At 38.7% G+C, this 57,671-nt stretch carries 56 protein-coding genes and 1 tRNA gene (2 of these 57 cut by a window edge); 31 read left to right on the top strand and 26 right to left on the bottom strand.

What is annotated here, in order from left to right; translation table 11 throughout:
- On the top strand, window positions 1–210 hold the 3' end of the coding sequence (locus DQ356_RS10415) for an NUDIX domain-containing protein (RefSeq protein ID WP_114304432.1). The gene continues 219 nt to the left of window position 1, outside the view; only the last 210 of its 429 coding nucleotides appear in the window; the start codon falls outside the window, past its left edge; it ends in the stop codon at window positions 208–210.
- A 4-nt stretch (window positions 211–214) separates the two neighbouring features.
- Here DQ356_RS10415 and DQ356_RS10410 read toward each other — a convergent pair whose 3' ends face one another.
- Window positions 215–916: a DUF4294 domain-containing protein gene (locus tag DQ356_RS10410; RefSeq protein WP_114304431.1), complete on the bottom strand. Its 702-nt coding sequence runs from the start codon at window positions 914–916 to the stop codon at window positions 215–217.
- Window positions 917–967: 51 nt separating this feature from the next.
- Between DQ356_RS10410 and DQ356_RS10405 the strand changes: the two genes are divergently transcribed.
- The 3 genes from DQ356_RS10405 to DQ356_RS10395 are packed head-to-tail and all read left to right on the top strand — an operon-like array spanning window position 968 to window position 2,986.
- On the top strand, window positions 968–2,044 hold the full coding sequence (locus DQ356_RS10405) for a M28 family peptidase (protein ID WP_114304430.1): 1,077 nt from the start codon (window positions 968–970) through the stop codon (window positions 2,042–2,044).
- A 31-nt stretch (window positions 2,045–2,075) separates the two neighbouring features.
- A complete protein-coding gene (gene rpe / locus DQ356_RS10400) occupies window positions 2,076–2,726 on the top strand; it encodes a ribulose-phosphate 3-epimerase (RefSeq protein WP_114304429.1) in 651 nt (216 codons plus the stop codon).
- A gap of 53 nt (window positions 2,727–2,779) precedes the next feature.
- Window positions 2,780–2,986, top strand: a complete 207-nt coding sequence (locus DQ356_RS10395) for a hypothetical protein (protein WP_114304428.1) — start codon at window positions 2,780–2,782, stop codon at window positions 2,984–2,986.
- A 53-nt stretch (window positions 2,987–3,039) separates the two neighbouring features.
- Here DQ356_RS10395 and DQ356_RS10390 read toward each other — a convergent pair whose 3' ends face one another.
- A complete protein-coding gene (locus tag DQ356_RS10390) occupies window positions 3,040–3,459 on the bottom strand; it encodes a nucleoside-diphosphate kinase (protein WP_114304427.1) in 420 nt (139 codons plus the stop codon).
- A 241-nt stretch (window positions 3,460–3,700) separates the two neighbouring features.
- On the bottom strand, window positions 3,701–5,905 hold the full coding sequence (gene recQ, locus DQ356_RS10385) for a DNA helicase RecQ (protein ID WP_114304426.1): 2,205 nt from the start codon (window positions 5,903–5,905) through the stop codon (window positions 3,701–3,703).
- 107 nt (window positions 5,906–6,012) lie between these two features.
- Between recQ and DQ356_RS10380 the strand changes: the two genes are divergently transcribed.
- The 3 genes from DQ356_RS10380 to tyrS all read left to right on the top strand — a co-directional run bounded on the left by DQ356_RS10380 (window position 6,013) and on the right by tyrS (window position 9,222).
- Complete coding sequence (locus DQ356_RS10380) at window positions 6,013–6,972, top strand: KpsF/GutQ family sugar-phosphate isomerase (protein WP_114304425.1); 960 nt, start codon at window positions 6,013–6,015, stop codon at window positions 6,970–6,972.
- 66 nt (window positions 6,973–7,038) lie between these two features.
- Entirely contained in the window at window positions 7,039–7,857 is an 819-nt protein-coding gene (tatC, locus tag DQ356_RS10375) for a twin-arginine translocase subunit TatC (protein WP_185123783.1), read from the top strand.
- Window positions 7,858–7,926: 69 nt separating this feature from the next.
- Window positions 7,927–9,222, top strand: a complete 1,296-nt coding sequence (tyrS, locus tag DQ356_RS10370; RefSeq protein WP_114304424.1) for a tyrosine--tRNA ligase — start codon at window positions 7,927–7,929, stop codon at window positions 9,220–9,222.
- A gap of 144 nt (window positions 9,223–9,366) precedes the next feature.
- Here the strand turns inward: tyrS and DQ356_RS10365 are convergent, their stop codons facing one another.
- A complete protein-coding gene (locus DQ356_RS10365) occupies window positions 9,367–9,783 on the bottom strand; it encodes a hypothetical protein (protein WP_114304423.1) in 417 nt (138 codons plus the stop codon).
- Window positions 9,784–9,947: 164 nt separating this feature from the next.
- On the opposite strand from DQ356_RS10365, the gene DQ356_RS10360 reads away from it, so the two are divergent.
- Together DQ356_RS10360 and DQ356_RS10355 are read left to right on the top strand one after the other, a co-directional pair.
- Complete coding sequence (locus DQ356_RS10360; protein WP_114304422.1) at window positions 9,948–10,583, top strand: alpha/beta hydrolase; 636 nt, start codon at window positions 9,948–9,950, stop codon at window positions 10,581–10,583.
- Window positions 10,584–10,926: 343 nt separating this feature from the next.
- Window positions 10,927–11,160 carry a hypothetical protein gene (locus DQ356_RS10355; RefSeq protein ID WP_126723281.1) on the top strand — a complete coding sequence of 78 codons (234 nt, stop codon included), beginning with the start codon at window positions 10,927–10,929 and terminating at the stop codon, window positions 11,158–11,160.
- 609 nt (window positions 11,161–11,769) lie between these two features.
- Here DQ356_RS10355 and DQ356_RS10350 read toward each other — a convergent pair.
- Both DQ356_RS10350 and dinB read right to left on the bottom strand, forming a co-directional pair.
- The gene (locus DQ356_RS10350) at window positions 11,770–14,820 is read right to left on the bottom strand and encodes a DNA polymerase III subunit alpha (RefSeq protein ID WP_114304420.1); all 3,051 of its coding nucleotides are present in this window, start codon (window positions 14,818–14,820) and stop codon (window positions 11,770–11,772) included.
- Window positions 14,821–14,901: 81 nt separating this feature from the next.
- Entirely contained in the window at window positions 14,902–16,041 is a 1,140-nt protein-coding gene (gene dinB / locus DQ356_RS10345; protein ID WP_114304419.1) for a DNA polymerase IV, read from the bottom strand.
- Window positions 16,042–16,399: 358 nt separating this feature from the next.
- Between dinB and DQ356_RS10340 the strand changes: the two genes are divergently transcribed.
- Together DQ356_RS10340 and DQ356_RS10335 are read left to right on the top strand one after the other, a co-directional pair.
- Window positions 16,400–17,167, top strand: coding sequence for a LexA family transcriptional regulator (locus tag DQ356_RS10340; RefSeq protein ID WP_114304418.1), 768 nt, complete (start codon window positions 16,400–16,402; stop codon window positions 17,165–17,167).
- A gap of 339 nt (window positions 17,168–17,506) precedes the next feature.
- Window positions 17,507–17,995, top strand: coding sequence for an RHS repeat domain-containing protein (locus DQ356_RS10335; protein WP_147267618.1), 489 nt, complete (start codon window positions 17,507–17,509; stop codon window positions 17,993–17,995).
- A gap of 301 nt (window positions 17,996–18,296) precedes the next feature.
- On the opposite strand, the gene DQ356_RS10330 is transcribed toward DQ356_RS10335, so the two are convergent.
- The 6 genes from DQ356_RS10330 to DQ356_RS10300 form a co-directional block, all read right to left on the bottom strand.
- Window positions 18,297–18,986: a class I SAM-dependent methyltransferase gene (locus tag DQ356_RS10330; RefSeq protein ID WP_114304416.1), complete on the bottom strand. Its 690-nt coding sequence runs from the start codon at window positions 18,984–18,986 to the stop codon at window positions 18,297–18,299.
- Window positions 18,987–19,733: 747 nt separating this feature from the next.
- Complete coding sequence (locus DQ356_RS10320) at window positions 19,734–20,237, bottom strand: hypothetical protein (RefSeq protein WP_114304414.1); 504 nt, start codon at window positions 20,235–20,237, stop codon at window positions 19,734–19,736.
- A gap of 215 nt (window positions 20,238–20,452) precedes the next feature.
- Complete coding sequence (locus tag DQ356_RS10315; protein ID WP_114304413.1) at window positions 20,453–20,650, bottom strand: hypothetical protein; 198 nt, start codon at window positions 20,648–20,650, stop codon at window positions 20,453–20,455.
- 72 nt (window positions 20,651–20,722) lie between these two features.
- Window positions 20,723–21,163, bottom strand: a complete 441-nt coding sequence (locus tag DQ356_RS10310) for a JAB domain-containing protein (RefSeq protein WP_114304412.1) — start codon at window positions 21,161–21,163, stop codon at window positions 20,723–20,725.
- Window positions 21,164–21,271: 108 nt separating this feature from the next.
- On the bottom strand, window positions 21,272–21,646 hold the full coding sequence (locus DQ356_RS10305) for a hypothetical protein (RefSeq protein ID WP_114304411.1): 375 nt from the start codon (window positions 21,644–21,646) through the stop codon (window positions 21,272–21,274).
- A gap of 360 nt (window positions 21,647–22,006) precedes the next feature.
- Window positions 22,007–22,900, bottom strand: a complete 894-nt coding sequence (locus DQ356_RS10300) for a WG repeat-containing protein (RefSeq protein ID WP_166413107.1) — start codon at window positions 22,898–22,900, stop codon at window positions 22,007–22,009.
- Between the two features lie 225 nt (window positions 22,901–23,125).
- Here DQ356_RS10300 and DQ356_RS10295 point away from each other — a divergent pair, with 225 nt between their 5' ends.
- Window positions 23,126–23,749, top strand: a complete 624-nt coding sequence (locus DQ356_RS10295; protein ID WP_166413105.1) for an SOS response-associated peptidase family protein — start codon at window positions 23,126–23,128, stop codon at window positions 23,747–23,749.
- On the top strand, window positions 23,746–24,102 hold the full coding sequence (locus DQ356_RS10290; protein ID WP_114304408.1) for a hypothetical protein: 357 nt from the start codon (window positions 23,746–23,748) through the stop codon (window positions 24,100–24,102). The genes DQ356_RS10295 and DQ356_RS10290 overlap by 4 nt, the downstream gene beginning before the upstream one ends.
- Before the next feature lies 1 nt (window position 24,103).
- On the opposite strand, the gene DQ356_RS10285 is transcribed toward DQ356_RS10290, so the two are convergent.
- From DQ356_RS10285 to DQ356_RS10270, 4 genes are all read right to left on the bottom strand, one after another.
- Entirely contained in the window at window positions 24,104–24,337 is a 234-nt protein-coding gene (locus DQ356_RS10285; RefSeq protein WP_114304407.1) for a hypothetical protein, read from the bottom strand.
- A 136-nt stretch (window positions 24,338–24,473) separates the two neighbouring features.
- Window positions 24,474–24,824, bottom strand: coding sequence for a hypothetical protein (locus DQ356_RS10280; protein ID WP_114304406.1), 351 nt, complete (start codon window positions 24,822–24,824; stop codon window positions 24,474–24,476).
- Window positions 24,825–24,879: 55 nt separating this feature from the next.
- Entirely contained in the window at window positions 24,880–25,257 is a 378-nt protein-coding gene (locus tag DQ356_RS10275) for an HIT family protein (protein ID WP_114304405.1), read from the bottom strand.
- The gene (locus DQ356_RS10270; protein ID WP_114304404.1) at window positions 25,251–26,294 is read right to left on the bottom strand and encodes an HNH endonuclease domain-containing protein; all 1,044 of its coding nucleotides are present in this window, start codon (window positions 26,292–26,294) and stop codon (window positions 25,251–25,253) included. The genes DQ356_RS10275 and DQ356_RS10270 overlap by 7 nt, the downstream gene beginning before the upstream one ends.
- Before the next feature lie 144 nt (window positions 26,295–26,438).
- On the opposite strand from DQ356_RS10270, the gene DQ356_RS10265 reads away from it, so the two are divergent.
- From DQ356_RS10265 to DQ356_RS10235, 7 genes are all read left to right on the top strand, one after another.
- Complete coding sequence (locus tag DQ356_RS10265) at window positions 26,439–26,921, top strand: hypothetical protein (protein WP_114304403.1); 483 nt, start codon at window positions 26,439–26,441, stop codon at window positions 26,919–26,921.
- Between the two features lie 25 nt (window positions 26,922–26,946).
- Window positions 26,947–28,518: a type I restriction-modification system subunit M gene (locus DQ356_RS10260; protein WP_114304402.1), complete on the top strand. Its 1,572-nt coding sequence runs from the start codon at window positions 26,947–26,949 to the stop codon at window positions 28,516–28,518.
- A 1-nt stretch (window position 28,519) separates the two neighbouring features.
- Window positions 28,520–29,731, top strand: a complete 1,212-nt coding sequence (locus DQ356_RS10255) for a restriction endonuclease subunit S (RefSeq protein WP_114304401.1) — start codon at window positions 28,520–28,522, stop codon at window positions 29,729–29,731.
- An 11-nt stretch (window positions 29,732–29,742) separates the two neighbouring features.
- The gene (locus DQ356_RS10250; protein WP_114304400.1) at window positions 29,743–30,861 is read left to right on the top strand and encodes a DUF4268 domain-containing protein; all 1,119 of its coding nucleotides are present in this window, start codon (window positions 29,743–29,745) and stop codon (window positions 30,859–30,861) included.
- Window positions 30,862–30,879: 18 nt separating this feature from the next.
- A complete protein-coding gene (locus tag DQ356_RS10245) occupies window positions 30,880–31,395 on the top strand; it encodes a hypothetical protein (protein ID WP_114304399.1) in 516 nt (171 codons plus the stop codon).
- Window positions 31,396–31,397: 2 nt separating this feature from the next.
- On the top strand, window positions 31,398–34,277 hold the full coding sequence (locus DQ356_RS10240) for a type I restriction endonuclease subunit R (protein WP_114304398.1): 2,880 nt from the start codon (window positions 31,398–31,400) through the stop codon (window positions 34,275–34,277).
- A 78-nt stretch (window positions 34,278–34,355) separates the two neighbouring features.
- Entirely contained in the window at window positions 34,356–36,791 is a 2,436-nt protein-coding gene (locus DQ356_RS10235) for an NACHT domain-containing protein (RefSeq protein ID WP_114304397.1), read from the top strand.
- 30 nt (window positions 36,792–36,821) lie between these two features.
- On the opposite strand, the gene DQ356_RS10230 is transcribed toward DQ356_RS10235, so the two are convergent.
- On the bottom strand, window positions 36,822–37,994 hold the full coding sequence (locus DQ356_RS10230; RefSeq protein ID WP_114304396.1) for a DUF3871 family protein: 1,173 nt from the start codon (window positions 37,992–37,994) through the stop codon (window positions 36,822–36,824).
- Window positions 37,972–38,943, bottom strand: a complete 972-nt coding sequence (locus DQ356_RS10225; RefSeq protein WP_114304395.1) for an ATP-binding protein — start codon at window positions 38,941–38,943, stop codon at window positions 37,972–37,974. The genes DQ356_RS10230 and DQ356_RS10225 overlap by 23 nt, the downstream gene beginning before the upstream one ends.
- Before the next feature lie 122 nt (window positions 38,944–39,065).
- On the opposite strand from DQ356_RS10225, the gene DQ356_RS10220 reads away from it, so the two are divergent.
- Window positions 39,066–40,490, top strand: coding sequence for a hypothetical protein (locus DQ356_RS10220; RefSeq protein ID WP_114304394.1), 1,425 nt, complete (start codon window positions 39,066–39,068; stop codon window positions 40,488–40,490).
- A gap of 27 nt (window positions 40,491–40,517) precedes the next feature.
- On the opposite strand, the gene DQ356_RS10215 is transcribed toward DQ356_RS10220, so the two are convergent.
- Window positions 40,518–41,711, bottom strand: a complete 1,194-nt coding sequence (locus tag DQ356_RS10215; protein WP_185123782.1) for a site-specific integrase — start codon at window positions 41,709–41,711, stop codon at window positions 40,518–40,520.
- 184 nt (window positions 41,712–41,895) lie between these two features.
- Window positions 41,896–41,968 (bottom strand) — tRNA-Met (locus DQ356_RS10210).
- A 90-nt stretch (window positions 41,969–42,058) separates the two neighbouring features.
- Between DQ356_RS10210 and DQ356_RS10205 the strand changes: the two genes are divergently transcribed.
- The 3 genes from DQ356_RS10205 to prmC are packed head-to-tail and all read left to right on the top strand — an operon-like array spanning window position 42,059 to window position 44,288.
- Entirely contained in the window at window positions 42,059–42,670 is a 612-nt protein-coding gene (locus DQ356_RS10205; protein ID WP_114304392.1) for an L-threonylcarbamoyladenylate synthase, read from the top strand.
- Window positions 42,671–42,684: 14 nt separating this feature from the next.
- On the top strand, window positions 42,685–43,443 hold the full coding sequence (gene yaaA, locus DQ356_RS10200; protein ID WP_114304391.1) for a peroxide stress protein YaaA: 759 nt from the start codon (window positions 42,685–42,687) through the stop codon (window positions 43,441–43,443).
- The gene (gene prmC, locus DQ356_RS10195) at window positions 43,440–44,288 is read left to right on the top strand and encodes a peptide chain release factor N(5)-glutamine methyltransferase (protein WP_114304390.1); all 849 of its coding nucleotides are present in this window, start codon (window positions 43,440–43,442) and stop codon (window positions 44,286–44,288) included. Before yaaA ends, prmC begins: the two co-directional genes overlap by 4 nt.
- Before the next feature lie 3 nt (window positions 44,289–44,291).
- On the opposite strand, the gene DQ356_RS10190 is transcribed toward prmC, so the two are convergent.
- The 6 genes from DQ356_RS10190 to DQ356_RS10170 form a co-directional block, all read right to left on the bottom strand.
- Window positions 44,292–44,948 (bottom strand): rhomboid family intramembrane serine protease, encoded by a 657-nt coding sequence (locus tag DQ356_RS10190; protein ID WP_114304389.1) that lies wholly within the window; start codon window positions 44,946–44,948, stop codon window positions 44,292–44,294.
- A 45-nt stretch (window positions 44,949–44,993) separates the two neighbouring features.
- Complete coding sequence (locus tag DQ356_RS10185) at window positions 44,994–47,570, bottom strand: DNA gyrase/topoisomerase IV subunit A (protein ID WP_114304388.1); 2,577 nt, start codon at window positions 47,568–47,570, stop codon at window positions 44,994–44,996.
- A gap of 85 nt (window positions 47,571–47,655) precedes the next feature.
- Entirely contained in the window at window positions 47,656–49,554 is a 1,899-nt protein-coding gene (locus DQ356_RS10180; RefSeq protein ID WP_114304387.1) for a DNA topoisomerase IV subunit B, read from the bottom strand.
- A 143-nt stretch (window positions 49,555–49,697) separates the two neighbouring features.
- The gene (locus tag DQ356_RS11240; RefSeq protein WP_166413103.1) at window positions 49,698–49,862 is read right to left on the bottom strand and encodes a hypothetical protein; all 165 of its coding nucleotides are present in this window, start codon (window positions 49,860–49,862) and stop codon (window positions 49,698–49,700) included.
- Between the two features lie 109 nt (window positions 49,863–49,971).
- On the bottom strand, window positions 49,972–50,748 hold the full coding sequence (locus tag DQ356_RS10175) for a TIGR00266 family protein (protein ID WP_114304386.1): 777 nt from the start codon (window positions 50,746–50,748) through the stop codon (window positions 49,972–49,974).
- Window positions 50,749–50,840: 92 nt separating this feature from the next.
- Complete coding sequence (locus tag DQ356_RS10170) at window positions 50,841–51,704, bottom strand: TraB/GumN family protein (protein WP_114304385.1); 864 nt, start codon at window positions 51,702–51,704, stop codon at window positions 50,841–50,843.
- Between the two features lie 243 nt (window positions 51,705–51,947).
- Between DQ356_RS10170 and DQ356_RS10165 the strand changes: the two genes are divergently transcribed.
- From DQ356_RS10165 to DQ356_RS10135, 7 genes are all read left to right on the top strand, one after another.
- Complete coding sequence (locus DQ356_RS10165; RefSeq protein ID WP_114304384.1) at window positions 51,948–52,277, top strand: PadR family transcriptional regulator; 330 nt, start codon at window positions 51,948–51,950, stop codon at window positions 52,275–52,277.
- Window positions 52,278–52,287: 10 nt separating this feature from the next.
- Window positions 52,288–53,946 carry a PspC domain-containing protein gene (locus DQ356_RS10160; protein ID WP_114304383.1) on the top strand — a complete coding sequence of 553 codons (1,659 nt, stop codon included), beginning with the start codon at window positions 52,288–52,290 and terminating at the stop codon, window positions 53,944–53,946.
- Window positions 53,947–54,212: 266 nt separating this feature from the next.
- On the top strand, window positions 54,213–54,785 hold the full coding sequence (locus DQ356_RS10155) for a 1-acyl-sn-glycerol-3-phosphate acyltransferase (RefSeq protein ID WP_114304382.1): 573 nt from the start codon (window positions 54,213–54,215) through the stop codon (window positions 54,783–54,785).
- A 22-nt stretch (window positions 54,786–54,807) separates the two neighbouring features.
- Window positions 54,808–55,242, top strand: a complete 435-nt coding sequence (locus tag DQ356_RS10150; protein WP_114304473.1) for a PaaI family thioesterase — start codon at window positions 54,808–54,810, stop codon at window positions 55,240–55,242.
- Window positions 55,243–55,615: 373 nt separating this feature from the next.
- Entirely contained in the window at window positions 55,616–56,704 is a 1,089-nt protein-coding gene (locus DQ356_RS10145; RefSeq protein WP_114304381.1) for an RNA polymerase sigma factor, read from the top strand.
- Between the two features lie 6 nt (window positions 56,705–56,710).
- Complete coding sequence (locus DQ356_RS10140; RefSeq protein ID WP_114304380.1) at window positions 56,711–57,511, top strand: hypothetical protein; 801 nt, start codon at window positions 56,711–56,713, stop codon at window positions 57,509–57,511.
- A 42-nt stretch (window positions 57,512–57,553) separates the two neighbouring features.
- On the top strand, window positions 57,554–57,671 hold the beginning of the coding sequence (locus DQ356_RS10135) for a chorismate-binding protein (RefSeq protein ID WP_114304379.1). Its footprint extends 869 nt past the window's final position; the window shows 118 of its 987 coding nt (coding positions 1–118); its start codon is at window positions 57,554–57,556; its stop codon lies beyond the right edge, outside the window.

Genomic DNA, 57,671 nt, shown 5'->3' with positions numbered 1-57,671 from the left:
CAGGAAGAATTTGTGGTTTCCCGATTCAAAGATCATGAGCAACTTCTCACTATTTATTATACCGCTGAATTGCAGGACGAGCACGAATTGCTGATTTTGGATCCCTGCATCGAAAGTATCGAGTGGATTGATTTACAAACCACAGAAAATCCGTTTCCGTTACCGGTGGATCAAATTGCTTTTCAGAAACTGAAGGAAAAGTACCGTTAAAGTATTATTTTTTTATTCTGAAGTTTTCAGCGCCGGGATAAGGCTGAAGGTATCCGAAATTCCAGTTGGTTTGTAATAGAGATTCCACGAAAAGATCGGTTCTGTTTTTATGAGGATCGTAGGGTTCCTTAATATCTACATCGGCGATATTGCCTTTTACATTCCACCAGAATGCACTCCATCCGCCACGAAGTTCTTTAATAATTTCATACACCGTTTTTCCAGTAGCCCGGTTCATCAGTTTTGCAAACACTCTTCCTTCACTGGTGGTAAGATCCCGAAGCTGAGCTTCATACTGTGTTGCCAAATCCTGCTGGCGTTTTTTAATGTATTTCCGCTGGTTGTTTTTATCGAGGTTTTTCAAATCGTTCTGAATATCTGTGTATTGTTCTAAAGCAGTAAGAAATAAAGGATATACCCGGTTCAGTTTTTTATTAAGAAAATAATAATAATTCCGGTCAAGCTGATTGTTGAATCTGGGGTTTTTCATCAAAACCAATTCATCCATCACGACGACAGATTCTCCGTTGATTTCATATATTTTCGCTTTCTGACGTTCATCGTAATAGTATTTCTGTCCAAATTCATCAGTGCGCAAAGATTCATTTGGATACTGACTCAGCGATTTAACCATTACAGAGTCCTGAGCTTTCAGAACGCTGCTCCCCAACAGCAGTACGATAAGTAGTATTTGGTATATTTTCATTATTTTTACCCGTAAATTAAACTCTCATCAACCAAAAAGCATTCCTTTTCAATGAAATTTACCACCAAATCTATAAAGTTTTTAGAAAATTATATAAACACTTCATCACCAACCGGTTATGAACACCGCGGCCAAAAGCTCTGGATGGAATACATTCGTCCTTTTGTAGATACGATTGAGGTGGATCACTACGGAACCTGTTATGGCATCATTAATCCGGAGGCAAAATTTAAAGTAGTTATCGAAGCACACGCCGACGAAATTTCCTGGTATGTGAATTATATTACGGAAGAAGGCATGATTTATGTGATTCGTAACGGCGGTTCAGATCAAATGATTGCGCCTTCCAAAGTAGTTGATATTCATGGTGAAAAAGGAACCATCAAAGGAGTTTTCGGATGGCCAGCTATTCATACAAGAGGATTAAACTCGAAAGAACCGATTCCTAAAATTGAAAATATTTTTATCGATTGCGGAGCTTCCTCTAAAAAAGAAGTAGAAGACCTTGGGATTTATGTAGGTTGCATGATTACGTATCCGGACACTTTTTTTGAACTCAACCAACAGTATTTTGTAGGTCGCGCGTTGGACAACAGAATGGGGGGATTTATGATTGCAGAAGTGGCCAGACTTTTAAAAGAAAACAAAAAGAAACTTCCTTTCGGTCTGTATATTACCAATTCGGTTCAGGAAGAAGTGGGCTTATACGGCGCGACCATGATTGCCGAAACCATCAAACCCAATATTGCGATTGTAACGGATGTAACTCATGATACCACTACGCCGATGATTGAAAAGAAAAAAGAAGGAGAACAACAGTGTGGTAAAGGACCGGTGATTTTCTATGCGCCCAGCGTGCATCACACCATCCGTGAACTTATTGTGGAAACTGCGAGGGCGAAGGAAATTCCTTTTCAGCGGGCTGCAGCCAGCCGAAGTACCGGAACTGATACCGATGCTTTTGCCCATTCCAACGGCGGTGTTCCCAGCGCGCTCATATCGCTGCCGCTTCGGTATATGCACACCACGGTAGAAATGGTTTCCAAAGAAGATGTGGGAAATGTCATTCAGTTAATTTATGAGACCATGCTGAAGATTTCCCCTGAGATGACTTTAAAATATCATTAAAATCTGACTTTGTTATAAAAAATATTTCTTCATGAAAACAAAACTTATCGCACCTTCCCTATTGTCTGCCGATTTTGGCCATCTTTCCCGTGACATTGAAATGATCAACCGAAGCCAGGCCGACTGGTTTCATATTGATGTAATGGACGGAAGGTTCGTTCCCAATATTTCTTTTGGATTTCCGGTGATGAATACCGTGCGGCAACACGCCAAGAAATTTGTGGATGTCCACCTGATGATTGTAGAACCCGAACGTTATGTAGAAGAATTTATCCAACACGGAGCCGATCTTGTTTCGGTGCATTATGAAGCCTGCATTCATTTGCACAGAACCGTCAAATTGATTCAGGAAAAAGGTGCCAAAGCCGGTGTGGTGCTCAATCCTTCCACTCCTGTTCTTCTGCTGGAAGATATTATTTCGGAAATCGATCTCGTATTGTTGATGAGTGTGAATCCCGGATTTGGGGGACAGAAATTTATTGAAAATACCTATCGCAAAATTGCCGAAACCAAAGATTTAATTTTAAGCAATAATGCTACTGCTTTGATAGAAGTGGATGGTGGCGTGAATCTTGAAAATGCTTCTCGGTTATTTGATGCAGGTGCTGATGTTTTGGTAGCAGGAAACGCAGTTTTCAGTAGTGAAGACCCGGAACGTACGATAGAACTATTAAAAATTTAGCACAACTACTTACTCCGCTGAATTTCTTATTTTTAATTCTTTAAATTCCGCTTATGTCTAAAAACGCATTTGAATTTTCTTCTTTTTTCCGGGTGGTGCTGATTCCGCTTGCTGTTGGAGTCATCGCCGGATATGGATTTTACAATTATTTTGAAGGCACTTCCACGGGCAATATCCTGTTTGCAAGTTGTACCATTTTAGGGTTGCTGTTGGGAATTCTCCGGGCTGTGAGGGTTTCGCAAAAGAAAGAAAAAAAATAAACATAAAGAAACCCGAAACATTGTCCGGGTTTTTTTTAGACTGTATACCGAGATTAGAATATTTCTCTTCCTGAGAAATGAAAACGTGCTTCTATTAGGGCATTTTCATCGGAATCTGAACCGTGTACCGCATTTTCGCCTACGCTTCTGGCAAACATTTTTCTGATGGTTCCTTCTTCAGCTTCAGCGGGATTGGTCGCTCCGATCAGGGTTCTGAAATCAGCTACTGCATTTTCTTTTTCCAAAACTGCTGCTACGATAGGCCCGGAACTCATGAACGTCACCAGCTCGCCATAGAAAGGTCTTTCGCTGTGAATTTCGTAGAATTTTTTGGCATCATCAACGGTCAACTGTGTCAATTTCATGGCCGAAATCCTGAATCCTGCTTCAGAAATTTTGTTCAGGATTGCTCCAATATGCCCGTCTGCAACTGCATCTGGCTTAATCATCGTAAAAGTGATATTATTTAACATAAATTATTTTTTTTCGTGTGCGAAAGTACAAAATCTTTCGTACATTTGTACCGAAAATTCTGACAAAGAATGTTAGCGTAATTCTTGGCACAGTATTTGTATCTTTAATTACGATTCTCATGTTTAATTTGAGTTTTCATGGTTATTAGTTTTTACCCAGCTTCGGCTGGGTTTTTTTATTCCTATAAACAAAAAACCACACTTTTTAAAAGTGCGGCAATTATTTTAATTTGATTGAATATCAATTGGCTACATCACTAATGAATTTAATCCGCAGCATGCGCAGTTCTTCATCACTCAGTTCGTCTCCAAATTCGGAAGTCAGTACCTTCATGCTGTCGCTGTCGCTTTCATTCATAAACTCCATGAATTCTTCCACAATATCTTCGTCGAAATATTCCTCTATATAATAGTTGATGTTCAGTTTGGTTCCCTGATACACGATCGCTTCCATTTCCTTCAGCAGTTCGGTCATGGTTAGATTTTTGGCTCTGGCGATATCTTCCAAATCAATTTTTTTATCGGTACTCTGGATGATAAATACTTTGTGTGAAGATTTATTGGCCACCTGCTTCATCACCATATCGCGGGTTCGCTGTATGTCATTTTCAGCGACATATTGTGCGATATATTCAGCAAACTCTTTTCCGAATTTCTTCGCTTTTCCTTCTCCGACACCGTAAATCTTGGCCATTTCCTCAATGGTGGTCGGGTATTGAACGGTCATATCTTCCAAGCTTGGATCCATGAAAACAGCGAAAGAAGGCACCCCGTGCTTTTTTCCCACTTTCTTGGTCAGTTCTTTCAGGTGTTTGAAGAGGGTTTCATCCATTCCGCCGGAACTTTTGGTTTCCGTTTTTTCCAAAAGGGATTTCATAAGTTCCAAATCGTACTCTCGGTCTTCTGCGATGAGGAAGGGTTCATTGTAAATTCCATCCAACAGCAAATGTCCTTTCTCAGAAATCTTCAGAATACCGTAGGTTTCGATATCCTTAGTAAGAAATTCCTGCACGGTAGCCTGGCGTATAATGGATTTCCAGTAATTATCGCTTTTCCCCTTCCCTGTTCCAAAGAATTCGGTAGTTTCCAGTTTATAGGATTTCGTCACAGAGTTTTCTTTTCCTGCCAGCACACTGATGAGATCTTTGGTTCTAAATTTCTCGCCCAGGATTTTCACCATGTTCATTACCATTTTCATGTCTTCTGTAGCATCTATCAATTTGGGCGGATTCAAGGCATTATCATCCATATTGGCCCCGTCTCCATGCACAGGATCGAAAGATTCACCAAAATAATACAGCAGATATTGTCTTCGGCTCATAGAAGTTTCGGCATATCCTACTACTTCATTCAACAGTTGAAGGCCAATTTCCCGCTCCGAAACGGGTTTTTGCGCCAGAAATTTCTCCAGTTTTTCAATATCTCTCGGATCATAAAATGCCAGACAATATCCTTCGCCACCGTCACGCCCGGCACGGCCTGTTTCCTGATAGTAACTTTCCAAAGACTTGGGGAAATCATAGTGGATCACGAAACGCACATCCGGCTTGTCGATCCCCATTCCGAAGGCAATTGTAGCGACGATAATATCACATTCTTCCATCAGAAATTTATCCTGATTGGCGACTCTTGTTTTCTGATCCAATCCAGCATGATACGGAAGGGCATCAATACCGTTCACCTGCAGCAACTGGGAAAACTCTTCCACTTTCCTCCGGCTGAGGCAATAAATAATACCGGATTTCCCTTTTCTTTCATTTATAAAACGAACGATTTCGCGGTCAATATTTATTTTCGGGCGTACTTCGTAGAAGAGGTTCGGCCGGTTGAAACTGGATTTAAACACCTCAGCATTATTCATCCCCAGGGTTTTCTGGATATCATCCTGCACTTTGGGAGTGGCCGTCGCTGTAAGGGCAATTACCGGTACATTGGCAATTTTATCAATAATCAATTTCAGGTTTCGGTATTCCGGGCGGAAATCGTGCCCCCATTCGGATATACAATGCGCCTCATCAATAGCCACGAACGAAATTTTAACGTTCTTAAAAAACTCAAGATATTCTTCTTTAATCAGGGATTCCGGGGCGACATACAGGAGCTTGGTTTTTCCGCTTCTGATATCGGTAAACACCTGATTGGTCTGGGTTTTATTGAGGGAAGAATTCAAGACGTGAGCGACATTGTTCCCTGAGGACAGGTTGTTCACCGCATCTACCTGATTCTTCATCAAAGCAATAAGGGGAGAAACCACAATAGCCGTACCTTCCGAGATCAGCGCCGGAAGCTGATAACATAAAGATTTTCCACCGCCTGTGGGCATCAGGACAAAAACATCGTTCCCGGCAAGCAGGGTTTCAATGATCTCTTTCTGGTGTCCTTTGAAAGTTGTAAAACCGAAATATTTCTTTAATTCCTTCGATAAATCGGTGTTTTGTTTCTTCATTTATAAAATCATCTAATTAAGTTTGCTACATTTGCAGCACATCCAAAAATAACAAATAATTTGTTACCAGTCAATTTAATTCATTTAAATCTTTAAATTCAACCTCATTGGAACAGGCTGCTCTATTACAACTGGCAAAAAGATCTCTGGAAATTGAAATTTCCGAACTGGAACATCTCAAAAACCGACTGGACGGAAGCTTTGTGAAAGCGGTGGACCTTATCAACGCTGCTACGGGTAAACTTATTGTGGTGGGCATCGGTAAATCTGCCCATGTAGGGAATAAGATGGTGGCTACCCTGAATTCTACGGGCACTCCGGCGCAGTTCCTGCATGCTGCCGAAGCGATCCACGGCGATCTGGGCGTTATTCAAAAGCAGGATGTGGTGCTGTGTATTTCCAATTCCGGCAACTCTCCGGAAATCGTCACTCTGGTTCCCTATCTGAAATCCTATGCTTCGGCACTGATCGGGATGACGGGCAACGCGGAAAGCAAGCTGGCGGCCCACTGCGATGTAGTACTGGACACCCATGTACAACAGGAAGCCTGCCCTATTTCGCTGGCTCCTACCAGTTCGACAACGGTACAAATGGCATTGGGCGATGCGTTAGCGGTTTGCCTTATGGAAATCAACAATTTTCGTGACCGTGATTTTGCGCGGTTTCATCCGGGCGGCAGTCTGGGGAAAAACCTTACCGCGCGTGTATCGCAATTTCTCTCTTCCCAGAAACCGGAAGTTTCCGAACAATCATCCGTCAAGGAAGTCATTATTTCGGTGAGCAGCTCCAAGCATGGCGTCACAGTGGTGACCGATCAGGATGAAATCAAAGGAGTGATTACGGATGGTGATATTCGCAGAATGCTGATGGATCATGATGATCTTTCCGGCATCACGGCTGCGGACATTATGAGTAAAAATCCAAAGAGTATTGAACAAGAAGCTTTGGCAAAAGATGCGATGAAGATTCTGAAAGAAAAGAATATCGGGCAGCTCATTGTAACCCATCAAGGCCATTATACCGGAATTATTGACCTTCACCGTCTTTTGGATGAAGGCATCAGCTGATAGGCCATTAGTTTGTCGGCAAAGCCGGATATTTTCTGTAATTTCGCAACTTCAAACTGAATTTTTGTGATCGAAGAAAAAGACATGTCCTTTATGGGGCACATCGGGGAACTGAGAGGGCATCTGATCCGGTGCATTATTGCCATCATCGCATGCGGACTCATTGTAGGATTTAACATCAACTGGATTATCGACCATATTTTCTTCGGGCCGGTACGCAATGATTTCCCTACTTTCAGGGTAGTGAATAGTCTTTCGCGCTACTTCACCGGTGATAATGCTATTGAACTTCCCGATGATTTCCCTGTGCGGGTTCAGAAGCTGTATCAGCAGTTCAATGTCATGATGTCGGTCTCTTTTCTGGGCGGCATGGTGCTGGCGTTTCCTTATATCGTATGGGAATTGTGGCGTTTCGTATCGCCTGCGTTGCATCCGCGGGAGAAGAAAAACTCCATGGTTCTTATCAATTCTGTGTGGATTCTTTTCCTCACCGGAATTATGGTTGGATATTTTCTTATTCTTCCTTTCGCTATCAATTTCGCTGTTCTATTTAAAATATCAGATATTATTCAACCGCTGTACGACCTTTCGGATTATACTGCGCTGTTTTTCCAGATCGTGCTGGGGATGGGTGCTGTATTTCTGTTTCCCGTCATCGTTTATTTCCTGACCACCATCGGAATTCTGACACCCCAGTTTCTAAAAACATACCGCCGCCATGCTATTGTCCTGATTATGGTGATCGCTGCCGTCATTACCCCTGCAGATGTGGTGAGTATGATGATTGCCGCAGTGCCGCTTCTGCTTCTTTTTGAATTCAGCATCGGCCTCAGCCACCGGACTTACCGTCGTCTGGAAAAAGCAAAACTTTCGGATGAAGCGTGATCTTTTCAGCCTCATCAGATTTTTACCAAGGAGAGAGAATGCGTATCTTTGCGCAAAATAAACTCCTGCATGAACCCATTCATCGAAGAATTACAATGGCGCGGCTTGTTTGCCGACATGATGCCCGGTACCGAAGCACAACTGAATAAAGAACTCACCACCGGATATATTGGATTCGATCCTACCGCAGATTCCCTGCATATCGGAAGCCTGATTCAGATAAAAATCCTGGCTCATTTTCAGCAACACGGCCATAAACCTATTGCTTTGGTTGGTGGCGCCACGGGCATGATTGGCGATCCGTCAGGGAAATCTACCGAACGGAATGCCCTGGATGAAGACACGCTGAACCATTATGTGCACTGCATTACGAAGCAGCTCTCCCATTTCCTGAATTTTGACAGCACCGAAGCCAATGGTGCGGAACTGGTGAACAATTACGAATGGATGAAGAAGTTCAGTTTTCTGGATTTCATCAAGGAAATCGGTAAAAACATTACTGTTAATTATATGCTGGCTAAGGAGTCCGTGCGCAAGCGCCTTACGGGTGAAGACGGATATGAAGGCATGAGTTTTACGGAATTCACCTATCAGCTGCTTCAGGGTTATGATTTTCTGCATCTGTACCGCGAGAAAGGTGTAAAACTTCAGATGGGCGGAACTGATCAGTGGGGCAATATCACTACCGGCACCGAACTGATTCGCAGGAAAGTACAGGGTGAAGCTTTTGCACTGACGGTTCCGCTTATTACCAAAGCGGACGGTTCGAAGTTCGGGAAATCAGAAAGCGGAGAGAATTATTGGTTAGATCCCAAAAAAACGTCTCCTTACCGGTTCTACCAGTTCTGGCTGAATGCTACGGATGCCGATGCGAAACGTTTTATTAAATATTACACTTTCTTGGGAAAAGAGGAAATAGAACAGCTGATTGCAGAACACCAAAAGGCACCCCATGAACGGAAACTCCAGAAAAAACTCGCTGAGGAAGTCACGGTATGGGTTCACAACCGGGACGAATATGAGAAAGCACTGAAAGCCTCACAAATTCTGTTCGGGAAAACTACTGCAGAGGATTTGATCCAGTTGGAAGAAGCGCTTTTTCTCGATATTTTCGATGGCGTTCCTCAAAAAGAGATTTCTAGAACAGAAGTTATCGGAAGCCCGATAATTGAACTGCTGAGCGAGAAAAGCGGATTTCTGAAATCTAAAAGTGAAGCCCAGCGTGAACTGAAGGGGAAATCCATTTCCGTAAATAAAGTAAAAGTGGATACAGATTTTACCGCCAGTGAGAACGACCTGATCGACGGAAAATTTCTGCTTCTTCAGAAAGGGAAAAAGAATTATTTCATTATTAAAGCAGTATAGAAGTTCAAAAAGTGACTGACCCGCGAAAGGGGTCGACGCGCTTCGTTCTCTGAAACCTCCGTTTTATTCTTCCAAAACTTTATACTAAAAATCCTGAGCAGGCTGGAACCTTTGCTCAGGATTTTTATTTTCTTTACACCGAACCTATTTCAAAAAGCTCACTACCGATTTGCCCATCAGGTTGATGCCTTTTACGGTATCGGAGGTCTTTTTTTCGCCATTGATCCAGATACTGAGAACAGCTCTGGAATCTGCCGATGCTCCCTGACCCGTCATGGAAAGATGCACTGCACCTACAGAAGTATCGATAATTTGGGGTTGGCTGGACCACGTATTGCCGGGGGGAGTAAAATTATAAACAGTTCCCTGCACGGTGCCTATTTGGGTTACCACTGCTTTCAGCTGTACACCCGGTGATCCTGTCACATTAAATAACACGCTGACGCTTTCGTTCGGATCTTCGTCACGCTCCTTGCAGGATGACCACACTCCGACAGCGGCGGTGAGCATCAGCAGGAGCCCTATCCGGACTTTTTTTGCGGAAGTATTGATTCTTTTCATACAATCTAAAAAATGTTTAATCAGCCAAATATAAGTAAAATTGAAACAATATTTTCACACGAATATAAAAAATACTGAAAATGAAAACTGTAAGGTGATCCTCAGCCAATCTGTCATCCCTTTCGTTTTGGTCAAAAAATTGAATATATGTTTAAAAAAAATTTATGGATCTGCAGTACCTCATCCGCGAACCAATGGAAATTCTTCCTACTACTCCTGCCCTGTTCATGATTCACGGTTATGGGAGTAATGAGAACGATCTTTTTTCTTTCGTTCCCGATTTGCCTGAAGACTGGCTTATCGTAAGTTTCCGCGCCCCCCTGCCGGTTCCTTATGGCGGTTACAGCTGGTATGAGATTGATTTTACGGATCCTGAAAAATATGTCGATACTGCACAGGCACACGAATCCCTGAATGCTCTTTTGGATCATATTCTGAAAATTTCAAATCATTATGGCCTCACCCAGAACCCGACTCATCTTTGCGGCTTCAGCCAGGGAGGGATCCTTGCTTATGCACTGGCCTTGCGGCTTCCGGAGCTTTTCAGCAAAATTGCGTGTATGAGTTCCTATCCTGAAGAGAAAATCCTGCACCCGATCGTGAAAGACAAAAAGAAATTAGAACGGCTTCGTTTTTTTATTTCCCACGGCACAGATGACGCTATTATACCTTTGGAATGGGGCCGTAAAGCAGCAGATTTGCTGTATGATCTGGGTTGTTATTTTACGTTTAGGGAATACATGATTGGGCATGGAGTGAATCAAAAGAATTATCTCGATCTGATTGCGTTTTTTAAGTAAGGCAAAATTCCTCACCCTCGGTCCCTCTATGAAGGAGAGGGGAGTTCGTGTGGTTCTAAACTGGGGATTATTTTTCGCACAGATTTCACAGATGGGCACAGATGATTGCGTTGCTTTTGTCATGCTGTAAGCATCTCAACAGAATTATTTTAAGCGGTCTATTTAAACTTTGATTTCACCCAAATCGTATGCTCGGCAAAATGTCCTCAATTTTACTGTACTGTCATTGTTGAGAATTTGTTGTTCACTAACCACCTGACGAATTGAAGGTCGTTTATAGAATAAAGCTCTGTAATAGCCTTAGATAGTCGGGAGCGTACCGGGAGCTACGGTAGAACTATGGGTGAACCTCTGGGAATCTTTGCTGATGGGCGTTTCGGGAGAAAAGCTACAGACAAAATCGCAATGTAGCGGGAAAACGGTGAAAATGCAGTTGATTTCGAAGCCTGTGAATACAAATGTAGTTATTATTTTTGATTTGGTGATTAAACGGTTAATTGTTTATTGGGTAGGTTCGGGAACGGTGGCTGAGGCTCTCGAAGCCACCACAGACAAATTGGTTACTGAAGCACCATAGTGAAAAAAAACAACACTTGTCATTCCGTAGGAATCTCAGCGGTTAATGGCCATCGGAATGGTATCGTTTAGATGCTTACAGCATGACAATGAATGCGGATGTCAGGAGAAAGTAACTACTTGCAGATTGCTAATTGCTGATTGCTGTGATGCTTACAGCATGACAATGACTGTGAGGAGGAGTTAGGCTTCGGCGGGCTCAACCTGACAGTGGGATTTTTTCTGCGAAGTCGCGTGTTTGAGTTTTTGAGTATTTGCGAATTTGTAAATTTGCGTAGGGGCGATTGTATAGGAACAGTTTTCTTTTAACCTGGCCTAGAAAGATCGGAGACTTCAGCGAGCTCAGCCTGACAATGGTCTAATGAGACGATCACCCTGATATTTGATTAACGCAAAGGAAAAGCAAGCGAATTTGAGATCCCTGAGCTTGTCGACCCACAATGATACATCAGGTGAAGGAACCAAACAGGTAATGAAGGGGAAAACTTTGCCAAAGTTCTAAACAGGGGCACCACGTGTTCAGTAGAGGTTGACTAAGACGGGGCACTGCGTTAAGTTTGGTGCGAACTTTTGCTGCCTGTATTGCATTTAGGCACCGGCGGGTGATTTGTTACATCTGTTTTCGGGGGAGGCCGATTTCGTGATCCTGGGGATAGGGGGCGCGCCAGGTCATGCTGACGTCTTCGTTGATTTTGCGGTGGATTTCAAATTGTTTTTCCTGATCTTCGGCATAACGGGGATCGGGAATGAAGGGCATTTTGGCCATTTTTTGAATGGTGATGGTAGGAAAATGAAAATCTACTTCTACCCTGCCCAACAGCAAATAACAGCCGCCACCCTGAAAGGGATATTCTGTAAGGTTGTCCGGGAAGTGAGCGGTGTCAAAGTACGCTCCTTCCGCATCAATCCAGGTTCCGAAAAACATCGTTCCTTTCTTAGTGGGCACATGCTTTCTGGCAATAAGGTAAGCCAGCATTTTCACCTGCTTTTTATGGTATTGAAGCAGTTCCCGCGCCATCACATGGCCCCGGTAACGGGTCTGCAGGAGGTCGAAAGGACTGCATGATACCGGAAAACCCAATATTTCAATCTCGTCAAAGGCATCTTCCAGGGGATTTCTTTTGAGTTGAGGGAGCGCATATTGCTGCGGCGGTTCTTCAAAGAATGATGGGTTCCGGTATTCCGGACGGAAGCTTACCAACAGCATCCGTGCTTCAATCAGCAGTTCATTTTTGGGCTTGCCCATACAGCGAAAAGCTCCCACAAAAATCAAGGTCTGCAATGTTTCTATGCCTACCGGAATGCGTTTAACAAAATCACCCAAAGAGGTAAACTCCCCGTTCTTTCCCCGTTCCTGAAGAATATAGCGGGCGATTTTAGAGGCTATCTTTTCGATGTGCATAAATCCCAAGAATACCTCCTCGCCATACACCGTGGTTTCGTACAGGCTTTTATTGATGCAGGGAACCTGAATTTTCCCGCCGCTCATCCTGCATTCGTGAACATACACTTCGGTGCGGTAGAACCCACCGCCATTGTTGATGGCTGCCACCATGAATTCTATCGGGAAATGCACCTTGAGATACAAGCTCTGATAACTTTCCACTGCATAGGAAGCAGAATGGGCCTTACAGAAAGAATATCCCGCAAAAGATTCGATCTGCCGGTACACTTCCGCCGAGAGTTTTTCCGGATGTCCGAGTTTATGGCAGGATTCGAAGAAATGATCCTTCACCTTCTGCAGGGCAGCAAGGCTTCTGCCTTTTCCACTCATGGCCCTTCTCAGGATATCGCCATCTTCCGCTGAGACACCGCCATAATGGAGGGCAATTTTGATTACATCTTCCTGATATACCATGATGCCGTAGGTTTCGCCCAATTGTTCCTCAAATACTTTATGAAAGTATTCAAACTGGCCCGGATTGTTGTGCCGGAAAATGTATTCACGCATCATACCGCTTTGCGCCACTCCCGGGCGGATGATGGATGAAGCCGCCACCAAAGTTTTGTAGTTATCACATTTCAACCGGCGAAGAAGGCCTCTCATGGCAGGGCTTTCAATATAAAAACAACCCAAAGTTCTTCCCTGGCTCAGGTATTCGTTAGCAGTGGCCTCATTCTTTGAAACAGACGTATCCCTGATGTCTACGGTAATGCCCCTGTTGCGCTCTATGAGTTTTACAGCATCGCTGAGGGTACCCAATCCTCTTTGAGAAAGGATGTCAAATTTCTCAAAACCTATTTCCTCGGCTACGTGCATATCGAACTGTACCACAGGAAATCCTTTGGGCGGCATTTCCAGCGCTGTGTAATGGGTGATGGGTTCCTCAGAAATCAAGATTCCGCAGGCGTGCATGCTCCGCTGATTGGGGAATTTCTCCAGCAGCATGCCGTATTTCTGTACCAGTTTTATTACGGCATGGTCATCGTGCAGTGCCATGGGATTTTTGGCCAGTTCGTCCAGATCTTCTTTGGGCAAACCAAAGGCCTTTCCTACTTCGCGGAAAATAGAGCGGTACTTGAATTCTACATTCGTACCGCAGAATGCCACGTGGTCTCTTCCGTACTTTTCAAATAGGTAAAACAGAATGTCGTCCCGATCCTGCCAGCTCCAGTCGATGTCAAAATCAGGAGGTGTTTTCCTGTTCAGATTGAGGAATCTTTCAAAATACAGGTCCAGTTCCAGCGGACAGATGTCTGTAATTCCAAGACAGTAACTCACGATGGAATTGGCTCCGCTTCCCCTTCCCACATGCATGAGCCCCCTGCTCTTACTATAGCGTACAATATCCCAAGTAATAAGAAAATAGCCACTGAAACGGAGTTCATCAATCACCTGAAGTTCCCGTTCTACTCTCTTCTGCGCCGCTTCATTTTCTACAGGGTATCTTTTCTTCAACCCTTCATAGGCCAGTTGACGAAGGAGTTTTTTATCTTCTTCCCTGCTTTCGGTGAAATGCTTTTTGTTTTTCGGGGTCGAAAAATCAAAATCAAAATGACAGTTTCGGAAGATATTTTCGGTATTTTCGATGATCTGAGGGTAATGCTGATACGCTTTCAGAATTTCGGATACCGGCTTCATGACTTCAAAGGGCGGGGCCACCTGTATGCTGTCTATTTTGGACAACAGCGTATTGTTGTCAATAGCTCTCAAAATACGGTGCAGGTTGTATTCCTTCTTTGTGGTGAAGGTCACGGGCGAGAGCACCACCATTTTATGGAGCAAGGCTTTCCAGTTTTTCTGAATCAGGAGACTGATTTCCTCAGGCCGTATGCCAATGAATTCATGTTCCCCCAACACATCCGGAACATTGTTTATCGGATAAATCAGGATGGTGTTATTAACGTCAGGGTGCTGTTTTGGCAATGAAACATCATCACAGTTGAAAGAGGTGATCAACCGGTTGATTTCTGCTATGCCTTCTTTATTCTTCGCCAGAGCAATGTAGTACTGTTCGTGCTGCACCCGAATATCCATGCCTACGATGGGTTTTATCTGATGGACTTTACACAGTTTATAAAATTCATAGATTCCGGTGATGGTATTAATGTCTGTTAAGGCGAGCGTCGTGGCCCGGTGCTTCACCGCCTGGTGTACCAAATCCTCTATGGAAATGGTGCCGTAACGCAGGCTGTGATAGGTGTGGCAGTTGAGGTACATAATGAGATTTGAGACTTGGAGATTTGGAGATTTGAGATGATAGGCAAGAGGCAGGAGACAGAGCCATAGATGTGCGGATTTTTAGGGAATTCCGCCGGCTCTTCTCACGGCGTCTTTTCCGAAGCGCATTTTCATTCTGTCCATCGCCTGATAGAGGCTGATGAGTTCTTCTGTATCTTCAAAAAGATTCATCTGGTGCTGGCCATGCACTAATCCGGAGCATTTCACTCCTACCATCCTAAGGCGCATTCTGCGGGTATAGAGTTTTTTAAATAATTCCTGTACATACCTTGAAATGGTATGGTCAACGGCAGTATAGGGAATTTTCATCTGTTTTGTTTCGGTATCAAAATTGGCGTAACGGATTTTCACGGTGACGACGGAGGCGAGCCATTTTTCTTTTCTCAGCTGGAAACACAACTGCTCTACCATTCCGGAAAGAAGGCTCTGCATATTTTCCACATCCATGGTATCTTCTGAAAACGTGTGCTCGGTGGAAATGGATTTTCTTTCTGCATATTGCGTCACCGGCGAATCGTCTATTCCATTGGCTTTCTTCCAAAGTTCGGTTCCGTTTTTTCCGATCAGCTTCTGCAAGACCTCTACCGGCATTTCGGAAAGCGTCTGAATTTTTCGCACGCCGATGCGCGAAAGCAATTGAAACGTGGCATTCCCCACCATAGGAATTTTTCGTACGGATAACGGATTGAGAAAAGGCTGCACGAGGTCTTCCCTGATCTCGAGCTGTCCTACAGGTTTGGCTTCACCCGTTCCGATCTTAGACACTGTTTTATTTCCAGAGAGGGCAAAACTGATGGGCAGCCCCGTATTTTTCATCACTGAGCGAGCAATTTCCCGGGTCCATTGGTAGCAACCAAAAAACTGATCCATCCCCGATAAGTCCAGATAAAACTCATCTACACTGGCTTTTTCCATGACGGGAACTTTTTCCTGAATGATTTCCGTTACTTCATGTGACATTTTGGTGTACCAATCCATATCTCCGCGAATGACCCGTGCTTCAGGGCACAGCCTGAGTGCCATTTTCATGGGCATGGCAGAGCGTACCCCGAAATACCGGGTTTCATAAGAGCATGAAGCCACTACCCCACGGTCACCTCCGCCGATTATGACGGGTTTGCCGATGAGTTCTGAATGCCGGACTCTTTCGCACGAAACGAAAAAAGTATCTAAATCCATATGTACGATGGCACGGTTCATTGGGTTGATGTTTAATCGGTTATTGGTTAATTGTTTAGTGAATGTGCGAATTTGCTGATTTGCGAATTTGCTGATCGCTGGTTAATCGGTTAATTGGTTAATCGTTTGAAAGAATAAATGTTTCCCTGGTGCACAAAGGCGACCGAAATATTCCCCTCCTCTGGAGGGGTGGCGTCCGACGAAGGAGGATGACGGGGTGGTTTTTGCAGATAAATTTGCTCATGGCTGTGGCTGATGGCTGATTACGGATTTGCTGTTAGCTGCTCACTTATTCACTCATTCACTCACTTTTGTTAATGCACAAACTTAGTACGATTTGAAACAATTTAACGTATATTTGTTGTTCTAATTTGTAACAATGTCAATTTTCTCCGATAACATCAGGGTTTTGAGAGCCCGTAAAAACATCTCTCAACAGAAACTGGCGGATGACCTGAATATCACCAGAAGCCGGTATGTAAAATATGAAGATGGCACTTCCGAGCCGCCTATTGATCTGCTGATCAGAATGTCCCAATATTTTCATCTGAGCATTGATGTTCTGGTAAGTGTGGACGTCCGCAAATATGCTCCGGAAAAGATGATGAAAGTCGCTGACAACCGCATCCTTCTGCCCGTGGCTGTGAATGCCGACGGAGACAATAAGATCGAGATTATTCCGGAAAAAACCTTTATGGGGTATCTCTCCGGCTATGCCAGTCCGGAGTATATTGAAAGCCTTCAGACCCTCTCTCTCCCTTTTTTACGGAACGGGAAATACAGGGCTTTTCCGGCGAAAGGCGATTCCATGCCTCCATATAAAGACGGTACTTACATTGTAGGGAGGTTCGTGGAGCATCTTTCCGATCTGAAAACGGGCAAAACCTATGTCTTCATCACTACCGATGGCATCGTCTATAAGCGGTTTCAGTTTCATGAAGGCGAGGCCGTCTGCGTACAGTCGGACAACCGTTTCTACGAACCTTACCAGATTCCCTTGTCTGATATTTATGAAATATGGGAGTTTGCCTGCAGCATCAGCACTACGGAGTATGAAGCGGAGGAATTTGCTGAACAAAATATCCGGGAAATGTTCATGGAGCTGAAAAGGGAATTGAGGGAGATGAAGGGAGGAGAGAAAGGGTGATACAGCGGATTTCTGGTTAATCAGTTAATTGTTTAGTAATGGTTGATTTGCGAATTCGCTTATATACAAATTTGCTGATCGCTGGTTAATCTGGAGGTGCGGGAGTAGCTCAAAGTCTCCCGACTTTGAGCCATCACCCGCTTTGCCAGCTGGCTGGAAGCAGATCCAAGTATCTTCGACCAAACCTCAAGGCCGCAGAAGGCCGGCAAAAATACCATTGTTGATCCCAAGGCCGACCTGAAACGCTATCTGGAAAAGGCCGGGCTTACGGAAAAGGTAGAAAAAGAGTTTGCGAAAGCTCCGGTTTCTCCCGGCCTGTATTATCTGCATACCGATCATTTGGGCACGGCCAAGTATGTTACCAATTCTAATGGAGACACATCGCAATTTTTCTTAAATTTACCGTTCGGGGAGACCATGGCGGAGCAGAACCTGCCCGGTGAGTATGAGAACCCGTATAAGTTTAATGCTAAGGAATTAGACGTTGAAACAGATTTATATTACTACGGAGCACGGTATTACAACCCGAGGTTAAGTATTTGGTATGGGGTAGATTCGCTGGCGATATGGAATCCTGTCATGGAAACCGAGTTCTATGGAGACGGACAACATAATGGTGGAGTATACTTTTGGGGAAATCTTAATCCGTATCAGAATCCAATTAAGTTTATTGACCCCAATGGGAAGCAGGTTGAGTGGCAAAAGTACTGGGATCAAGCAAAGAAACAGCAGGATGAGAAACAGCATCTTATTCTTGCTTTTCACAGACAATATCGGACTTTTGCTGATTTTGGTAATTTAATTCCAACGATCTCGTCACATTTCTAGGCAAGACCGCGAATTACTAGAAAAGATAAAAACGGAAGAAGTTTTGTACGGATTTTCGTCAAAAAACTCGGTTTCAGAAAGGAAACATGTATTTCAGAAAAAGCCATAATTCAGATTTTGGGAAACTTAAAGATTTTGAAGATCAGCAATTGTTTATCTCATATTTCTTATGTTATCAACCAATATAAAGAAATGCGTTTATCTAATAGTGATACAAATGTAATTATTATTTTGAATTAGACAACTACTTTTATAGGGATATTAGCTATAATGCGCAATTATTTGGTAATCAGTGTTTAAATTATTTACCCAAATAAAGTTCTGCTAAATATTGATTTCGGTCGTCCTCGAAAACAATTTCTGAAATCCAACCTTCTTCCTCAGCAACAGATTTCATGGTGTGTTGATCAATATAAAGCCATCCGAACCAGTCTGTAAATTCGCCCTGATATTCGTAGCGGCATTCCACTTCGCCGTAATATTGTTCGGGAAAAGGAATATCTTCATACATATAAGCGACATCGCAGGAATCGAATACGATTTTTCCGTCCGGTTTCAGCAGTGATTTTGCTTTCTTCAGAAAAGTGCTAAAGCCCTCTACAGTAGCGCAAATTCCGATACCGTTCATCAGTAAAAGCAGTGTATCAAACTGCTTTTCTTCGAATTTAAAAAAATCTTCACAAACCACATTTTCAACTCCCTTGGCGGCGATGACTTCACAAGCTTTTGGAGAAATTTCCAGCGCAGTACCTTGAAAACCACGATTCTGAAGTTCCAGCGAATGTGTTCCGGCTCCGGCACCAATGTCCAAAATATTTCCTGAACACCTGTCGAGCGCGATACGCTCCAACTGAGGCATTCTGGTAGCATTGCGAAAATATGTTGAAACCGGCATTTCCACTTTCGGCCCGAAACGGTCATGAACAAAAAGCCTTTTTTTATTCTCTTGAAAATAAAAATCATGAATCGCTTTACCCGGAAGATCTGCCATAGAAATAAAATAATGCCGAAAATTTAATAAAAACAAAAAAGAGAACCAAAATGATTCTCTTTGCTTAGTAGCGGGGACACGACTCTCACCCACTCTCTTAAGAGGTTAATAATTAATGTTTTATCTGATAACATGTAAGAACGTATGCCTAAAAGTGTGCCTTTTATTTTAAATAATGTCCACTTATACAACAAGTATAAGAAAATTTACTATCATAATAGGGAAATTTATAATGATTATTTTTTTTTTTCTTATATATTTAATCGGTCCATATGATATTTCTATCATATTGGTTGTGTTATATTGGATCATCCAAATTTCTGTATTCTCATCAAGATAAAATACTTCAATTACTTTTCCTTCTTTTTCTATTTGGTTTTTGCTTTCAAAGTCTTTTTTTAGAGTTTTTATGAAGCACTTTTTTTCTCTCCGTGAATGAAATTGCATAGTCATAATAACTATTTCCAAAATATCTAAGGAAAAGATCAGTTCAACTTTTGTGGGAACTATAGAAAGAAATTGGACTTTAGATAGGTAATAATAACTGTCAAAACCTTCTATTCGTTCATCAGTTAAATATTCCAGATTAAACTCCCAATTTTCATATTGCTCTCCAAGCTGGAAAGGTTATAAGCTGTTTCTCAAAATGAGTAGAGGTATTAAAATCCACTTTGTTGTTAGTGGTTAAGCTATTAAAAAGTATTATTGTTGTTATAGACAACAACTTAGATTCATGATTATTTAATTCTAAAACTCTGATTCATGAATCATTTTTTCTAATATATTAGATATCATCCATACTGTTATGGTTCCATCGGACCTTTCTTCATAGCTTAAGGTAACTTTTGCTGAGTGCCACTGGTAGGACCATTTCATATCAAGTGGTCCACTTTTATAATTTGAATCATATGAGGTTTCGGGTCCGTACAAATTTTTTAGTTTATTATACACAATGTCAGTGTGATGAAAATTTTCTTCAAAAACAAAACCTATATAATATAATTTATTATTGTAGTAACCTAAATGTATGTCTTTTACGTCATATCCTAAAATCTCCTTAATATCTCCTTTAATATAGGAATAGTATTGTACATTATCTCCAAATTTGTATAACAAATCTGAAAGATAGAGGGATTTACTAGATTCAAGTTTGAACTTACTGACTCCATATTTAATATTAAGTTGATTCAGAGTTTGACTATAGGCTAGGGTCACAGCCAAAAGCGTAATAAATGTGATAAATTTTTTCATAATAATTGTGTTGAATTTTGTTTATTTAATTATGGAGTAAATGTTCTCATATGTTATACTCTAAGTGAAACTGTGATTTAGTAGGAACAATGGCTGGTGAGATAGACCCTACCAATATTTTCAACATGTACAGACTTGCAGAAGCTTTAGAAGTTCCTGTGAGTATTTTTTTAATGTGGAAGAGCTCTCTCTAGAGCTATAGAATGAGGTATTCATTATCTCCCACTGCACTCCCTAATTCTTTTCTGTAAATACTGAGCTGTGTGAGCAGGATGACTTCTGTCTCCATTATATCTCCTTAATTTAGCTAGGGCCTGTTCATAACAACTCTTGGCCATACTATAACTCTTCATGTTAAAATACATGTCTCCCCTCGCAATAAGGGCATCATCAATAAATTTAGTGTAATCCATAAAAGCTATTTTAAAATATCTGCCATATATGACTGACAGGTAAATTTAATAAATCTTGGGGTTTTCATCTGCTTACAGATCACCGTGATCAGCAAAACTATAATAATTTTCTTTGGTTATTATCAGGTGATCTAATAATTTAATGTTCATTAAGACCCCAATTTCCCTAATGTTTTTCGTAATAGCAGTATCTGGTGCACTTGGAGTAAGGTTTCCACTGGGATGATTATGAACTAACATAATTCCTGAAGAGTTTACTTTTAATGCAATACTAAAGATTAGTCGTACATCTACTGTACACTGACTAATTCCACCTTTTGCCAGGTCATAAATCCCTAAAACCCTATTACCTTGATTGAGAAAAATAACTTTGAATTCCTCATGGAGTTCAAGATGGTTTGGATTCCAATGCTTCTTAACCATTTCATAGACCTGAAGAGAAGATTTGATTTGTGGCTTTGTAGTCTGAGGTGTACTATAGGACACCTGAATTTCATTTAATGTCTGATTCATTTTACAAAAGTTCTTTAGCCTGGTTTTCTCCAAAAACTATATATAGCTTTGGAAAAAAACGGGTTGGTTTGAGATAAAAAAAGTCCCCCATTTCTGGGAGACAATACACTATTTTTCTGTGAGGACTTCATCAAAGTCTTCTTCAGGAACCATTGGAGATTCTACATCTACAATCTTAAGATCCCCTACAAACTGACAAGCCTGTAAAGTCTCTACAGGTCCTAATTCTTGAGATAAAGTCATAAATCTGAATCTTCTCCCATACACAGGGTCTGAATCCTGCTCTTTAGCATTGAACAGATAAACAGCTCCAGGTTCTAAATTCATACTCTCTGCTACTGTTCCACTAATGACATTTCTGGATGGCATTTCACCTCCAATACCCAACAAGATGACTGGCATCAGTCCATTGATGTCTTCTGTTGCTCTTTGAGATTTTAATAGCTCTACTTTAGCTACAAATCCCTTAAAATGTTTTTTCATAATAAATAAATTTTTGAGTTACTAAAAAATGGTGAGGGTTGGTGGGAATTTGTGGTGTTAGTGCGAAGCACTAAGGACAGAAATGAGAACCCTCAAGGCTCTCTCAAGGGATGAAAAATGATTACAGGATTTAAGTGCTGAAGAGAAGATGAGGTGCAAAGGAGATTCTGTAAGGACTTGGATCTCCCTACTGAATGGAAAAGAACATGTGGTGAATATGATATAATTATCAGGCTTGAAAACCTAAAGAATTTCCCTTCAGGAGGGGGGGATTTTTACTTTTTAAAAAAGGGGTGGGGGTATTTTGAGATTGATCTGCATCTGTATCATTTCCCCAGTTCAAAAAATTTTTTAAAAAAATCAGTTCTGATCTCTAATCTGTTTTTCTATTTTATGTGCCTCCAGAATGTGTAAAGAAAAATCAGGAAGATCACCCTTTTTAGTAATGAGGTATTTCTGGCCACGGACATACATAATATCTTCTATATCCTCATCAAGAGGAATGATGTCAATATTAAGAAGCCCATTGATCATCCCAGCTTTTCCATCCTTTTCCACTTTTACATAAAAATTACTTCCAAAGTTTGACACCAGGTTACAGGTATCATAATCCAATCTGCAGGGGATGATAAAATTAAGATGCTGGTCTATTAGTCCCCATTTCCCTTCTTTTTTAACCCAGAAGTAATCTGGCCCTGGCTCAAGAGGACCACAGGTAGTCTCTGTCACTCCATCTAGATTTCCCATCACTTCCACTCCCTCCAATGTGTAAATATAGGAGAGTCCTTCTCTCCTGCAACAGATATAATTTTTACTTATTTTAAAGATGTCATCCTGTTCCAAAGGTAATATCTCTTGAGAATTGGAGTCCAAAAGTCCGTATTTAAGACCATTCCTAACTTTGAAAAACTGATTAGAAAAAAACCTAATTTCATCATACAAGGTGGTGTTAAAAGAAGCTTCTCCAAAGGTCACCTTTTCATTCTTACTGAATACCTTAACCTCCTTATAGTCCTCTTCATATTCAGACTGCTCAAATATATGTTCTCTTGCTACCTTACACAGAATCTCCAGCTTTTCAAGAGTAGTAAGGTGGGTATCTGGAAGATTCTTCACAAAATGGTGATCATCTCCAATAAACTGAGCCATCTTCCTGAAAACATCTGTGTGGGTATTGAAGTTCTCTGGTACTTCAAAGTGTGCAGAATGACTTTCTGTATAGAATTCCAGTCTTATAGTTTCACAGTTCTCCATTGTGTGGTTTTTAAAAAAATAGTTCAGAAATATTATATTACTCATGAAGAGAGATTACAAGCTCTCTGAAGTGTGTACTAAATTATAAATAAATACCTTCAAATTACTAAGAAACCAGATTTTATTTCTTAATCTACTTAATAGCCATGAAGAGAGATTACCAGTTGTATCTATAGTGGAATAAATTTTTCATATTTGTTCAAAATTTAAAAAATGTGTAACAGAGTGGATAATGAAGGAATCTCAATTGAGGAAGCTGCAGAGAGATTAAGAGCTGAAATAGTGGAAAATAATTATCAGTTTGCAAAAGAGATTAATGCTTTTCAGAGACCTGCTATTCCCATTGTACTGGATTATCAGGGCAGGAAGATTACGCATGGAACCTGGGGGCTTAAAAAAGAGATTCCCAAGGATAAACCTGCTCAGGGAATTAACCTGACTGCAGAGAAAACCCATACCTTCTACAGAACTGTGGAACATAACAGGTGTGTAATCCCTGTAAGTGGGTTTTATGACTGGATGCACGTCACCAATCCAGGTAAAAAGACCCCAATAAAGGTCAAGCACAGGATGCAATGGAAGGATGAAAACCAGTTCTATATAGCAGGTTTCTTTGATGTCTGGGATAACAAGGAGATAGGTTTTGGACTGGTAACAACAGGTTCAAATGAACTGATGTCCATTATCCATAATTCCAAGCTGAGAATGCCTGTATGCCTGAATTCTACCATGGCTGACAGATTCCTAAATGATGAACCTATTGAAGAGTTTACCTTCCCAAATTATGATCCACAGCTTGTAGCAGTGAACCTTGAACCTGATAAACTGCCTCAAACACTATTCACATGAGCATCAAGGATATTTTAGTGAATCACTTGATTGATGACCCTACTGATATGGAATCCTACTGGAGAGATGCCGTTGGTCTTATCCAGTCTGAAGCAATAGACAAAGGGATAGAATTTGATGGCTACTTCAAGGAAAAATGGGAAGATGCTGCGGGTACCATCTTTAATTTTAATGAATATTATTTTGATGATGAAGAGAGGAGAAAACTCTATGTATACCTGTCCGCACTCTATGATGAGGAGATCATGATTCACCTTAAGGATGCATACCAGGTTGCTTCCCTTCCTGAACTCACTGAGCTGCATGTTAAGGGGGTGGTAGATGAATTAATTAAAGGTGGAACCAGGTTTTAGCCTACTTATAACTTTTCTTCATCATCTCTGACACTCCCACAGCTATTTCAGAAAAAAGCTGTGTATCATAGGTCTTATTACCTTCCAGATCCTTCATAACTACACTTCTGAACTTTATATCCAGCAGCCATTCCTCAAACTTCCTGATACGTTTCCCATAGGGATTTTCAAGAAATACCTGGAAATGCTGGGAATTTTTGTCTGCTCTGAATTTCACAATGATAAAGTCATCCATCAGGGAGAATACCCTCCTGTATTACTGCTATAAGTTTCATGCAGTAAAGTTGAGATATTTCAGATAAAAAGAAAGAATAAAAGCTGCTACAAATCATAGCACATTTTCCATTCTACTCCTTATAATTAGCGAGGACTTATCTGCAGTTACAGGTATAGTCCATAATATAAGCATGAAATGCCTTACCATAACTGCCACCATACAGCCCCTCAGATTTGAATTTGGACCATCTTTGGGAACTTATTCCACAAAAGATATATGGCTTTCCACTGAAGTCATAATCATTCTGTTTAATATAGGCTATTACTAATCCTCCTCCTCCATCTACCTCATAAAATTCAGCTTTGGCCAGCATTGAAGAACCAACTGGAGTTACTCTGTCAGGGTAAGGGTCTTCTGACTTGGCATACTGAACCAGTTCACTACATGTTTGAGCCTGAAAAACTGCTGCAAAGAAAAGTGCAGCACAGATCATAAATTTTTTCATCTTTGTTTTTTTATAAAGTTAGAGAAAAATTAGTCACCTATAGAACTGATATTCATCAGTATTCTTTTTTATGGGGAATCACTCCCCTCACTCCCCCACGTGCATTAATCACATCCCCTTCATATCTTGGTATTAAATGTACATGCACATGCCAAATGGTCTGTCCTGCTTCCCTGCTAATGTTTATTCCTACATTATACCCATCAGGGGAATATTCCCTGTCAACAAGCTTTTTAGCCTCATTAAGCAGGCCTAAACAGTCCTGCTGCTCCAAAGATGAAAGTTCAAAAAAGTTGGCTGTATGTCTCTTGGAAATTATAAGTACATGCCCTTTGCTCACGGGAAACCCATCATAAATGGCATAACAGTTTTCATTTTCCAGAATAATGGTTCTATCCAGATGATCAAGACAGAAAGGACAGTGATCTAGCATGGTTTTTCTGTATAGAAGTTAAAGCCATTGTTACTTGCTATGGTAATCAGGGGATTAATGACCTGAAAGAACTTATCCCTGTCTATACCCTCTGCAAAGTTCTTATCTATATAAAAATATTCCTGCAGCAGTTTTTCCTGGGGCTTCTTATCCAGGTAAACATCCAGAGCCAGTTTCTGGAGATTAAAGAAACCCTCAAAGTACCTATCCATCACAGGAAGTTTGTTACTCTTTGAAAGGTTAAAACAGATGTCTCCAGGAATGAGGTTCCATATCTGGTTATGAGATACAAAGCTGTAGGGTACAAAGTGCTCCACATGATAATTACCCTTAGTCAGCTTTTTTCCTGTGTAAATGCACTCCAGTGAACCTACCTCATCCAGGATCATATCCCAGAATTTCCTTTGGTTAAGCAATGTACTTCTTGTGGCTGGCTTAATGAGTTTATTGGGAATATCAGGCACATTGGGGTTTCTGATCTGTAAAAACATGGCTAAATTCCAGTATATAAAATCCCTGATGATCCTGCTGTTCTTCTGAAGATATTCAACCCAGTCTGAATTTATTATTATTTTATCTCTGTAGAGGGCATATAAAGGAGAATGGGAGTTCTCCTGGGATAAGATATAGATGTCTTGCTTGTTTCTACCTGGATACCATGGACTCAGAAACCAGTGAGGCACATTCTTATCAAAGTGCTTTAGTAGAACTTCAGTTTTAGCAGAGGTTGGATTACTCAGTTTCTGAAAGATCAGACTTCTGTCTGCATCTATCCTGATATCCTCCAGTTCTTTTATCTCCTGTACTGCTTTTTGGATTAAATCCTGAAATCCAAAGGAGATATTAAAATAATTCACTGTATACCATGATGTAGAGAGCATCCTGGCAAAAAGTTCCTTCTTACTTACCTCCCTCTTACCCTCTTCTGCAGCATCAAGAATAGCCAGTAACCAGTAAAACTTATAAGTGGCAGATGTGCTGTTAAAGCAGGAGGCTAAAAGATTAATGGGTACTGCTGAGCTGTAAGGTAGATTCAAAATATGGTGGAATTAAGTGGAAATATCAACAGTTTTAATTAACCTGCAATTAAGTTGAATTCCTAAAGTTAAAGAATCATAAAGTTACACACAAACTAAATCCAAAATTTTGCTATATTTGGGAAACACAAGTTCCAAGATGAAATGCAAAGAATTCTCCTCTTAGTTTTTACTCTTACCCTTTTTTACTCATGTTCTAAGTCTGAAGGTAGTGGGAGCAATATTTCTGTCCTGGGAATCAGCAGTTCCCTAGATTCAGGTGATGGTTACTCAAATGGTAAATACTGTGCAGAGGTTGGATACTACAACCCTAATACAGGAAAAGAATCTACCTATACGCTTACCGTGCAGGTACAGGACAATGAAGTAGTCGAAATTAACTTCCCTGGGGGAGGTTATCTTGATGATGAGATTACTGATGGGTCTTTAAACTCCTCTGGAGAGGCCTCTTTTACTTTAGATAATGGAACTGAATATACTGTGGAAATCACAGGGGATACAGGTGACTGCTTTGATGATGTTGTAATGGCGGAAAGATGTAATGGCACTACCAAAAAAGGGACACAATGCAAAAGATTAACAGATAACTCCAGTGGTTACTGTTGGCAACATGAAGATCAGCAATAATAATCATAGAATAATTTAAACCTTAATGTCAGAAGAACACAAGAAACAACTGGAGCAGCAGCTCTGGAATATCGCTAATACTTTAAGAGGGAAAATGAATGCAGATGAGTTCAGGGATTATATCCTGGGATTCATATTTTATAAATACCTGTCTGAGAAGATGGACATCTTTGCCTCCAGTATCCTGAAGGAAGATAAGATCTCCTACAAATCCATTGATGAGAACAGTGAGGATGGTAAGGAATATCTTGAAGCCATCAGAGAGGAAGCACTTGAGGCCCTGGGTTATTACCTGAAACCTTCTGAACTGTTCAGTGAGGTGACTAAAAAAGGAAACTCTGATAAGGGTGGAGATACTTTTATCTTAGAAGAGATCCAGAAGATTTTAAACAACATTCAGCTCAGCACTATGGGTACAGAATCTGAAGAGGATTTTGATAACCTGTTTGAGGATATGGACCTCAACAACTCCAAACTGGGCAAAACCCCTACACAGAGAAATGAACTGATCTCAAAAGTGCTTTTCCATTTAGATCAGATTGATTTTAAACTGGAAGAAACAGAGCTTGATGTTCTGGGTGATGCCTATGAATATCTGATAGGTCAGTTTGCTTCAGGGGCAGGTAAAAAAGCTGGAGAATTTTACACGCCACAACAGGTAAGTAAGCTGTTGGCTAAAATAGTCACTACAGGAAAATCAAAACTTAAAACGGTTTATGATCCTACCTGTGGAAGTGGTTCCCTACTCCTCAGGGTGGCCCGGGAAGTAAAAGATCAGGTTGGAGATTTTTATGGGCAGGAGCTCAACAGAACCACCTATAACTTAGCCCGGATGAACATGATCCTGCATGGGGTTCATTTCAGGAAGTTTGACATTAAACAGGAAGATACCCTGGAGCACCCACAGCATATGGGACAGGAGTTTGAAGCTATTGTGGCCAATCCTCCCTTCTCTTCTAAATGGTCTGCCAACCCTATCCTGAGTACAGATGAAAGGTTTGCACCTTATGGAAGATTGGCCCCCTCCAGTAAGGCAGATTTTGCCTTTGTACAGCACATGATTTATCATCTGGCAGAGAATGGTACCATGGCTATTGTATTACCGCATGGAGTACTCTTCAGAGGAGGTGCAGAAGGCCATATCAGGAAGTTTCTAATAGAAACCCGCAATTACCTTGATGCTGTAATTGGACTGCCAGGAAACCTGTTTTATGGCACCAGTATTCCAACTGCAATCCTAGTATTTAAGAAGTGCAGAGAAACTCCGGAATCAATTCTCTTTATAGATGCCAGTAATGATTTTGAGAAGATAAAAACCCAGAACTATCTTCAGGATGAGCATATCCAGAAAATCTATGACACTTTTAAAGCAAGAACTGAAATTGAGAAATACAGCAGGAATGTTTCTCTTGAGGAAATAAAGGAGAATGATTATAACCTGAATATTCCAAGGTATGTAGATACCTTTGAATCAGAAGAGGATATAGACATAAATAGTATTGCAGGTGATTTAAGCTCTCTGGAAAAGGAAATGTCAGTTGTAGATAAAAAAGTTGCAGGCTTCTGTGCTGAATTAGAAATCCCTAAACCTTTTTAATATGACTATCCCAAAAATCAGGTTTAAGGATTCTACTTCCAATTTCATCAAATTAAAACTCAATCAAATATTAAAGCGGTATTCGGAATCTAATCTTGATGCAGAATTTAATAGAGATGATATTCTTTCATTATCCTCTATTCATGGTATAGTTGACAGGAAGGGATTATTAAATGACACATATGATAAAGTTAATCATCTAGCCTATAAGAAATGTAGATATAAAGATTTTGTCTATGGAAAGAGCATCAGTGCAAGTTACCCTTTTGGCTTGTTTAAAGTGAACAACTGCAAAGACGGTCTCCTTTCCACCCTATATTACACTTTCAAGGTAGCTGATAATGTTTCAGCTGATTATCTGGATTCCTATTTCTCACATTTAAACAGGACCAATAATTTTTTGAGAGGATTAGTGTTAGTTGGGGATAGATATATTACTGCTGAAAGTGAATTCTTATTATCAGGCAGCATCACGATTCATTCTGATAAAAATGAACAACAAAAAATAGCAGACTTCTTTACTTCAGTAGATGAAAAAATTAGCCTCCTAAAAAAGAAAAAGGAACTCCTGGAGCAGTACAAAAAAGGAGTGACGCAGAAAATCTTTTCTCAGGAACTGAGGTTCAAAGATGAAGAAGGTAAGGATTTTCCTGAGTGGGAAGCAAAAACTCTAAAGGATGTGACGTTTAAGACAGATAAAAAAAATAGAAATAGACTTAATTTGCCGATTTATTCCGTAAATAATGTTGAAGGGTTTCTACCTCAATCAGAACAATTCGAAGGATTAGATTCAAATGAAAAGGGATACGATGTTTCTATGTATAAAATAGTAGGCAAAAATACCTTTGCATACAACCCGGCTAGAATTAACGTAGGATCTGTTGGTTTATACAAAGGAAACTCTGAAGTCATTATTAGTTCCTTATATGTATGCTTTCAAACATCTGAAAACTTATACGATGAGTTTCTATTAAAATTCTTGAAATCTTACAACTTCAACAACCAGGTGTTAAGAATTGCTGAGGGAGGCGTAAGGCAATATTTGTTTTATGAGAATTTTTCACAAATAAAAATACCTTTACCTTCTATAAAAGAACAGGAGAAAATAGCAGATTTCCTAACTGCCTTAGATGATAAAATAGCTTTAGTTGAGCAGCAAATAAACAAAACAGAACTTTGGAAAAAAGGGCTGTTGCAGCAGATGTTTGTGTAAAATAACTTAGGATGTATAAAATAGATAAAAGCACCAATAATGTAGTTAAGCTTGAGGAGAGACTCTTTAAGCAGTTAGCTATAAAAGAAAGAGAGCACCTGCAGGAATGGATAGCCAAAAATCCAGAGATGCTTGGTGAGGACCTCCTGATAATTCAAAAAGAATTTGATGGTTTTAATGACACTCAGGAAAGACTGGACCTTCTGGCCATAGATAAAGATGGTGGCTTGGTTATTATTGAGAATAAGCTGGATGATACAGGAAGAAATGTAGTATGGCAGGCTTTAAAGTATGCTTCTTATTGCTCTACCCTAACCACCAGTCAGATAGTTAAGATCTACCAACAATACTTAGACAGGTGGCACAATGGAGAAAATGCTAAACAGAATCTGCTTGATTTTATTGAAAGATCAGAGGAAGAACTTCTCCTTAACAGAAAAGATCAGCGTATTATTTTTGTAGCCAATAATTACAGAAAAGAGGTTACATCCACAGTTCTATGGCTGCTCAATCATGACATCCAGGTTCAATGTTTCAGAGCTACTCCCTACTCCATGGGAGATGAAGTATTCCTTCAGGTAGAACAAATTATACCACTACCAGAGACGAAGGAATTTATGATAGATGCAAAAGAAAAAGAAAAGGAAGAGCAGGCAAAAAGCAAAAATCTGGAAGAATCTGAAGCCAGACTTATCCAATTCTGGTCTTTATTAAAAAATAAACTCACAGAGGAGAGACTGGATTATCTGGACAGGACAAGTGCCCAACCATTTTACAGTACAGGATTCTGGAAAGGCAGAGGCAAGTTTGCATTTTGTATTGGGAAAAATAATTACAGGGTAGAACTATATTTTCAGGATGATGCAGATAAGAAGTACATAGATTCTATGTTCACCTTTAATGAGCAGTTACAAGCCAGATTTCCCGGTCTGGAATGGGAAAGACTGGAAGGAAAGAAAGCTTCCAGGATTAAGTATGAAATGCCTTTGGAGAAGTATAAAGCCCTACCAGGAAAGTTCAGTGAAGAAAGATCCTGGGATGAGATCACTACGTGGTATACAACAACAATGAAAGAATTTTACAAAGTCCTTTACCCCTATTGGGAGAAAGTGCAGAAACAAGTATATTAACAATTTAATATTCACATCATGAAAAAAATCTTATTATTTGCTTTATTATTTGTGTGCATTGGATTATCAGCCCAAAACCTATCTCTAAATGAGTTAATAGCTTTAAGAAAAATGGATTTGGATCAGGTAGAATCTTTTTTAACTAAGAAAGGTTGGCATTATAAAACTGGTGAATCTCCAGAGGAAGGAAAATTGGGAAAGGCACAATTTGTATATGGCACAGGTGGAGATTTTGATTATGCAGAAAGTTTTCTCACTTTCTACTACCCAGTTTATGGGGAGAATAGAATTGATATTCAAATAGGGAAAAGCCAGAAGGCTACTGAATATTTGGAAGCTGTAAAGCGATTTGCACCATCTCCAATAAATACAAAAGTTGAAAATGGAAATCTGATAAAAATTTATGCGGGAGCTACTACCACATTTGAGTTTACCACAACAAAGAGTAGAAATAGATTTGGTAACGATTTAGCTTCCTGGCATCTGTTTATTGTGGAAAATAAAGATTACGAAACTCAATTTGGTTATTTTTAAGTATGTCCAAACAATCAGAACAAGTCCTTGAAGAACAGGTTATCGCACGGTTACAGAAGCTGGGTTATAAGCCTGTAACTATTAGAGATGAAAAGGACCTTCTTGCCAATTTAAAAATCCAACTGGAAAAGCACAATAAAATTGAATTCACCCCCCATGAGTTTGATAAAGTACTTAATATCCTGAACAAAGGTTCTGTCTTTGAGAAAGCTAAAACTCTCAGGGAGAAGCAACACATCATTCGTGATAATGGTGAGAATCTCTACTTTGAATTTTTGGATACAGAATCCTGGTGCCAAAATCAGTTCCAAGTCACTAATCAGATTACCATTGAAGGAACCTACAAGACCAGGTATGATGTCACCATACTCATTAATGGTCTTCCACTCTGCCAGATAGAATTAAAGAGAAGAGGCTTAGAGCTGAAAGAGGCTTTCAACCAAATAAATAGGTATCACAGGCATTCCTATGCCTCAAATTCAGCTTTATTTCAGTATGTGCAGGTATTTGTAATCAGCAATGGAGTTAATACCAAATACTACGCAAATAACAGGAAACAGAGTTTCAACCAAACCTTCTACTGGACTGATAAGGAGAATAAAAGGATAACCAATATTCTTAATGGTTTTTCTGAAGAGTTTCTGGAACCCTGCAACCTTAGCAAGCTTATTTGCAAGTACATTGTATTGAATGAAACCCATAAAGTGCTTATGGTTTTAAGACCTTACCAATTTTATGCAGTAGAAGCATTGGTTCAGTTGGTAAAAGAAACCAATAAGAATGGTTATGTATGGTACACCACTGGTTCAGGAAAGACCCTAACCTCCTTTAAAGCAAGTCAGATCCTTACCAAGATTCCAGAGATAAAGAAGGTGGTCTTTGTTGTTGACAGGAAGGATCTGGATTATCAGACTACGAAAGAATTTAATTCCTTCAGCAAAGGAAGTATTGATGGTACAGATAACACCCGAGCCCTGGTTAAACAGTTTGAAGATGATACTAAGCTGATAGTAACTACCATTCAGAAACTGAATACAGCCATCTCCAAGAAGCATTATTCAGACAAAATGGAAAAGCTGAAGGATGAAAAAATGGTCTTCATCTTTGATGAATGCCACAGATCCCAGTTTGGAGAAACCCATGGCAGGATAAAAAAGTTCTTCAATAATATCCAGCTTTTTGGCTTTACAGGAACTCCTATTTTCAAAGATAATGCTGTAAAAAATGCTCTAGGCAAAAGAACTACAAAGGAGCTCTTTGGTGACTGTCTGCATAAGTATGTAATTACAGATGCCATCAGGGATGAAAATGTACTGAAGTTTGCTGTAGAATACATTGGCAGGTACAGAGAAAAAGAAGAATCCAGGACTGAAGTGGATATTGAGGTGGAGAATATTGATGTTCAGGAAATCATGGACTCTTCCATGAGATTGGAGAAGATCTCAGATTATATCATTCAGAACCATAACAGGAAAACACACAACAAAGATTTTTCAGCCATGTTCTGTGTGAGCAGTGTTAAGTCACTGATCAAGTATTATGATATCCTGAAGAGAAAAAAAGAACAGGGTGAGCACAACCTGAACATAGCTACTATATTCTCCTATGGTGTCAATGAAGATGATGCAGAAGCTAATGGTCTTTTGGAGAATGATGAGGTACCTGTAGTTGCTGAAGGACAGACAGCCTATGCTGTTGATACCCACAGCAGGGATAAACTGGAATCTTACATCCAGGATTATAACAAAACCTTCAATACAGACTTTACCACCAAGGACAGTGAGAAATTCTACCTGTATTATAATGACCTTTCCAAGAAGTTAAAGGACAGAGAAAAAGACCCGGAGAATCCTGATAACAGGATTGACATTCTACTGGTAGTTAATATGTTCCTTACCGGTTTTGATGCCAAGAAGGTGAATACTCTCTATGTAGATAAAAATCTCAAGCATCATGGTTTAATTCAAGCTTTCTCCAGGACTAACAGAATACTTAATGATAAGAAGTCCCAGGGGAATATTGTAGTTTTCAGAAACCTAAAAGCAGCTACTGATGAAGCTATAACCCTCTTCAGCAACAAAGAAGCTATTGAAGAGATCATTGTAAAGCCATATGAGGACTATGTGGCAAAATTCAACCAACAATTTGAAGATCTGCTTAAGATAGTTCCAACTATAGATTCAGTGAATGATCTGGAAAGTGAGGAGGATGAACTTAAGTTTGTACAGGCCTTCAGGGAATTGATGAGGACTCGGAATGTACTTATCACCTTCTCAGATTTTGAATGGAAAGATCTGAAGATGTATGAGCAGGAATTTGAGGACTACAAGAGTAAATACCTTGACCTGTATGATAAAACCACTCAGGTAAAGGAGAAGGTCTCCATTTTGGAGGATATAGACTTTGAACTGGACCTCATCCACAGAGATGAAATCAATGTAACTTACATCTTGCAGCTAGTGATAAAACTGAAAGGCCAGAAAGCCAGTAAGCAAGAGGAAACTAAAAAACAGATCTTAGCCCTCCTGGGATCTGAAGTTAACCTGAGAAGCAAGAGAGAGCTTATTGAAAAGTTCATCAATGAGAACCTGCCAAGACTTGGTGAGGAAGATGATGTAACAGAGGAGTTTGAAAAGTACTGGGATGTAGAACAGAAAGCAGCTTTCAATAAGATCATTACCACAGAAAGTCTATCCCATGAAAAAACAGAGGTAGTAATAGAGAATTATCTTTTTGCAGAGAAAAAGCCTTTAAGAGATGAACTCTTAGGTCTTATAGTAGGAGCTAAACCCACCCTGCTGGAAAGAAAACCCCGCAGTGAAAGAATCATGCATAAGATAGCAAGCTATGTAGATACTTTTGTGAGTGGGTTTAGGGGGTAATAGTTTATTAGAAAAAGGTGGATAGAAAACACTTAGAATATTAAAGTAGATTAAATAATTGACTCATATTAGAATATAATGGCTGAAATTTTACCTAGTGGCACTCCTTTTTATTTATTGGCTATAGTTAGCTTGTTGGTCTTAATCTTTAGGAATGTTATTTCTGCAAATCTCAAACCTTATATTGATAAATATGGGATCTTAGAAAAGTATATAGATAAAGTAAGTACTAAGAAAAATTATTTCAAAAATCTTTATGCTGAATTATCTAAAATGCCTTTCGTTTTACATGATTTTGAACTGGATATTGAGGGGAATTATGTGGAAGTTCTCGATAATAAAATTGATATAGAATCCTTAAAAGTTGAGGAAAGACGAATTGTATATCAAGAATATGAAATAAAACCTTTTGTTTTAATTCTTGGTAATGCAGGTATTGGTAAAACTACTTTTACCAGAAATATTATTTTAAAAATTATTAATAAAAAATATAAAATACTTAACTACGAAGCAAAAGAACTTAAAAAAGTTATACCTATCTATGTTCCACTAAAAATCATTGATAATTCAACGAGGAATCCTGTCTTAAAATATATTTTAAATAATAATTCATATTACAAAAATAATGAAGAAAAATTAGAACGTGACTTAAGAAATAGGAATGTATTCCTTTTCCTAGATGGTTATGATGAGGTATCCACAGTTGCAAACAGGAATTACCTACGAGAGGAATTGATACTTATTTTTGGTTCTGGAACAAACACTTTAAATTTTAGGTATGATGACAAGTATGCAAGTATATATAATGCTATGTACTTGTCAAAAGTTTGGTTAACCTCGCGCAAAGAATTTTATAAGTCCAATTTACCTATACCAACACAGCATATGGTAAAATACAAAGAGAATATTGCAGGAGTAGCTCTGGAAGGTGTTGATGATGAAAGACTTAAATTAGTTAATATACTTTTTTCCAAATACTTTAATAATAATAATGAACTTAAAGCTTTACTAGATGGTGAATTTTTTATTTATGAAATAGATAATTCTCGCGATAAGGAACTTATTTCATTATCGAAAGTTCCCTTATTTCTGACAGTTATGTGTTATATATATATTAATGATGTAAAGAACACAAAAGATACCAAGATTAAATTCCTTTCAGATTATTATAGTTTAATAAATAAATTTATAGAATTGCTTTTAATTGAGCTCGATGAAGAAAAGGTTAAGAATCATACAATTGGTAAAAAAAATGCTTACTTAAGGAGAAGAAATAACTACACCGAAAAGAAACTTGCATTTATTAAATATTTCGCGTTTAAAAACTTTGACGCAGATTTAAATACTTTTACAATAGATCAATTAAAACAGGCTGCAATTAATTACTTTTTTGACGATAATGAGGTTTTAGAAAACTTGCGTGATGGCAAAAAGAACAACATTGTAGATGAGATAATAAATAATGGTATTTTTAGCTATATCGGAATAGTTGATGATATTGATCAATATGATTTCCCACATAGAAAGTTTAAAGAAATATTAGGTGTTCAATTTATTATTGATCAGCAGGACACTAATTATATAACTAAGGAACTTATAAAAGGTGAAAGTTTTGAACTTGGTTATGAGTACTTTAAAAAAATAGATAATAAAACTGACTTCATTTCATTACTAGTTCAAAAACTTTATTCTTTAGAGCAATCAAAACATATTTGTACTTTTTTATATGAATACTGTTTAGAAGAGCAGCATTTTGCAAATTTAATTGTAATAGAAATTCAAAAAGAAATTCAAAAATTATCCCCACAAAGTAATCATTTTTATATTTCACAAAAACTTTATGAATCACTAAACTTTACTGAGGCCTACTACAATTTCTTATTGGAGAAAATTATTTCCTCCAATTATAATAGATCTACTTTCATTTCCCTTTTATTTTATAGCAAAGGCAGTGTAAGATATGATGATGTTCTGAGAGATAATGACTACATATATCATTATCTTACTTATGTAAAAAGTAGAGAAATAAACCCTGCAATTGTCGAATTAGAAGAAAAAGAATTAAAGCAATTTATCCTTAGCATCGTTACCAACAATAAAAAATCGATTGATGAAAATATCTTTACTAATTGTTTTGCCCAAATCAGCAAGGAGTATCTGCTTCCTCTACTAAATTCTACTAAAATATTAGATAATCAGTTCAGGATTTTTGAAAAATACAAATATGAACAAACACCTAGTCGTTCTGATCTTATTTTTGATATAGAGCTTATTATGAAGATGAAGAAATTAAAAGATTACTTCAAATATTTATGTGATTTATATCATATCACTGATAGTATAATTATTAAAAATCTTGAAAAAGATTTACATCAGCTTACAGAATATAATAGTACAACTATTCAGAGTATATTAGATAAGCATCATATAAATAACTTTTCCCAATGTGTAATAACTGGAAAATCATACCAAGACACAAAAATAATTACCTCAAATATTGACATATACAAATAAAAACCACCCCACAAAAGTGAGGTGGTCTGACTAACTCAAAAACCAATGATAATTAGAATCACCATTGAGAGTTTTCTGAAGACCTTTTGAAAAGTCAAAGGCATTCAGATTCCTGTCCAGGAAAGTGTCTATATAACTGCTCTTATTAGCTTGTGTAAAGAGATTGAACACATTCCATAAATTAATCCTTCCATCTTCCATTCTGGAGAAATTCTGATCTTCATAATAATCCTTAGCCATTGTATTAATATGGCTGTCATTAAAATTAAGTTCAGGGATTCTCTGCCTTTCAGATTTAGGCAAATGCTGATACAATCTGGATTTACCAATAAGCTGTGCAAACTGGTGTTCTGATAAATAATCCTGAGTCAGTTCCTTCATTTCCATCAGATGTAGCTCTGCATTGTAGTTCTGCATTACCTCTAGAGCTTTTAATCCTAATTCATTAGCATTAGAAACACGCAGATTTTCAAGAAATCCATCTGTGGAAATACACATATTCATACAAATCCAATTCTGAAAGCCAATAAAGAATTTGAATTTCTCTAAAGACTTTTTTGAGTAGAGGTTTTCTTGATTGTAGCTTCTAATTCCACCTACACACAAAGAAAGCTTGTTGCCATTGATCTCTTCAGTAATAGAGGGGATTTTCACCATAAAAGCCATTCTTTCATAGTAGATGGTTTTATCTTCTTCAAGAAGGTCTTTAGCAGCTTTATGAACAGCTGTAGGAGTTCTTCCTTTGATCTGATGAGATACTCTTATTTCTGGATCTGCTATACTATGTTGAGGGAATATCTTTGTTACAGCTTCCAATATTACCTCAATAAATTCCTGATGTGCTATGGTTTTCTCATTGTCCTTACTGAACACAGGGATGATACAATCCTGACTTAAATGTTGTAAAGAAATTTCTGAAGTATTGGCAACAATAAAGGGCAGTTGATTAACCTCATCTTTACTCTTAAAGAGAATGGAAGGAGCATCATTTTTTTCTAAAGAAACAGGCTGAACCACATTGGATTCAGCCTGATTATCTTGATTCATTGAACTGGGATATAATATCTCAGCTTCTGGTATTTCATCCTCATCCTCTTCAAGAAAGAAGTCTCTGATGCTCCTCTTTGGTTTGAATTCCCCAGGGTTATATAAGGCTTGTCCATTCTCTGAAGGAGTATAACTATTGTATTCTGGATTTTCCATTGTTACTAAAATTATCAGGGTTAGATAAATGTTTTATTAATGATTTCTTGGCATCAAAATCCACTCTTAAAGTCTGCTGATACCTTGGGAACTGCTTGTACAGAGCTACCAGTTCAGGAACTGTATTACAGCACTGAATAGCCTCATAGACTTCCTTTTCACTTGCATTCTCAGACAGTACAGATCTTTTATCCTCCTGAAGAGAGAATTCAAATGCCTCTTCAGGCTGTACTGCAGGTAGAGACTTATTTCCTCCTTTTACCTCATGAAGAGGGCTGTGAGATCCAGACTTACACCAATCTAATATCATCTTTCCAGTCTCTTCAGAGATAATAAATTCAGGTTGTCCCATAAATAGGCCAGTTCTGTCCTTTGAAGAGACTGCAAAATGCTTAATATCCACATCAAATACTAAGGTAAATTCATAGTCCAGTCCATCTCTCTGCACAGACTTAAGACCTACTTTCTCAGGCACCATTTTACCATCCTTCTGGTTCAGAACATAGTCCTGTTTGGTTCTCATGGTAGCAATAATGTGACAGGGTGAATGTAGAATCTTCTCCAGAAATATCTTCTCTAGAGGCTTGATTTTAGCCCAGTTTGTAAAAGAATTCCCTGCCAGTGAACTATGATAGTCCAGAAGGTAATCCCAACAGTGGGAAATACTGTCCATAATAATTACCTCAATCCCTGCTTTCTCACAAAGCGTAATGGCTTCCACATATTTCTGAGGTGTAAATGGAGGTGTAAGAGTAATCACTCCATATCCTCCTAAGTGTGCATAAAGATCAGCACTGCCATTCTCTGTGTCTATCACAGCAACTTTAGAGAAGTCACCTGTAAGGCCCTTGGCCAGTAAGAGAGAAGAATAAGTCTTCCCTGATCCAGCACTTCCCTGTAAGGCCATTTTTATCTTGGCCTGTTTTCTTTCTGATTGTCTTAAATTCATAATTTTAAGTTTTTGGTAATAATGTTATTGGTATAAATGTTGTAGGATTCGTAACATCCACTTGACTTTGAAAAGGCACCTACTGGAAGATTCCAGAGGATAAAAGCACTCCTCGGAGTGTAATGGATACAATCACTAATGGTGGAAATGCATCTGAAAACCACCACGGATATAACAGCGCCAACCTAGATGCAAGGTTGAATGGTATAAGTCGCTGTGAGAGTAGAAGTTCTATGTTTTTGTACGTACCCGAAAAGGTAGACATTGATGAAATTTTGGCAGAAAATGCGCCAGATTTTCCTGTGCACAAAGATGAATTAAATTATATTTTGAGTTTAATATCATCAATCCCTTCTAAAAATTTAAAATTTCTAGACAGCAACGGTTATACGTCTATTAACCGTAAAGTCTTACAAAAGACAATTTATAAATACAGAAAGTGCTTGGACTATCTAATTTCTCAAGGAATTTTGGAAGAAAGTGCGCAGTATATCCCTGGTTTTAAATCCAAGGGTGTAAAGTTCACACAAGAATACCTGAGTCCACTAAAAGCAGTGGAAATTACAAAACCGACGCTACTGAAAAGTATTACAGGAGTAAGGAAGAAGGTAGATATGCCTCGGACAGAGGAGCTTTCATTTCTAAAGAGGAATTTTGATGATTTGACTATTGATGTGGAAGGGGCTATCAGGGATTTAAGTGAAATGGCTAGGAAAGAAAGTGAGGAAGGAAACTGCTATGCTCATGAAAGGTTAAACTGTAGGTTGCATCCAATTCTGGAACTACACCACAAAAGTTTTGCTTTTGGAGTTGATACCAGTGGAGGAAGGCTTCACACACCCTTGACAAGGTTAAAATCTGAATTAAGAAAGCATGTCACTTACAAAGGGGAAAGCCTGTTTTCAATAGACGTGGTTAATTCTCAACCCTTTCTAACCAGGGCTCTTTTCTTTGAAAATAACTTTATTATTAATAAGGTTATGGATAAGTTGTTTAATGGGGTGCCACCTGCATCTTCAATCCCTATTATGATATTAAAAATGGTTAGGGAAGCAAGATTGGAGACAGATACTAAAATGTATTTAAAAAGTATTTCTGAAGGTAATTTTTATGAAGATTTTGGGAAGTTACTGGTGGATAATGGAAGTTTAGATCCTTTACTACCAGCCCAAGAGCTGAGAAAAAGAGCCAAGGACATTACTTTTTCCTCTATTTACAGTCCAAATGAGCACATTGGCTTCAACCCTACAATCAGAATTTTTGCAGATGCATTTCCTACAGTATATGAAATGTTTAAGCTGACAAAAACTGGGAAAGGAAAACATAATAGATTTCCTTTGTTATTACAAAAAATTGAATCTGATTTGATGCTAAGGGTGATTTGCAAGAAAATTAATAAAACCTATCCGCAAATCCCTCTTTTTACCATTCATGACTCAATAATAACTACAGAGCCATATATTGAAACTGTTAGAAATTTTATTAATAAATACACTCGGAAGTATATTGGCAAAGAACCAACTCTTAAAATTGAAAAGTGGGAATAAGCTCCCACTTTTCGTTTTTATGAAAATCTAATTTAATTTTTTATCCAAGTTTATCATCTGTTCACTTACCTTTCTCTGCACTACCTTTGCATAGTGCTTCTGAGTCACTCTAATATTAGAATGCCCTAAAAGCTCTGAGACTATTTCCATGGAAATATCATTATACAGCAATACAGTTGAAGCAAAAGTCTTTCTTGCCGTATGATGAGTAATTCTTTTTTTGATCCCCAGTATCTCAGCAATTTCTTTCAGGAATGAATTAAAGTGCTGATTGGAAATAACTGGTAGAATCTCAATATTCTGTTCATACTTTAAGAGAATATCCTCTGCTTTCCTGAGCAATGGAATGGTAAGAGTTTTCTTGGTCTTCTGTCTGTAGATTTGGATCCACTTTTTACCATCAAATCCCTGAATAATATTCTCATGTTTTAAAGATGCCATCTCCTGATAGGGCAAGCCTGTATAGCAGCAGAAAATAAACATATCTGCAACCTTCTGTAATCTTTCCTGACTGAAGCTATATTTCTCCATTAACTTTAACTCTTCTGTATTAAGATATATTACTTCTGTAATTATCTTTTTAGGACTGAAAAGTAAAAAAGGATCTCTCTCGAGAAACCCTTCTGCTAATGCTAGCTTAATGATCTTTCTCAATCTCTCAATATGCTTGTTGATGGTTACCTGTTTTAGCTTCTTTTCCACCTTCATATAGTAGTCAAAATCATGTAGAAACTTCATATTTAAATCTTTTAAGAGAATATTAGAGCTACCAATTTTATGCTTCATAAAAGATTTAATATGATTCTTGGATTCCTCAAATTTCTTGTAGGTAGATTCAGAATATTCTATACCAATGAGCTTTTTCATCCTTACATTATGTAGATTATAAGCTTCTAACAGAGATTTTTCAGTTCTGATATTCTCACCTTTGTATTGCAGATAAATATCCTCAACATCAAAAGTATCCTTCTGAATTTTGAGTATTAAAAAAGCCTGATTAACTTTTTGTCTTATCAGGCTTAGTTGGTTATTTAACACTTCATTTTCTGGAGAGAGTGCATGTGCTTTTTGCTTTTTAGAATTCCAATGATCAGGATTTATAAATAAACCTGTAGAAAATGGTTTTCTCAGTTTATGAAATGTAATTCTACACTCAATAGGACAAAACCCTTTTTCGTTAGTTCTGTTCCTTCTTAAAAGAAATAATATAGATAAATTCATAGGTTTAATGGGGCTTTAGGATGGTAACCTCGGATAAATTATGGTAACCTAAATGGTTGCCTCAAAATTATCCAAGATAACGTATAAATGAATAGATGAGAAAATTTCAGAATATGCTAAACCGCTATAAATAAGTAATTTACGCAATAAAAAAAAGAGAACCAAAATGATTCTCTTTGCTTAGTAGCGGGGACACGACTCGAACGTGCGACCTCCGGGTTATGAGCCCGACGAGCTACCTACTGCTCTACCCCGCGGTATTGTGATGCAAATATACAACAAAATTGTCTTTCTCCAAATTTATTCATAGAAATCTTTTATTCATCGTAATTTCATAACTTTGTGTCATGGCAAAAATTCTCAAAATATATCCGGATAATCCTCAGGAAAGTTTTATCGTTGAGGTAGTTAAGACATTGCAAAAAGGAGGTATCATCATCTATCCTTCAGATACTGTATACGCATTAGGCTGTGATATAAACAACATCAAAGCGATGGAAAAGCTGGCACACATCAAAAAAATGAAACTTGACAAAGCACAGTTCTCTATTATCTGCAACGATTTGAGCCATCTGTCAGATTTTACAAGACCTATCGACACGGCGGTGTTCAGGATTTTAAAAAATAATGTTCCCGGCCCGTTTACTTTTATTCTGGAAGCAAATAAAAATCTTCCCTTGGCTTACAAAGGAAAAAAAACCATCGGAATCCGGGTTCCTGATCATCCTGTTCCTCAATTGATAGTACAAAAACTCGGACATCCCATCGCTTCTACTTCCATAAAAGATGACGACGAAATTCTGGAGTATTCCACAGATCCTGAATTAATTGCAGAGAAGTATGATCATTTAGTTGATATCGTGATCGATTCGGGATATGGTGATAATATGGCTTCTACTATTGTTGACCTCACAAGTGGTGAGCCGGAAGTTCTTCGGGAAGGAAAAGGAGTGCTTTAATCAAAAACATTTTTATGAAAATTATTACTTCGCCAGCAAAATTAATGGACATTACCAGTACTGCTAAATTCCCGAGGACCACAACTCCAAAATTCATCAAAGAAGCAGAACTTATTCAATCTCACTTAAAGGAAAAAACACCGGAATTCCTGTCAGAAATGATGGAAATTTCTCCAAAACTTGCCGATGAAAACTGGCAACGCAACCAAGACTGGAAACCAAATCCTACAGCTAAGCACTCCTCTCCTGCTTTGTATGCCTTTACAGGTGAAGTCTATCGCGGGTTGGATGCCCAAACGCTTTCGGAAGATGCCGTCTCCTATCTTCAGAAAAACTACAGAATTTTATCCGGCCTTTACGGATTGCTGAAACCTTCTGATAAAATTATGCTCTACCGTCTGGAGATGGGCAGAAAATTTAAAATCCAGCAGTATTGGAATCTTTATGAATTTTGGAAAGATAAAATCACCAAACAACTGAACAGTGAATTGAAATCTAAAGAAATCATCCTGAATCTTGCCAGCGCAGAATACATCAAAGTTCTGGACAAGAAAAAACTAAAAGCTCCGATCATCAACTTCGATTTCTACGAAATGAAAAGCGGAAAACCCAAAACCATTGTAGTGTACACCAAACACGCAAGAGGCCTGATGGTACGATTTTGTGCAGAAAATAATGCAACAACTTTAGATGATGTGAAAGCATTCAATCTGGAAGGATATCGCATTAATGAAGAAATGTCCACACCTCAAAGACTGGTCTTCACAAGATGACATTGTCAGAATTAAAAAAGCATTTCCGTGAAGAACTTTCCGGTTTATATTCTGAAAGTGAAAGTGTTTTTTTGTGTTCTGTTTTTGTTCAGGAAACGATGGGTTTTGAACCGTATGATCAAAGGAAATTTGCGGATCAGAGATTGTCGGAAAGCGAAGAAAGCCAGTTTTCAGAAATCATTTCTGCATTAAGAACAGGAAAACCCTATCAACAGATTCTGGGAAAAACCGAATTTTTCAGACTTCAGTTTTTTGTAAATGAACAGGTGCTCATTCCGCGCCCGGAAACGGAGGAATTATTGGAATTTGCCATTCAGGAAATTAAAAAATCGAATCTTAAAGATCAGAATGTAAGGATTTTAGATATCGGAACCGGAAGCGGAATTATTCCCATTGTGCTGAAGAAACATTTTCCCGAAGCAGAAATTTCGGCGATTGATTATTCTGAAAAAGCACTGGAAGTGGCCAGAAGAAATGCCGTAATTCATCAGACTGACATTCATTTTTTTCATCAAAATTATCTTGAAGAAAACCTGAATCAGCAATACGACATCATTATTTCAAATCCACCTTATATCGGAATCGATGAGCAAGACCAAATTGAAATTTCAGTAATGGATTTTGAACCGAAACTGGCACTTTTTTCTCCGACTTCTGATGCTTTGATTTTTTATCGTAAAATTGCTGAAGACGCTCAACATCATCTCTCAGAAAACGGAATGATCTTTCTGGAAATCAATCAGAAACTGGGACAAGAAACGCTGGATCTTTTTAAAAAATTCACTGATAGACGATTAATAAAAGACTTATCCGGAAACGATAGGTTTGTTTATGTTTCCAAATAACCGCTATCCCATTCTCTTTTTCACAAAAACCATATAAGCCATATACAACAACGGAAGCGCCATGATACCGAGATAAAGTGCATTCTCAATCGCTCTTTCCGGCTGTAATGCAACCGCAAAAACCAACCCGAAAAAAGCTCCACCCAAATGCGCAGCATGTCCGATATTATCGCCTTGTCGCGGATTCAGCATACTGTACACCGAATAGGAAAAATATAAAACTCCGAAAATATATCCGGGAATAGGAATGGGAATAAAAAAGAAATATATTCCCAAATCCGGAATCATAGCAATGGAAGTAAACAAAATTCCCGATACTCCTCCACTCGCTCCTATGGCTGAATACCAGGACTGATTCTGATAGAGATAAAGAGAGAATAGATTTCCCAGAATTATAGAACCAAAATACACCACAAGAAATCCGATTTCTCCGAAAACCTGTACTACGATAGGCCCGAAGAAATACAGCGTCATCATATTGAAAAGTAAATGCATCCAATCTCCGTGAAGAAAACCCGCAGAAACGAGGCGGATATATTCCTTTCTGTTTTTAATCGCGCCAACATTGAATTTGTACTTTTCAAAAACCGAAATATTCTGGAAAGCAACATAACTAATTAGAGCAGTGGCGGCGATAACGATGAGCAATATAAAATTCATTTATTGTTTTTTAATGTTTAAATAATAGAAGAAATTTGACAAAATTTATTCATCAAAAAGGCTTCCTATGGTTCCTTCTTCCGAGATTTCGTCTGTAGAATTGGTCAGTTCGGGTGATTCTTCCTCTTCAGAAATCTCTTCTTCTTCAGGTTCCGGAACGGTGATATTAATGGTTTTCACCTTATTTTTTGTCAGCTGATTTCCGATCGCTTTGATGCCTTTTATGGAAATAAATTCATCAATATTGATAATTTCCGGATCCTTTTCTTTTCCTTTTTCTTTGGCAAAAATTAGTTCAGCAGTTGCCTGATCTGCAGTTAAAACCAACTCTATAAATGATTTCGGGTGTTCTGAAGGCATGAAAATCTGCACATTATTCGTGGCTTCCAACAGGAAACGTTTGATGTAATAAATTTCCTTCTCTCCATCGAAATAAATACAGGTAACAGACTGTTCGGGATTCCATTTTTCGAGGATTAAATATTCGTCATCGAAACGGTTCATCAAATCGAAAGAAACCAGTTTTGCTTCACCGTTCGCATTGATGGTCAATATTTTATCGTCTCCTTTAAAATTCCCAAGAAAAGTTCCGCGTGCATCCACATTCAATCGGCGAACCGTTTCATCGAACCAGATTTTTCTTGGAGCCAAAGTGGAAACGCCCTGCTCTTTCAAATCAACTTTTTTCACTGCATATTTTGTGACAAGATTTCCCCGGGAATTCCGCCCTTTGATGGCCAGGTCAGAAAAATCAATGTCAATTCTTGGCTTCCGAATTCTGGCATTTTGTTTCAGTAAAACACTCACCAGTTCGGCTTCACCGTTGGGGTTGGCCGAAAAATAAAGTACTTCCGAACCTTTTTTATCTGAAGCTAAAGGATAATCTGTATTTCTGGTAACGGCGGTCACGGAGAATCTTTTCATGTAATACGGCCCGTCTTTTCCTTCACGGTAAATCATGTTATAAACAGTTCGCGAATCGCCCTTTTTCCAAATGGCTACGTGCAGAATATCTTTCCCGATAAAGGTTTTGGCTTCCACTTTTACTACCTTCATCGTACCGTCTTTGCGGAAAATAATGATATCATCAATATCAGAACAGTCGAAAAGATATTCATCTTTTTTCAGGGAAGTTCCGATGAAGCCTTCTTCGCGGTTCACGTAGAATTTTTCGTTGGCAACAGCTACTTTGGTCGCATCGATGTTGTCAAAAATTCTGATTTCAGTTTTTCTTTCTTTATCCTTGCCGTATTTTTTCTGAATATTCGTGTAATAATCGATAGCGTAAGGAATAAGATGTTCCAGATTGTATTTGCATTTGGCAATGCGGTCTTCCAGCGAAGCAATCGTTTCTTTGAATTTATCAAGATCGAAGCGCGAAATTCTTTTGATGCGGATTTCTGTCAATTTCACGATATCTTCCTCCGTTACTGCTCTCAAAAGATGTGTGGTGTGCGGTTTTAAACCTTCATCGATGGTAGTAAGTACTTCTTCCCAAGATTTTACTTCTTCGATATCGTGATAAATTCTGTTTTCGATAAAAATACGTTCCAGAGAAGCAAAATGCCAGCTTTCCTGAAGCTCGTGAAGTTCAATTTCAAGTTCTTTTTTAAGTAGAGAAACGGTATGATCCGTATTCATTCTCAGAATTTCCGAAACCGAAAGGAACATCGGCTTGTTGCCCACAATCACACACGCATTCGGCGAAATAGAAACCTGGCAATCGGTGAATGCATATAAGGCATCTATCGTTTTATCGGGCGATACATCGTTATGAAGATGAATCAGGATTTCAACTTTATCGGAAGTGTTGTCTTCTATTTTCTTGATTTTGATCTTTCCTCTTTCCGTTGCTTTTACAATACTGTCGATGATTTCACCGGTGTTTTTGGAGTAAGGCAGTTCGGTAATTACTAGCGTATTTTTATCTTTCTGAATAATTCTGGCTCTGGCACGAACTCTGCCGCCGCGCTCGCCGTCGTTGTATTCAGCAACATCCAACATTCCGCCCGTAATAAAATCCGGAAACACCTGAAATTTCTTTCCTTTCAAATGTAAAATGGAGGCGTGAATCAGTTCATTGAAATTATGCGGAAGAATTTTGGTTGAAAGACCTACCCCAATTCCTTCCACACCTTGTGCGAGGAGCAGCGGAAACTTCACGGGTAAATCAATCGGTTCGTTATTTCTACCGTCGTAAGATTTTACCCAATCGGTAGTTTTCGGATTGAAAACCACTTCCAAAGCGAAAGGCGTCAATCGCGCTTCGATGTAACGTGCTGCAGCAGCAGAATCGCCGGTATAAATATTTCCCCAGTTTCCCTGAGCATCAATCAAAAGTTCCTTTTGGCCAATCTGAACCATGGCGTCTGTAATAGACGCATCACCATGTGGATGGTACTTCATGGTATTCCCGACAATATTGGCCACTTTATTGTAACGCCCGTCTTCCAGTTCCCGCATGGAATGCATGATTCTGCGCTGCACCGGCTTGAAACCGTCGTAAACGGAAGGTATGGCCCGATCCAGGATAACGTATGACGCATAATCCAAAAACCAGTCTCTGTACAGTCCCGAAACTTTCTTTAAACTCTCTCCTTCGTGTAGATGTTCTTCTGTCATTTATTCAATCTGCATCTTATGCAGGCTTCTTATTCTTTAATTTTAGAAATATTATCCGTGATTTCAATTTAAATTTGGTCCCTATTTAGACTTCAACTTCTTCCAGTTTTTGTTTTTGATCAATATCAAGATTTTCCACCACTAAATTCTGAAGAATAAAAGTTTGTCGGTCGGGAGTATTTTTTCCCATGTAAAATTCAAGCAGCTGTTCAATCGTCTGATCTTTTCCCAAAACAACAGGCTCCAGACGGATATCTTTTCCAATGAAGTGTTTGAATTCATCCGGCGAAATTTCTCCTAATCCTTTGAATCGGGTTATTTCCGGGTTTTTTCCCAATTCATTCAATGCTTTGATTCTTTCTGCATCACTATAACAATACCGCGTTTCCTTTTTATTCCTGACTCTAAAAAGCGGTGTCTGGAGAATATAAAGGTGTCCGTTTTTAATTAAATCCGGGAAAAATTGCAGGAAAAATGTGATCATCAGCAAGCGAATATGCATTCCGTCCACATCGGCATCAGTAGCAATAATCACTTGGTTGTAACGTAAATCTTCTAAAGAATCTTCAATATTTAAAGCGGCTTGTAATAAATTAAATTCTTCGTTTTCATAGACAACTCGTTTTGTTAATCCGTAGGAATTCAGCGGTTTACCACGGAGTGAGAACACTGCCTGAGTCTCAACATCTCTTGATTTTGTGATGGAACCTGATGCGGAATCGCCCTCAGTAATAAAAATTTGAGATTCGGCTTTTCGGGAAGCTTTCTGATCGTTGTAATGCTGACGGCAATCGCGAAGTTTCTTATTGTGAAGCGATACTTTCTTTGCTCTTTCCCGTGCGAGTTTTTGGATTCCTGAAAGTTCCTTACGTTCCCTTTCGGAAATCAGAATTTTTCTCTGAATGGCTTCGGCAACTTCCGGGTTTTTATGAAGATAGTTGTCAAGCTTACCTTTCATGTAATTGATCATGAAAGTTTTGATGGTTTCCAGTTCGTTTCCGTTCTTATCCTGTCCCATCGTGGAGGAACCGAGTTTGGTTTTGGTCTGCGATTCAAAAACAGGATTTCCGATATTGATATACACTGCGCCAATAATGGCTTTTCGGATATCTGCCGCTTCAAAATTCTTACCGTAAAATTCGCGGATGGTTTTCACATAGGCTTCTTTGAAGGCGTTCAGGTGCGTTCCTCCCTGCGAAGTATACTGTCCGTTGACAAATGAAAAATAGGTTTCCGATTGCGATTTATCGGAATGTGTAATGGCAATTTCCATATCTTCGTCTTTGATATGGATAATCGGATAAACGATTTCGCTGTCTATTTCTTCCTCCAAAAGGTCTTTGAGGCCGTTTTGAGATTCAAAAACTTCACCGTTATAATAGATTTTTAAACCCAGATTGAGGTAGCTGTAATTACGCAGCATCCTTTCCACATATTCGCTGCGGAACTTGTAATTAATGAAAATAGTTTCATCAGGAATGAAGGTGATTTCAGTACCGTTGCGCTCAGTGGTTTCTGCTTCATCATGAAGCTCTATAAGTTTTCCATCCTGAAATTCGGCACGCCGCATTTTGCCTTCTCTTACGGATTTCACCTGGAAATATTCAGAGAGAAAATTCACCGCTTTGGTACCAACACCATTCAGTCCGATGGATTTTTTGAAGGCACCGTCATCATATTTTCCACCCGTATTCATGATGGAAACTACTTCCACGATTTTCCCCAATGGAATTCCACGTCCGTAATCACGAATCACGACTCTGCCGTCTTTGATCTTGACTTCGATTTTTTTTCCATATTTCATCCGGAATTCATCGATGGAATTATCAATCACTTCCTTTAATAAAATGTAGATTCCGTCGTCACTTGCAGAACCGTCGCCCAGTTTCCCGATGTACATTCCGGGACGGAGCCGAACGTGCTCGCGCGGTTCCAACGTTTTTATATTGTCTTCGTTATACTGAACTGTAGTGTTTTCGTTCATAAATTCTTTTCTCCCTATATAAATCAATAACCTACAAATATAGCGAAAAGCCACTGTGTATACAATTTTGTGGAAAAATTTTAGTAGGTGTATGTGTTGATTTTAACACCCAATATTCTCAATGATAGGAACAAAATCAAAAATCATCTCAGCAGGAAATAGTAAAAAGCAATCCATACCAGGATAAAAAATAAACCGGGAAACAATACTGCTCTCAGTTTTGTCCTGTCTTTTTTGATGATCAGCAAATAAAGAATATATCCGATGAAAACTACGGTCAATAATATGGGAACAACGACAAAACTCATGATGATGGATTTAAATGGTTGATGGCTTCTTCCAAAGATAATATTAATTATGGAAAAAACAGGCTTTTATAATGAAAAAAACAGGCCTGAGCCTGCATATATTTTCTGATTAATCGCCGTCCAGCATTCTTCCTAATCCACCAAGAAGACTGCCTTCTTCTCCTTTTTTAGAAGTTCCGAACTGTAAAATTCTTCCGGCCAATCTTGAAATAGGAAGTGTCTGAATCCAAACCTTCCCGGGCCCGCGAAGTTGTGCGAAAAACAATCCTTCACCTCCGAAAACGGTATTTTTAATTCCTCCTACAAACTGAATATCATAACTTACATTTTGGGTGAAAGCTACGACACATCCTGTGTCTACTTTTAAAATTTCTCCGGGTTGCAGTTCTTTTTCAATAACATGCCCGCCGCTGTGCACAAAAGTCATTCCATCGCCTTCCAGTTTCTGCATAATGAATCCTTCGCCACCGAAAAGCCCTGTTCCCAGTTTTTTCTGAAATTCGATACCAACAGAAACTCCTTTTGCAGCGCAAAGAAAAGCATCTTTTTGACAAATAATTTTGCCTCCCAGTTCGGAAAGATCCATTGCAATAATTTTTCCAGAATAAGGCGCGGCGAAAGTAACGTGTTTTTTTCCGTGAGAACTGTTGGTAAAAACGGTCATAAAAAGATTTTCGCCTGTTAAGAGCCGCTTTCCTGCGGAAAAAAGTTTTCCAATCAGTCCTTTTTCGTTTCCGTCCCCGAACATGGTTTGCATCTGTATTCCCTCCGTCATCATCATAAAACTTCCCGGTTCAGAAATCACACTTTCCTGCGGATCCAGTTCTATTTCTACACACTGCATCTCTTCGCCGTAGATTTTGTAATCAATCTCGTGGTTATTCATTTGTTTTGATTTTGATAATAAGTATTATTTTTCGGCCTCAAGTTACATTTTAGAAAAATTTTTAAACGCCTGAAAGTCATGAAAATGACGATTTAATCCGTTACTGGCCTTACCTGATAACCGTTTTTGCGAAGAAGGCTGATGATTCCGTGTTCTCCGGTAAGATGTCCTGCACCTACAGCAAAAAATACAGATTTTTCCTTCAGCAGTTGCGGGATTTTTTTCATCCATTGTAGGTTTCTGTCATTCAGCAAAATTTTCTTCTGATTTTCCGACATACTTTCAGATTCTTTAAAAAAACGTCCCAGTTGCTCCATGTCTTCGCTCAAATATACCTTCAGCATCAGTTGCGTTTCCTCTTTATTTCTGGCAGCATTTTCTATCATACTGATAATCTCTTTCTTGGTAAGAAATTTCTGAAAAACCTGCACCTGATCTTTTACACTCTCTAAGCCTGTGATTTCTTTTCCCATAGATAAAGCCGACTGCATGAGTTCCAGATCGATCATTTTCAATTCGTTTTGTGGGCATTCAAAAGATTTAACGGAAATCATAGAATACAGCGCAATGGGCGAAAGTTGTGCAATTTCATCCAGGTTGTACTCCAAACTTTCCAAAGCCTTTGTCACTCTTTTTATTTCTTCTTCAGTGAAATTTTCTGTCCATTTTTTATCACTTACCAACATATTTTGCATTTCCAACATGGCATTCGGATCGCTGAAATTTATTTCCATTGCAAAATGGTCGGTACTTGAAAGTGCTTTTTGAACTTTCTTGGGAATCCGGAAATCGTCTTTGCACATCATGTGAAAAGTTCCGAAAAGATAAGACGGTTTCTCGGAACCTTTTCCGGTAACTTCCCACAGCAGCGAATTTTTATCGCCCGCTTCCTGAGCTTTGTAAGTGATTGGCAATACTAATAATGCGGCTAAAAAGCCTGTTAGAAATTTCTTCATTATTCTTTTAAATTTAATTGTCTGAAAAGTAGTGAAATTTATGGTAAAACTAAAATGCTTTTTCAACTAAAATTTTTATGACTGATAATCAATATTTTAGAATTTATTTTAACACTAATTTACTACTTTGTATTGCATAATACTAAACTATTTACATATCTTTGTATCATAAAGTTGAAAAGGCTTTGGCCAGATCAGTTAAATTTAATTTGAAATGAACACCTCAATCATAATATATCACCCATGAACACAGAAAATACAAAAGCGCAAATGCGCAAAGGAATTCTGGAATTCTGCATTCTGAGTCTCATCAGCCACAAAGAAATGTATGTTTCTGACCTGATGCAAGAACTGAAAAACGGAAAACTGGATGTAGTGGAAGGAACGCTTTATCCCCTGCTTACCCGACTGAAAAACGGCGAATTTCTTTCCTACAGATGGGAAGAATCTACCGGAGGCCCGCCACGGAAATATTATCAAATTACCGAAAAGGGAAAACTTTTTTTGAATGAACTTCAGAATACCTGGAATGAACTGACCAATTCTGTACACCAAATCACTAAACAATACTAACAAAAAAACTATGAACAAGACATTATCCATAGGACTTGCAGGCTTTTCTTTCATTATTGAGGAACACGCCTACATTAAGCTCAGCGATTATCTGGCAGCGCTCCGAAATTCACTAGACGCTGCGGAAGCTGATGAAGTAATGCACGATATTGAAATCAGAATGGTTGAAATCTTCAAAGATTCTTTAGGAAAAAGAGAAGTGATCAAAGATACTGATGTAGAAGTTGTTATCAACCAAATCGGGAGACCGGAGCAAATTGAAGAACAAGAAGAAGCTTATTTTTCGGAAACCACCAAACAACGCAGAAACAGCGGATCATACGGACAGCGCCAGCTTTTTCGTGATCCGGAAAGACAGAAAATTGCGGGCGTCTGCGCAGGTTTAGCACATTATACCGGAATGGATATTTCTCTAATGCGAGCTATTTGGCTGGGTATCGCTATGCTGGGAATTTTCACTGAAGCCATTAGTACTTCGCTGATTATTGTCCTATATATTATTCTGTGGATTGTACTTCCAAAAGCAGAAACGGCAGCGGATTTTCTGAAAATGAAAGGGAAAGCAATGAACTTCGGAAATCTGAAAGAAGAATCCACCAAGATAGTACAGTTTGCCAACGAATCTTCCCAGCGTGTCGGAGAAATTTATACGGAAAGTAAGCCGTACATTCATAAAGCAGGAAGCGGAATCATGAACTTGATACGCTATATTTTGGGAAGTATTTTCGCTATTATGGGCATCACGATGTTGATTGGTGCCTTTGCGATCTTCGGATTTTATGACAACAGCAATGTAGATTTTATGGGAAATATCGGCTTTTATTTGAAAGATAACCGTCTCGGATTTCTCGCCATTGCTTTTGCATTTCTAAGTGCTTTTATTCCGGCTTTAATCTTCGTTTTTCTCGCTATCAAGTTGCTTTCGCCGAGAACACGGCTGAACTATATCGGATATGTATTCGCAGGACTTGTTTTATTATGGCTTGGGCTGCTTGGTTTCATTGGATATGCTGCCATAAAACAGGGGACGATGTATTCCGGACATAATGAAGAAACGGAAAATGTCGCGATTAACACCGTTTCCGACAGTCTTTATATTGATATTAAAAAAGTACAGATTCCACAGAATTTTAAGTCGTATTGGGAAGATGTGTATTCAGACGGCAAAACCATCTATAAGCAGGATTATATCAACGTTGATGTAAAAAGAGAAGACATCAGTGCGCCTTATCTGATTCTTAAGAAGCGAGCCGATGGTTATAATCTGCCATTGCAACTACAAATTCCTCTCGAAATTAAGGAAAATAGAATTCTGTTTCCCAATTATATCATCTACGATTATAAAAACCGTTTCAGAGATTACCGGATTGATTATGAATTGGTAGTTCCAAAAAACACGACCATCATAAAAGCCAAGGTACACGGAATTTATCTGAATGATGATCGTGATGATGAGGACGCGCAATATGGAAATTCATCCAATACATCCGGAACCGCCATTGCCTACAGTTCTGAAAACAAAGACAGCGTAGAAATCAACGGCAAAAGATATCCAAAACAGATCGCAGAAAAAATGTTGGATTCGATGGATGTGAAAATTGATAACCTTAGAAATGTGAATATCAACATCAAAGACGGTAAAAAAGAAATTTCCATTAAAACTGAATAAAAATGATTTGCAGAACGGGTGGTTTTATCCGAGTTCAGGTTTCCATCCGTTCCTTTTCACAAAAAATAATTTTATATTTTTGAGATTCAATAAAATAATCGTAAATTCGTAACTCCAAAAAACATTAAATATTATGGTACAGCTCATTCTCGACATCGTCATGAAAGCAATAGATTTCATCAGCAGTTTATTTTAGTACGTCAATATTTCAGTATATTTGTAAAGTATAACCCCTTCGGTTATACTTTTTTAATTTTATCAGCATCATGAAAAAACTGATCGGCAAGCTGGCCCTGAAACTGCTGGGATGGAAAATAATACTTCACGGTGACAAAGACGTCCTGAACCGCTGCGTTCTGGTGGTAGCTCCGCATACCCACAATATGGAATATATTCTGGGAAACTTTGCTTATTGGGCATTAGATAAGCCTTTAAAAATCATCATTAAAAATTCTCATACAAAAGCCTGGTATGGCAGCGTGGTAAAGGGGCTTGGTGGAATTGGGATCGACAGATCTCAGAAAAATGACCTTGTCAATTTCATTTCGAAAGAATTTGAAAAAGAAGATTTCAGTCTCGTTATCACTCCAGAAGGCACCAGAAGTTGGGTGCCCAAATGGAGAAAAGGGTTCTATCATATCGCAATGAAAACCAAAGTTCCTATCGTTCTTGCCGCAGGAGATTTTAAAAGAAATCTTCTTTACCTGGGAAAAACCATTACGTATGAAGAATTTTCAATGATGACTTATGAAGAAATTTTAAAAAAAATAAGCGACTATTATCTTCAATACGATATTACTCCCAAAATTCCTGAAAACTGGAATCCTGATATTCAGTAGATTAACATACATTAAAATGGAAATGGAACAAAAAAAGAAAAAAGAAATATTAGACAGGCTCAACTTCTGGGGCAAAGAAACTTTGGGAAAAACCCTCGATATTATTTTTACCGATGTGGATGATGAATCCCTGACTGCTACCATGCCTGTTTCCCCGAAAGTTCATCAGCCTTACGGAATTCTCCACGGTGGCGCCAGTGTAGCTTTGGCTGAAACCTTGGGCTCGTGTCTTTCCGTTTTACACGTAGATACTGAGAAATTTGCGCCTGTTGGAACCAATATCAATTCCAATCATTTGCGGTCTATCCGCACCGGTACCGTCACCGGAAAAGCAACATTTATAAGAAAAGGCAATACTTTACATGTCTCTCAAATTGAAATACGCGACGAAAAAGGCCATCTCATTAATCATACCACGATGACCAATAGCATTATTCCGCACAGCAAGTTGAATTAGTGACAAAAAAAATAAGTGCATAAGTACCTGTCAATCAGACAGGTTTTTTTAAATTATAGGAGAAAAAAATACTGCTAAAAAAAAATTGAAAAAAAAAGTAAAAAAAAGTGCAACCTTTTGGAAAAATTGCATCTTATATATGAATCAAAAAATACGTTGAACTTTTTCATAACAAATTTTTAAAGACTTTTCATTTAGGCAGTATTAATATTAAATTTTTTGATGATGGCGGAGTCCATTTTTGACTCCGCTTTTTTAAATAAAAATTAATTGATTCATTTTGAATGTGTGATAAACGGATAACCTTTTCTAAAAATAAAGCTATCTTTATAACGGAATTGTAAGCAAAACAGCTGCTTCAGGACTAAAGACAATGCAGAATAAAATAAACTGGAACAGTATTTACCTTGAATATTCCCCATCACTTTTGGGAATATGCCGGAGATATGTTCAGGATGAAGCTACTGCAGAAGATATTGTACAGGATAGTTTCTTAGCGGCTATTCAGAAACAGAAGCAATTACGGGACAAGATAACCCTATTTGCATGGCTCAAAAAAATAGTGGTGAACAATGCACTGATGCATTTAAGAAACAGCAATGAATCACTTTTTGTAAATACAGAATATCAGGAAATTCCAGACAACACGTCGCTTATGACACCAATAACTGAAGAAAACAACCTCATTTTGGAATACGATTTCACTACCGAAGAGATTCTATGGTCCATAGATCAACTTCCGGCTCACCACCGGTCGGTATTTAATCTGTATTACCTCGAAAACAATTCTCACGCACAAATTGCAGATTCGTTGGGAATCAATGTCAATACGTCGAAATCGCATCTCGCGCGTGCAAAAAAAGCAATTCAGAAACATTTATTATCTAAAACTGACGGAAAAACGACTTCTAAGTTGCAGAAAAAAAGAATTCAAATCATGGTTTTCTTAGGATTTGGCAACATGCTTTGGGCTCAGGCGTTGCGCAGTAAATTTAAAAATTTTACGATACAACCCGAAAAATCTTTCGATTTATCCGATGCAGGATATTTCACTACGACTGGAATCTCAAGAAATTTCACTCCACAAAGTCTTTTCAACCGAATCTTGACTTTGCTCGTTTTCTTATCAGGAATTTTACTTTTTAACAATACAAACACCCAATTCAGACATACAGCTCCAACTTCGTCAGAAGATTTGGCTCAAAATCTCAAAATAGAAACGCCGGCTTCAGAAGTACGTGATTTTGAAATGACATCACCAATTGAAATTGAAAAACCTGCAGTTTCAGAGGAATTTAAAAAAGTTAAGCGTGAAGCTCCTCCTAAAATTCTGATTGCAGCAGCGGATCCAACTGAGGAAATTACTAAGCCAAGCCTTATAGATTCCGCAGATATAGAGAAAAAACCTGTGGTGATTGTGAAAAAAGTGGTGAAAAGAGTGAAGGTATACGTTGAAAAATAAATACCTGTGAAGAAATATTTACTTTTTTTTGTCCTTTTTATTTCTGCTTTTGCCTACACACAGGAAAATGACACGATTTACATTTACGAGGAAGTTATAGAATACGATACAGTTTTTGTGAAAAAATCTGGTGTTGTGATCAATCCTGCCGATCAGCGGCCAGGATACCGGAAAAGGACTTTCAGGCCAAATACGGATTTTTCATTTCTTTTATTGGGTGGTGTTAAACAAATCAGCAGTTTTCAGGCAGATCAGGCTGGCTACCAACGCGGTGCGGGAATCGGAGTTCTGTTGAGACGCAATGTTTTCACGCCGGAAATGTCCATTTCGCTAGGAATGCAGTTTTTTATGTGGCCGGAAAATCATCGAATCAAATCGGTGCCTGCACAGGAAAATACAGACGGAATTTATTTTAACAATCTTTCCAAACCTGCTAAATTTCTGTACTTTACAAACGAACACAACGAGATCAATGTACCGTTAAATTTCTATTATACTTGGAAAAATTTCTCACCCTATTTCGGTTTTTTTCTGAACTATACGACTTTCAAGATGCATTATGAAATCGAGTCGCGCACAATACCGAACCAGTCTTATGCTTTTGCCGCCAATCAGTATAATTTCGGCTACACCACGGGAATTCTCTATCAGAATAACCGATTTGGAATCAGCTTGGAATATCAGCATCATGAGTTTCTGAAAATGAATTTCTGGAACCGAAGCGCAGGAAATATTAACCTGAAATTCAAAGATGGTTTTCAGGATCATAAATTCCTGCTTGGAATTCACTTGTCGCTGGTAAAATAAGATGCGATAACTTTTGTAAATTTGCTGTTTATATAGCCAATTATGATTCTTTTCCGCTTTCCTTTCGGCGATGATTTCTATACCTTGAACAAAGATTCCGAAAATCCTGCGGTTCATTTTTTTCCATTTGATGAAGCCGAAACTATCAATTTTAAAGGAA

Origin of the sequence: Chryseobacterium lacus (assembly GCF_003336205.1) — a bacterium.
Classification (GTDB): Bacteria; Bacteroidota; Bacteroidia; order Flavobacteriales; family Weeksellaceae; genus Chryseobacterium_A; species Chryseobacterium_A lacus.
The sequence above is the reverse complement of the archived record's forward strand: the minus strand, read 5'-3'. Positions and strand labels throughout refer to the sequence as shown.

Bases quoted from the DNA above. Each gene is read 5' to 3' on its own strand.
- tyrS (WP_114304424.1), top strand. From the start codon at position 7,927: ATGAACCCATTCATCGAAGAATTACAATGGCGCGGCTTGTTTGCCGAC.
- DQ356_RS10160 (WP_114304383.1), top strand. From the start codon at position 52,288: ATGAACAAGACATTATCCATAGGACTTGCAGGCTTTTCTTTCATTATT.
- prmC (WP_114304390.1), top strand. From the start codon at position 43,440: ATGACATTGTCAGAATTAAAAAAGCATTTCCGTGAAGAACTTTCCGGT.
- rpe (WP_114304429.1), top strand. From the start codon at position 2,076: ATGAAAACAAAACTTATCGCACCTTCCCTATTGTCTGCCGATTTTGGC.
- DQ356_RS10360 (WP_114304422.1), top strand. From the start codon at position 9,948: ATGGATCTGCAGTACCTCATCCGCGAACCAATGGAAATTCTTCCTACT.
- DQ356_RS10225 (WP_114304395.1), bottom strand. From the start codon at position 38,943: ATGAATTTAAGACAATCAGAAAGAAAACAGGCCAAGATAAAAATGGCC.
- DQ356_RS10235 (WP_114304397.1), top strand. From the start codon at position 34,356: ATGGCTGAAATTTTACCTAGTGGCACTCCTTTTTATTTATTGGCTATA.
- dinB (WP_114304419.1), bottom strand. From the start codon at position 16,041: ATGAACCGTGCCATCGTACATATGGATTTAGATACTTTTTTCGTTTCG.
- DQ356_RS10155 (WP_114304382.1), top strand. From the start codon at position 54,213: ATGAAAAAACTGATCGGCAAGCTGGCCCTGAAACTGCTGGGATGGAAA.
- DQ356_RS10315 (WP_114304413.1), bottom strand. From the start codon at position 20,650: ATGGATTACACTAAATTTATTGATGATGCCCTTATTGCGAGGGGAGAC.
- DQ356_RS10185 (WP_114304388.1), bottom strand. From the start codon at position 47,570: ATGACAGAAGAACATCTACACGAAGGAGAGAGTTTAAAGAAAGTTTCG.
- DQ356_RS10190 (WP_114304389.1), bottom strand. From the start codon at position 44,948: ATGAATTTTATATTGCTCATCGTTATCGCCGCCACTGCTCTAATTAGT.
- DQ356_RS10330 (WP_114304416.1), bottom strand. From the start codon at position 18,986: ATGGCAGATCTTCCGGGTAAAGCGATTCATGATTTTTATTTTCAAGAG.
- DQ356_RS10300 (WP_166413107.1), bottom strand. From the start codon at position 22,900: ATGGAGAACTGTGAAACTATAAGACTGGAATTCTATACAGAAAGTCAT.
- DQ356_RS10405 (WP_114304430.1), top strand. From the start codon at position 968: ATGAAATTTACCACCAAATCTATAAAGTTTTTAGAAAATTATATAAAC.
- DQ356_RS10365 (WP_114304423.1), bottom strand. From the start codon at position 9,783: ATGAAAAGAATCAATACTTCCGCAAAAAAAGTCCGGATAGGGCTCCTG.
- DQ356_RS10280 (WP_114304406.1), bottom strand. From the start codon at position 24,824: ATGAAAAAATTTATGATCTGTGCTGCACTTTTCTTTGCAGCAGTTTTT.
- DQ356_RS10320 (WP_114304414.1), bottom strand. From the start codon at position 20,237: ATGAAAAAATTTATCACATTTATTACGCTTTTGGCTGTGACCCTAGCC.
- DQ356_RS10175 (WP_114304386.1), bottom strand. From the start codon at position 50,748: ATGAATAACCACGAGATTGATTACAAAATCTACGGCGAAGAGATGCAG.
- DQ356_RS10305 (WP_114304411.1), bottom strand. From the start codon at position 21,646: ATGAAAAAACATTTTAAGGGATTTGTAGCTAAAGTAGAGCTATTAAAA.
- DQ356_RS10180 (WP_114304387.1), bottom strand. From the start codon at position 49,554: ATGAACGAAAACACTACAGTTCAGTATAACGAAGACAATATAAAAACG.
- DQ356_RS10310 (WP_114304412.1), bottom strand. From the start codon at position 21,163: ATGAATCAGACATTAAATGAAATTCAGGTGTCCTATAGTACACCTCAG.
- DQ356_RS10350 (WP_114304420.1), bottom strand. From the start codon at position 14,820: ATGTACCTCAACTGCCACACCTATCACAGCCTGCGTTACGGCACCATT.
- DQ356_RS10395 (WP_114304428.1), top strand. From the start codon at position 2,780: ATGTCTAAAAACGCATTTGAATTTTCTTCTTTTTTCCGGGTGGTGCTG.
- DQ356_RS10150 (WP_114304473.1), top strand. From the start codon at position 54,808: ATGGAACAAAAAAAGAAAAAAGAAATATTAGACAGGCTCAACTTCTGG.
- DQ356_RS10250 (WP_114304400.1), top strand. From the start codon at position 29,743: ATGTATAAAATAGATAAAAGCACCAATAATGTAGTTAAGCTTGAGGAG.
- DQ356_RS10285 (WP_114304407.1), bottom strand. From the start codon at position 24,337: ATGGATGACTTTATCATTGTGAAATTCAGAGCAGACAAAAATTCCCAG.
- DQ356_RS10240 (WP_114304398.1), top strand. From the start codon at position 31,398: ATGTCCAAACAATCAGAACAAGTCCTTGAAGAACAGGTTATCGCACGG.
- DQ356_RS10275 (WP_114304405.1), bottom strand. From the start codon at position 25,257: ATGCTAGATCACTGTCCTTTCTGTCTTGATCATCTGGATAGAACCATT.
- DQ356_RS10255 (WP_114304401.1), top strand. From the start codon at position 28,520: ATGACTATCCCAAAAATCAGGTTTAAGGATTCTACTTCCAATTTCATC.
- DQ356_RS10165 (WP_114304384.1), top strand. From the start codon at position 51,948: ATGAACACAGAAAATACAAAAGCGCAAATGCGCAAAGGAATTCTGGAA.
- DQ356_RS10290 (WP_114304408.1), top strand. From the start codon at position 23,746: ATGAGCATCAAGGATATTTTAGTGAATCACTTGATTGATGACCCTACT.
- DQ356_RS10390 (WP_114304427.1), bottom strand. From the start codon at position 3,459: ATGTTAAATAATATCACTTTTACGATGATTAAGCCAGATGCAGTTGCA.
- DQ356_RS10245 (WP_114304399.1), top strand. From the start codon at position 30,880: ATGAAAAAAATCTTATTATTTGCTTTATTATTTGTGTGCATTGGATTA.
- DQ356_RS11240 (WP_166413103.1), bottom strand. From the start codon at position 49,862: ATGAGTTTTGTCGTTGTTCCCATATTATTGACCGTAGTTTTCATCGGA.
- DQ356_RS10220 (WP_114304394.1), top strand. From the start codon at position 39,066: ATGGATACAATCACTAATGGTGGAAATGCATCTGAAAACCACCACGGA.
- yaaA (WP_114304391.1), top strand. From the start codon at position 42,685: ATGAAAATTATTACTTCGCCAGCAAAATTAATGGACATTACCAGTACT.
- DQ356_RS10340 (WP_114304418.1), top strand. From the start codon at position 16,400: ATGTCAATTTTCTCCGATAACATCAGGGTTTTGAGAGCCCGTAAAAAC.
- DQ356_RS10260 (WP_114304402.1), top strand. From the start codon at position 26,947: ATGTCAGAAGAACACAAGAAACAACTGGAGCAGCAGCTCTGGAATATC.
- DQ356_RS10145 (WP_114304381.1), top strand. From the start codon at position 55,616: ATGCAGAATAAAATAAACTGGAACAGTATTTACCTTGAATATTCCCCA.
- DQ356_RS10265 (WP_114304403.1), top strand. From the start codon at position 26,439: ATGCAAAGAATTCTCCTCTTAGTTTTTACTCTTACCCTTTTTTACTCA.
- DQ356_RS10410 (WP_114304431.1), bottom strand. From the start codon at position 916: ATGAAAATATACCAAATACTACTTATCGTACTGCTGTTGGGGAGCAGC.
- DQ356_RS10205 (WP_114304392.1), top strand. From the start codon at position 42,059: ATGGCAAAAATTCTCAAAATATATCCGGATAATCCTCAGGAAAGTTTT.
- recQ (WP_114304426.1), bottom strand. From the start codon at position 5,905: ATGAAGAAACAAAACACCGATTTATCGAAGGAATTAAAGAAATATTTC.
- DQ356_RS10170 (WP_114304385.1), bottom strand. From the start codon at position 51,704: ATGAAGAAATTTCTAACAGGCTTTTTAGCCGCATTATTAGTATTGCCA.
- DQ356_RS10230 (WP_114304396.1), bottom strand. From the start codon at position 37,994: ATGGAAAATCCAGAATACAATAGTTATACTCCTTCAGAGAATGGACAA.
- DQ356_RS10215 (WP_185123782.1), bottom strand. From the start codon at position 41,711: ATGAATTTATCTATATTATTTCTTTTAAGAAGGAACAGAACTAACGAA.